The 57,671-nt window shown below is 70.4% G+C and carries 48 protein-coding genes and 3 pseudogenes (1 of these 51 running past the window's edge); 24 read left to right on the top strand and 27 right to left on the bottom strand.

The features are described from left to right. The 3 genes and pseudogenes from OIE75_RS01060 to OIE75_RS01050 form a co-directional block, all read right to left on the bottom strand. Positions 1–205: the start of a ThuA domain-containing protein gene (locus OIE75_RS01060; RefSeq protein WP_329469031.1), read on the bottom strand. 1,952 nt of this gene lie to the left of the window's left edge; the window shows 205 of its 2,157 coding nt (coding positions 1–205); it begins with the start codon at positions 203–205; its stop codon lies beyond the left edge, outside the window. A 3-nt stretch (positions 206–208) separates the two neighbouring features. After that, positions 209–3,052 carry a carbohydrate-binding protein gene (locus OIE75_RS01055; RefSeq protein WP_329469029.1) on the bottom strand — a complete coding sequence of 948 codons (2,844 nt, stop codon included), beginning with the start codon at positions 3,050–3,052 and terminating at the stop codon, positions 209–211. Positions 3,053–3,293: 241 nt separating this feature from the next. Continuing rightward, positions 3,294–3,805 (bottom strand): annotated as a pseudogene (locus OIE75_RS01050) (coagulation factor 5/8 type domain-containing protein); the annotation flags it as partial. A 221-nt stretch (positions 3,806–4,026) separates the two neighbouring features. Between OIE75_RS01050 and OIE75_RS01045 the strand changes: the two are divergent. From OIE75_RS01045 to OIE75_RS01005, 9 genes are all read left to right on the top strand, one after another. Next, a complete protein-coding gene (locus OIE75_RS01045) occupies positions 4,027–4,782 on the top strand; it encodes a (5-formylfuran-3-yl)methyl phosphate synthase (protein WP_329469027.1) in 756 nt (251 codons plus the stop codon). Between the two features lie 8 nt (positions 4,783–4,790). Beyond that, positions 4,791–6,197, top strand: coding sequence for an aldehyde dehydrogenase family protein (locus OIE75_RS01040; RefSeq protein WP_307008832.1), 1,407 nt, complete (start codon positions 4,791–4,793; stop codon positions 6,195–6,197). After that, a complete protein-coding gene (locus OIE75_RS01035; RefSeq protein WP_329469026.1) occupies positions 6,194–7,282 on the top strand; it encodes an NAD(P)-dependent alcohol dehydrogenase in 1,089 nt (362 codons plus the stop codon). Before OIE75_RS01040 ends, OIE75_RS01035 begins: the two co-directional genes overlap by 4 nt. 21 nt (positions 7,283–7,303) lie before the next feature. After that, the gene (locus OIE75_RS01030) at positions 7,304–8,296 is read left to right on the top strand and encodes a class I SAM-dependent methyltransferase (RefSeq protein WP_329469024.1); all 993 of its coding nucleotides are present in this window, start codon (positions 7,304–7,306) and stop codon (positions 8,294–8,296) included. Continuing rightward, entirely contained in the window at positions 8,293–9,486 is a 1,194-nt protein-coding gene (locus OIE75_RS01025; RefSeq protein WP_329469023.1) for an acyl-CoA dehydrogenase family protein, read from the top strand. The genes OIE75_RS01030 and OIE75_RS01025 overlap by 4 nt, the downstream gene beginning before the upstream one ends. Before the next feature lie 217 nt (positions 9,487–9,703). Beyond that, positions 9,704–10,243, top strand: a complete 540-nt coding sequence (locus OIE75_RS01020) for an EF-hand domain-containing protein (RefSeq protein WP_307008828.1) — start codon at positions 9,704–9,706, stop codon at positions 10,241–10,243. A gap of 231 nt (positions 10,244–10,474) precedes the next feature. Beyond that, positions 10,475–13,264, top strand: coding sequence for a glycosyl hydrolase (locus OIE75_RS01015; RefSeq protein ID WP_329469020.1), 2,790 nt, complete (start codon positions 10,475–10,477; stop codon positions 13,262–13,264). 83 nt (positions 13,265–13,347) lie between these two features. Beyond that, complete coding sequence (locus OIE75_RS01010; protein WP_329469019.1) at positions 13,348–14,574, top strand: serine aminopeptidase domain-containing protein; 1,227 nt, start codon at positions 13,348–13,350, stop codon at positions 14,572–14,574. A 130-nt stretch (positions 14,575–14,704) separates the two neighbouring features. Beyond that, on the top strand, positions 14,705–15,118 hold the full coding sequence (locus OIE75_RS01005) for an SRPBCC family protein (RefSeq protein WP_329469017.1): 414 nt from the start codon (positions 14,705–14,707) through the stop codon (positions 15,116–15,118). 46 nt (positions 15,119–15,164) lie between these two features. On the opposite strand, the gene OIE75_RS01000 is transcribed toward OIE75_RS01005, so the two are convergent. Beyond that, positions 15,165–15,587 carry an SRPBCC family protein gene (locus OIE75_RS01000; RefSeq protein WP_329469016.1) on the bottom strand — a complete coding sequence of 141 codons (423 nt, stop codon included), beginning with the start codon at positions 15,585–15,587 and terminating at the stop codon, positions 15,165–15,167. A gap of 347 nt (positions 15,588–15,934) precedes the next feature. Here OIE75_RS01000 and OIE75_RS00995 point away from each other — a divergent pair, with 347 nt between their 5' ends. Further along, the gene (locus tag OIE75_RS00995; protein WP_307008823.1) at positions 15,935–16,441 is read left to right on the top strand and encodes a MarR family winged helix-turn-helix transcriptional regulator; all 507 of its coding nucleotides are present in this window, start codon (positions 15,935–15,937) and stop codon (positions 16,439–16,441) included. A gap of 18 nt (positions 16,442–16,459) precedes the next feature. Here the strand turns inward: OIE75_RS00995 and OIE75_RS00990 are convergent, their stop codons facing one another. After that, complete coding sequence (locus tag OIE75_RS00990) at positions 16,460–17,122, bottom strand: FMN-dependent NADH-azoreductase (protein ID WP_307008822.1); 663 nt, start codon at positions 17,120–17,122, stop codon at positions 16,460–16,462. Between the two features lie 138 nt (positions 17,123–17,260). On the opposite strand from OIE75_RS00990, the gene OIE75_RS00985 reads away from it, so the two are divergent. Both OIE75_RS00985 and OIE75_RS00980 read left to right on the top strand, forming a co-directional pair. Further along, positions 17,261–17,926: a nitroreductase gene (locus tag OIE75_RS00985; RefSeq protein WP_329469014.1), complete on the top strand. Its 666-nt coding sequence runs from the start codon at positions 17,261–17,263 to the stop codon at positions 17,924–17,926. A gap of 92 nt (positions 17,927–18,018) precedes the next feature. Next, on the top strand, positions 18,019–18,747 hold the full coding sequence (locus OIE75_RS00980; RefSeq protein WP_329469013.1) for an SDR family oxidoreductase: 729 nt from the start codon (positions 18,019–18,021) through the stop codon (positions 18,745–18,747). 85 nt (positions 18,748–18,832) lie between these two features. Here the strand turns inward: OIE75_RS00980 and OIE75_RS00975 are convergent, their stop codons facing one another. Together OIE75_RS00975 and OIE75_RS00970 are read right to left on the bottom strand one after the other, a co-directional pair. Then, complete coding sequence (locus OIE75_RS00975; RefSeq protein ID WP_329469011.1) at positions 18,833–19,579, bottom strand: SAM-dependent methyltransferase; 747 nt, start codon at positions 19,577–19,579, stop codon at positions 18,833–18,835. 220 nt (positions 19,580–19,799) lie between these two features. Continuing rightward, positions 19,800–21,113: a cation:proton antiporter gene (locus OIE75_RS00970; RefSeq protein ID WP_329469008.1), complete on the bottom strand. Its 1,314-nt coding sequence runs from the start codon at positions 21,111–21,113 to the stop codon at positions 19,800–19,802. A gap of 60 nt (positions 21,114–21,173) precedes the next feature. On the opposite strand from OIE75_RS00970, the pseudogene OIE75_RS00965 reads away from it, so the two are divergent. The 3 genes and pseudogenes from OIE75_RS00965 to OIE75_RS00955 all read left to right on the top strand — a co-directional run bounded on the left by OIE75_RS00965 (position 21,174) and on the right by OIE75_RS00955 (position 23,740). Beyond that, positions 21,174–21,907: pseudogene (locus OIE75_RS00965) on the top strand (VOC family protein). A 419-nt stretch (positions 21,908–22,326) separates the two neighbouring features. Further along, positions 22,327–23,052, top strand: coding sequence for a molybdopterin-dependent oxidoreductase (locus OIE75_RS00960; protein ID WP_307008818.1), 726 nt, complete (start codon positions 22,327–22,329; stop codon positions 23,050–23,052). Next, positions 23,036–23,740, top strand: coding sequence for a cytochrome b/b6 domain-containing protein (locus tag OIE75_RS00955; protein WP_329469005.1), 705 nt, complete (start codon positions 23,036–23,038; stop codon positions 23,738–23,740). Before OIE75_RS00960 ends, OIE75_RS00955 begins: the two co-directional genes overlap by 17 nt. Positions 23,741–23,756: 16 nt before the next feature. Here OIE75_RS00955 and OIE75_RS00950 read toward each other — a convergent pair. Together OIE75_RS00950 and OIE75_RS00945 are read right to left on the bottom strand one after the other, a co-directional pair. Further along, positions 23,757–24,586 (bottom strand): IS5 family transposase gene (locus OIE75_RS00950; protein ID WP_443078435.1). Its coding sequence is split into 2 segments (ribosomal slippage): positions 23,757–24,247 and positions 24,247–24,586, totalling 831 coding nucleotides; the frame shifts between segments, so codons are not numbered across the junction. An 87-nt stretch (positions 24,587–24,673) separates the two neighbouring features. Next, a complete protein-coding gene (locus OIE75_RS00945) occupies positions 24,674–25,042 on the bottom strand; it encodes a VOC family protein (protein ID WP_307008816.1) in 369 nt (122 codons plus the stop codon). 63 nt (positions 25,043–25,105) lie between these two features. On the opposite strand from OIE75_RS00945, the gene OIE75_RS00940 reads away from it, so the two are divergent. Continuing rightward, on the top strand, positions 25,106–25,567 hold the full coding sequence (locus tag OIE75_RS00940; RefSeq protein WP_307008815.1) for a MarR family winged helix-turn-helix transcriptional regulator: 462 nt from the start codon (positions 25,106–25,108) through the stop codon (positions 25,565–25,567). Between the two features lie 133 nt (positions 25,568–25,700). Continuing rightward, the gene (locus OIE75_RS00935) at positions 25,701–27,020 is read left to right on the top strand and encodes a PP2C family protein-serine/threonine phosphatase (RefSeq protein ID WP_329469003.1); all 1,320 of its coding nucleotides are present in this window, start codon (positions 25,701–25,703) and stop codon (positions 27,018–27,020) included. 13 nt (positions 27,021–27,033) lie between these two features. Here the strand turns inward: OIE75_RS00935 and OIE75_RS00930 are convergent, their stop codons facing one another. The 4 genes from OIE75_RS00930 to OIE75_RS00915 all read right to left on the bottom strand — a co-directional run bounded on the left by OIE75_RS00930 (position 27,034) and on the right by OIE75_RS00915 (position 34,223). Then, positions 27,034–28,689, bottom strand: coding sequence for an ABC-F family ATP-binding cassette domain-containing protein (locus tag OIE75_RS00930; RefSeq protein WP_329469002.1), 1,656 nt, complete (start codon positions 28,687–28,689; stop codon positions 27,034–27,036). Positions 28,690–28,769: 80 nt separating this feature from the next. Further along, positions 28,770–30,404, bottom strand: coding sequence for an ABC-F family ATP-binding cassette domain-containing protein (locus OIE75_RS00925; protein WP_329469001.1), 1,635 nt, complete (start codon positions 30,402–30,404; stop codon positions 28,770–28,772). Positions 30,405–30,677: 273 nt separating this feature from the next. After that, entirely contained in the window at positions 30,678–32,822 is a 2,145-nt protein-coding gene (locus OIE75_RS00920) for an FUSC family protein (protein ID WP_329469000.1), read from the bottom strand. Positions 32,823–33,071: 249 nt separating this feature from the next. Then, positions 33,072–34,223, bottom strand: coding sequence for an FUSC family protein (locus tag OIE75_RS00915; protein ID WP_307008810.1), 1,152 nt, complete (start codon positions 34,221–34,223; stop codon positions 33,072–33,074). Between the two features lie 496 nt (positions 34,224–34,719). Here OIE75_RS00915 and OIE75_RS00910 point away from each other — a divergent pair, with 496 nt between their 5' ends. Beyond that, positions 34,720–35,172 carry an iron chaperone gene (locus OIE75_RS00910; protein WP_307008809.1) on the top strand — a complete coding sequence of 151 codons (453 nt, stop codon included), beginning with the start codon at positions 34,720–34,722 and terminating at the stop codon, positions 35,170–35,172. Between the two features lie 433 nt (positions 35,173–35,605). Beyond that, entirely contained in the window at positions 35,606–37,198 is a 1,593-nt protein-coding gene (locus tag OIE75_RS00905; protein ID WP_329468998.1) for an FAD-dependent monooxygenase, read from the top strand. Between the two features lie 16 nt (positions 37,199–37,214). On the opposite strand, the gene OIE75_RS00900 is transcribed toward OIE75_RS00905, so the two are convergent. Then, a complete protein-coding gene (locus tag OIE75_RS00900; protein WP_307008807.1) occupies positions 37,215–37,874 on the bottom strand; it encodes a ScbR family autoregulator-binding transcription factor in 660 nt (219 codons plus the stop codon). A 176-nt stretch (positions 37,875–38,050) separates the two neighbouring features. Between OIE75_RS00900 and OIE75_RS00895 the strand changes: the two genes are divergently transcribed. Next, positions 38,051–38,899 (top strand): NAD(P)H-binding protein, encoded by an 849-nt coding sequence (locus OIE75_RS00895; RefSeq protein ID WP_329473910.1) that lies wholly within the window; start codon positions 38,051–38,053, stop codon positions 38,897–38,899. Positions 38,900–39,299: 400 nt separating this feature from the next. On the opposite strand, the gene OIE75_RS00890 is transcribed toward OIE75_RS00895, so the two are convergent. Then, entirely contained in the window at positions 39,300–39,950 is a 651-nt protein-coding gene (locus OIE75_RS00890) for a TetR/AcrR family transcriptional regulator (protein WP_329468997.1), read from the bottom strand. A 148-nt stretch (positions 39,951–40,098) separates the two neighbouring features. Here OIE75_RS00890 and OIE75_RS00885 point away from each other — a divergent pair, with 148 nt between their 5' ends. The 3 genes and pseudogenes from OIE75_RS00885 (at position 40,099) to OIE75_RS00875 (ending at position 42,715) form a co-directional block, all read left to right on the top strand. Further along, complete coding sequence (locus OIE75_RS00885) at positions 40,099–41,202, top strand: hypothetical protein (RefSeq protein WP_329468996.1); 1,104 nt, start codon at positions 40,099–40,101, stop codon at positions 41,200–41,202. A gap of 133 nt (positions 41,203–41,335) precedes the next feature. Next, entirely contained in the window at positions 41,336–41,884 is a 549-nt protein-coding gene (locus OIE75_RS00880) for a hypothetical protein (protein WP_307008804.1), read from the top strand. After that, positions 41,863–42,715, top strand: a pseudogene (locus tag OIE75_RS00875) (IS5 family transposase). The gene OIE75_RS00880 and the pseudogene OIE75_RS00875 overlap by 22 nt, the downstream one beginning before the upstream one ends. A gap of 870 nt (positions 42,716–43,585) precedes the next feature. Here the strand turns inward: OIE75_RS00875 and OIE75_RS00870 are convergent. From OIE75_RS00870 to OIE75_RS00830, 9 genes are all read right to left on the bottom strand, one after another. Then, positions 43,586–45,784 (bottom strand): xanthine dehydrogenase family protein molybdopterin-binding subunit, encoded by a 2,199-nt coding sequence (locus OIE75_RS00870; protein ID WP_329468995.1) that lies wholly within the window; start codon positions 45,782–45,784, stop codon positions 43,586–43,588. Continuing rightward, the gene (locus OIE75_RS00865; protein ID WP_329468994.1) at positions 45,781–46,761 is read right to left on the bottom strand and encodes an FAD binding domain-containing protein; all 981 of its coding nucleotides are present in this window, start codon (positions 46,759–46,761) and stop codon (positions 45,781–45,783) included. The genes OIE75_RS00870 and OIE75_RS00865 overlap by 4 nt, the downstream gene beginning before the upstream one ends. Positions 46,762–46,773: 12 nt before the next feature. After that, positions 46,774–47,421, bottom strand: a complete 648-nt coding sequence (locus OIE75_RS00860) for a (2Fe-2S)-binding protein (RefSeq protein WP_329468993.1) — start codon at positions 47,419–47,421, stop codon at positions 46,774–46,776. Between the two features lie 163 nt (positions 47,422–47,584). Continuing rightward, positions 47,585–48,352 carry an SDR family NAD(P)-dependent oxidoreductase gene (locus tag OIE75_RS00855; protein ID WP_307008800.1) on the bottom strand — a complete coding sequence of 256 codons (768 nt, stop codon included), beginning with the start codon at positions 48,350–48,352 and terminating at the stop codon, positions 47,585–47,587. Positions 48,353–48,389: 37 nt separating this feature from the next. After that, complete coding sequence (locus OIE75_RS00850) at positions 48,390–49,646, bottom strand: MFS transporter (protein WP_329468992.1); 1,257 nt, start codon at positions 49,644–49,646, stop codon at positions 48,390–48,392. Between the two features lie 41 nt (positions 49,647–49,687). After that, positions 49,688–50,224, bottom strand: coding sequence for a cyclophilin-like fold protein (locus OIE75_RS00845; protein WP_329468991.1), 537 nt, complete (start codon positions 50,222–50,224; stop codon positions 49,688–49,690). Next, on the bottom strand, positions 50,221–50,904 hold the full coding sequence (locus OIE75_RS00840; protein ID WP_307008797.1) for an SDR family NAD(P)-dependent oxidoreductase: 684 nt from the start codon (positions 50,902–50,904) through the stop codon (positions 50,221–50,223). The genes OIE75_RS00845 and OIE75_RS00840 overlap by 4 nt, the downstream gene beginning before the upstream one ends. A 145-nt stretch (positions 50,905–51,049) precedes the next feature. After that, positions 51,050–51,460: a (R)-mandelonitrile lyase gene (locus OIE75_RS00835; protein WP_307008796.1), complete on the bottom strand. Its 411-nt coding sequence runs from the start codon at positions 51,458–51,460 to the stop codon at positions 51,050–51,052. Between the two features lie 25 nt (positions 51,461–51,485). Continuing rightward, a complete protein-coding gene (locus OIE75_RS00830) occupies positions 51,486–52,502 on the bottom strand; it encodes a zinc-dependent alcohol dehydrogenase family protein (RefSeq protein WP_329468990.1) in 1,017 nt (338 codons plus the stop codon). 221 nt (positions 52,503–52,723) lie between these two features. Here OIE75_RS00830 and OIE75_RS00825 point away from each other — a divergent pair, with 221 nt between their 5' ends. After that, on the top strand, positions 52,724–53,617 hold the full coding sequence (locus tag OIE75_RS00825) for a helix-turn-helix transcriptional regulator (protein WP_329468988.1): 894 nt from the start codon (positions 52,724–52,726) through the stop codon (positions 53,615–53,617). Between the two features lie 904 nt (positions 53,618–54,521). Here the strand turns inward: OIE75_RS00825 and OIE75_RS00820 are convergent. The 3 genes from OIE75_RS00820 to OIE75_RS00810 form a co-directional block, all read right to left on the bottom strand. Continuing rightward, positions 54,522–55,553, bottom strand: coding sequence for an LLM class flavin-dependent oxidoreductase (locus OIE75_RS00820; RefSeq protein WP_329468987.1), 1,032 nt, complete (start codon positions 55,551–55,553; stop codon positions 54,522–54,524). A gap of 374 nt (positions 55,554–55,927) precedes the next feature. After that, positions 55,928–56,626 (bottom strand): nitroreductase, encoded by a 699-nt coding sequence (locus OIE75_RS00815; protein ID WP_329468986.1) that lies wholly within the window; start codon positions 56,624–56,626, stop codon positions 55,928–55,930. A gap of 270 nt (positions 56,627–56,896) precedes the next feature. Next, positions 56,897–57,634 carry an NADPH-dependent F420 reductase gene (locus tag OIE75_RS00810; RefSeq protein ID WP_329468985.1) on the bottom strand — a complete coding sequence of 246 codons (738 nt, stop codon included), beginning with the start codon at positions 57,632–57,634 and terminating at the stop codon, positions 56,897–56,899. Positions 57,635–57,671: the final 37 nt, after the last annotated feature.

Below are 57,671 nucleotides of genomic sequence, written 5' to 3'. Positions count from 1 at the left end.
TGCCCAGCTCGCGCAGGGCGTCGATGCCGGCCGGGATGGCGTCGTGCCGGAAGCCGGCCGTCTTGGTGAACACCAGGACGTCGAAGGCCGCCGCTCTTCGCAGTGGATCGGCCTGTGTCGCCGGGGCCGGTGCGGCGAGGGCGCACGCCACGGCCGTGGCGAGGAGCGCCGCTCCGCGACGCAGGCGTCTCGTGAGAGTGGACACGGTTCATCGCCCCTTTCGCGTCGACGCGGTGAGCGTCAGGCTGTCGATGTCGAACAGGGAGCCGCTGCCGCCGGTGAACGTCAGGAAGAGAGGGCCGGTCCCCGTCGTGTTGAGCGCCGTGCTGACGGTGGTGAACGTCTCCCAGTCGCCCGTCACCGGGACCGGCACCGAGCCGAGCAGCGGGCCGTTCTGCGACCCGGAGCGGATCTGGAGTGTTCCTCCCGCCCCGGCCGACGAGACCCTCGCGGAGATCGAGGCGGCGCCCGCCGTGGGCACGGAGTCGTATCCGGCCCAGTCCCCGCTGTCGATGTATCCGAGGGTCTGGCCGCCGCTGGCCGCGGCGTGCGCGGCCGGCTGCACTCCTGATGACGAGGTGGAGGACTCCGCTTCCCACGTCCTGGTGGTGGGCCCGCCGGTGGTGAAGGTGAAGGCGTCGACGTCGAAGAGGTTGCCCTGTCCGGTCGGTCCGCGGAAGACGAGGTACAGCTCGGTGCTGTCCGGCGGCACTTGGGACAGCGGTGCCGAGACGTCTGTGAAGGTCTCCCACCCGCCGGTCACCGGCACGGCCGCCCGGCCCAGCAGCGTTCCGGTCGGGGACCCCGCACGAACCTCCAGGGTGCCGCCCGCTCCACCGGAGGAGACCCGGGCGGAGAAGCCGGAAGCGCCCGCGAGCGCGTAGGGCTTGAAGGAGATCCAGTCGCCGTCGTCGGTGAAGCCGACCGTGTTGCCACCCTCCGCGTTGCCATGGGCGGCGGCCTGGACGCCCGACTGGGCGGAGAAGTGCTCGGCCTGACGGTGACGGGGCTGCAGGGTGCGCAGCGAGTGGGTGGTCAGGCCCGCGGAGTCGGTGTACTCCGCGTCCAGGACGCCGTACAGGTTGGCGGCGCTGTCGTGCTCGCCGTCGACCGGGATCGTGAGGGAACCACTGCACCCGTTCGTGGACGTGATGGCGTGGGTGTGGCTGTCGTGCCCGAGCAGATAGGTGACCTTGACCTTGGAGCAGTCGATGCTGCCGTCTTCCGGATCACTCACCTGTGTTCGGAAGGGAATGGTGTCGCCGAACGAGAACAGCTGCCCGTTGAGGGGCTGCTGGAGTGTGACGGACGGGGCGGTGTTGCCGGCCGTCACGACGAGGCTGGCGGTGCCGGTGAGGCCCTCGGTGTCCTTGACGGTGAGGGTGGGACGGTAGGTCCCCTCGGTGGTGTAGGTGTGGCTGGGATCGGCCTGAGTGGACGTCGAGCCGTCGCCGAAGTCCCACGAGTAGGTGAGCGGCTTGCCTTCGGGGTCGGAGCTGCCCTGGGAGGAAAACTTCACGGTGAGGGGCAGGCCGCCCGAGGTCCGGTCGGCGGAGGCTTTGGCCACCGGGTTGCGGTTGCTGCCGGCCAGGTACTCGATGCGGTACAGCGCTTGGTTGTTGCTGCCGGTGCCGTAGTCCAGGACGTACAGCGCGCCGTCGGGGCCGAAGTCGGAGTCCATGACCTGCGTCCCGTTCCACGGGAAGTCCTCGATCGCTCCGTAGCCGCCGTTGCCGGTGACCTCGACGGACTTGATCCACTGACGTCCGAACTCCGTCGCGAAGTAGCGGCCGTCCAGTGCCTGCGGGAACTTCACGGAGGAGTCCAGGGCGGGGTCGTAGCGGTAGACCTCGCCGCCCATGGGGGACTCGGATCCGCCGCCGAACTCGGGCGGGGAGCCTTCCAGTCCGTACTTGATCCAGCTCGGCTTCGCGGGGGGCAGCTTGGCCTGACCGGTATTGCGGAAGGAGTTGTTGGCGGGTCCGCCGCCGCAGTCGTACTTAGTGCCGGAGGGGCCGTTCGGGAAGGTGTACTCGTTGTACGACTCCACGGCCGTGTTCGTGCCCGTGCAGTAGGGCCAGCCGTAGTTGCCCGGTCCGGTGATGCGGTTGAACTCCACCTGGCCGCCTGGGCCGCGGTCCGAGGCGGTGCCGCCGGCGTCGGGGCCGTAGTCGCCCAGGTAGACGATTCCCGTGGGACGGTCGACGGACATCCGGAAGGGGTTGCGGAAGCCCATGGCGTAGATCTCGGGCCGTGTCCTCGCGGTGCCGGGTGCGAAGAGGTTGCCGGCGGGCACGGTGTAGCCGCCGTCGGCGGTCGGCTTGATCCGCAGCAGCTTGCCGCGCAGATCGTTGGTGGAGCCGGAGCTGCGCTGTGCGTCGAACTGGGGGTTGCGGTCGCCGCGTTCGTCGATCGGGGCGTATCCGGCCGAGTCGAACGGGTTGGTGTCGTCGCCCGTGGTCAGGTAGAGGTTGCCGGCCGCGTCGAAGTCGATGTCGCCGCCGACGTGGCAGCACTGGCCGCGGTCGTTGGGGACCTCCAGGATCACCTTCTCGGCAGCGGTGTCGAGGGTGCCGTCGGCCTTGAGCGTGAACCGCGAGAGGTTGAGGTGCCCCTTCCACGCCTCGAAGTCGGCGGCGCTGCCCGTGACCGGGGCGTCGCCCGCGGGGGTGTTGAGCTTGGGGGAGTAGTACACGTAGACGTAGCGGTTCACGGAGAAGTCCGGGTCCACGGCGATGCCCTGCAGACCCTCCTCGTCGTGCGTGTAGACGTCCAGTTTCGCCGCCTGCTTCGTATTGCCGGCGGCGTCGGTTCGGCGGATGGTGCCGTCGCGGGAGGTGTGCAGGACGGACCGGTCGGGCAGCACGGTGAGCGACATGGGCTCGCCCAACTCCGCCGCACCGGTCGCCATTTGCACCTGCTGGTAGTCGGACGCGGGGATGTCGGCAGCCTGGGCCGCGGAAGCGGGCGGAGGGCCCACCGCGGCCGCAGCGGCCACCAGGAGGGCGAGCGCGGTGATCGTTCCGCGTCTCGGGCGAGGACGCTGGGACATGCTGGTGGTTCCTTCCTGACGTCATGGGGGTTGTCAGGCAAGGCGCGCGCCGGATGCGCGTATTGCCGTCCGAGCACTGCGTGCAATGTGCAGTGATTGCGGGTGGCACGTGGAAAGTTGCGAGGAATTGCGATTCCTATGCAGGCTGGCAACGCGTGACGTATTTGTCAAGCGCCTGTCAAAAAGGGCCTCACCGTCCCGTCGGACCACTGGGCCGGCCGAGGCCCCGGCGTCCGATGCCTCAGGGGTGGTTCACCAGATTGGCCACATTGGTGGACGAGCTGGAGGGCCCGCCCCGGTCGTTGATGACATGCCGGATCGTTCCGGTGCCGCCGAGGGAGACGGTCACCATGTTCCGGAAGCGAACGTTCGGGTTGTTGGGGACCTCGAAGGCGTGCTCTGCGGTGACTTGCGGATTGACGTTGAAGAAGCAGTAGCTGCCGAGGCCGTAGGCCTGATGGCTGGTAACGGAGCCGGCGACGTTGTAGGCGGCGTAGCCCTGCGTGGAGCCGTTCATCCAGGCGGCCTGGTTCGGCGGGTCGCACCGTTGACGACGAGTCCGGTGTCGGCGGTGCTCGTGTTCCGGCCGATGCCGCTGCCGTGGTCGCCGCGCCAGATCCACATGTGGTCGCCGATGACGTCGTCGCTGTTGACGACCAGGCTGGTGGTCGCCTTGCCGACGGCCGCGCCGCCGACCCGGAAGTACACGTCGTGCAGGGAGGTGGGGTTCGCCGAATGGTCGGCGGCGGAGCCGTCGCCGGCATCGGGTCACGGGAGTCGTGCGCATCGCGGCCGAGTGCGCGGCGGACGGCGCATTGCGCCGGGCGTGGGGGACCCGCCGCAACGCCCCAGTCGTCCCTGCGCGCGCCCTGCCGAGGGCTCGTCGCCCGCGGAAATGATGTGCGGACCGCACGCGACCGGGCGAATCCGCACACCTGCCTCGGCAGGCGAACACGCGAGGGAAGGATTCCACCTTGCTGCTTCTCATCTCTCCGGACGGTGTCGAGGAGGCCCTCGACTGCGCCAAGGCCGCCGAACACCTCGACATCGTCGACGTCAAGAAGCCCGACGAGGGTTCGCTCGGCGCGAACTTCCCCTGGGTCATCAGGGACATCCGCGCCGCGGTCCCGGCGGACAAGCCGCTCTCCGCCACCGTGGGCGACGTGCCGTACAAGCCCGGTACGGTCGCCCAGGCCGCGCTCGGCGCGGTGGTCTCCGGCGCCACCTACATCAAGGTCGGCCTCTACGGGTGCACGACGCCCGAGCAGGCCGTCGATGTCATGCAGGGGGTCGTCCGAGCGGTGAAGGACCACCGGCCGGACGCCTTCGTCGTCGCCTCGGGCTACGCCGACGCCCATCGGATCGGCTGTGTCAATCCGCTCGCCCTGCCCGACATCGCCCGCCGTTCCGGTTCCGACGCCGCCATGCTCGACACCGCGATCAAGGACGGGACACGGCTCTTCGACCACCTTCCGCCCGACGTCTGCGGGCAGTTCGTCCGACTCGCCCACGAGGCCGGTCTCCTCGCCGCGCTCGCGGGCAGCGTCAGGGCCGGCGACCTGAGCGACCTGGCTCGCATCGGCACGGACATCGTCGGCGTGCGCGGTGCGGTCTGCGAGGGCGGCGACCGCACCGGCGGCCGGATCCGGCCGCACCTGGTGGCGGCCTTCCGGGAGGAGATGGACCGGCACGCCCCGGAGCACACGGCCACCGTCAGCGCGGCGAGTTGACCGCCGCCATGGCGACAGGACCCCGAGGCCACGGGTCCGGGACCCGGAGCGGGTACTTCGCCGTCGTCGACCCGGCGACGGGCGAGCCCTTCGACGAGGCCCCTGACCGGCAGGCCGCGGAACTGGACGACGTCGTCGACCGGGCCCACACGGCCTGGCGCGGCTGGCGGGCCGATCCCGCAGCCCGTACGACCGCGCTCCTCGCGGCCGCCGACGCCGTGGAGGCGGCCGGGAGCGATCTCGCCACGCTGCTGACCCGCGAACAGGGCAAGCCGTTGACCGAGTCCCACGCGGAGGTCGCCCGCACGGCCGCCCGGCTGCGCCACTTCGCCGAGCCGGCCATCGAGACGCAGCCGATCACGGACGACCGGCCGGTACGCGGCGAGCTGCGCTGGCGACCGCTCGGCCCGGTCGCCGCGATCGTCCCGTGGAACTTTCCCCTGCAACTCGCGTCGGCCAAGTTCGCTCCGGCGCTCGCCGCGGGCAACACGGTGGTGCTCAAGCCCTCCCCGTACACGCCCCTCGCCACCCGCCTGCTGGGGTCCGTCGTCTCCGCCGCCCTGCCCGAGGACGTACTGACCGTCGTCACCGGGCGCGAGCCCCTCGGAGCCCGTCTCGCCGCGCACCCGGGCATCCGCCACGTGACCTTCACCGGATCGGTCCCCACCGGACGGGCCGTCGCCCGACAAGCGGCGGCCTCACTGGCCCGCGTCACCCTGGAACTCGGCGGCAACGACGCCGCCGTACTGCTGGAGGACGTCGATGTGGAGAAGATCGCGGACCGCCTGTTCTGGGCGGCCTTCCGCAACTGCGGGCAGGTCTGCATGGCGGTCAAGCGCGTCTACGCCCCGGCCCGCATCCACTCCCTGGTGGTCGAGGCCCTCGCGCACCGGGCTGAGACCGCCGTCGTCGGCCCCGGGCTCGATCCGGCCTCACAGCTCGGGCCCCTCAACAACGCCCCGCAACTGGCCCGCGTCGAGGGCTACACGGCCCGCGCCCTGGCGGGCGGCGCCCGAGCCGCGGCCGGCGGCCACCGCCTGGACCGGCCGGGATACTTCTTCGCCCCGACGATCCTGGCCGACGCACCGGCCGACAGCCCGGTGGTGACCGAGGAGCAGTTCGGCCCCGTCCTGCCGGTCCTGCCGTACGAGAGCCTCGACGAAGCCGTCGAGGCCGCCAACGGCACCCGATTCGGGCTCGGCGGCTCGGTGTGGGGGACCGACCTCGACCGGGCCGAGGCCGTGGCCGAACGACTGGAGTGCGGGACCGCATGGATCAACCACCATGCCGAGCTGTCCCTCGCCCAGCCCTTCGCCGGCGTCAAGGACAGCGGCGTCGGCGTCGCGGGCGGACCGTGGGGTCTCCACGGGAACCTCAGGCCGTTCGTCGTGCACCGCCCGCAGGAGGGCTCGTGAAGTTCCGTGCGGCACTACTGCGCTCGTACGAGACCCGGTTCGCCGTCGAGGAGGTGATGCTGGACGGCGGACCGGGAGCGGACGAGGTCCTGGTCAGGATCGCGGGCTGCGGGATGTGCCGCACCGACCTCGCGGTACGGCACTCGGCGGGCCGCTCACCCCTGCCGGCGGTGCTCGGCCACGAGGGGGCGGGGGTCGTGGTGGAGACCGGCGGCGCGGTCACCGGCCTGCGCACCGGCGACCACGTCGTGCTGAGCTTCGACTCCTGCGGACACTGCCGGAACTGCCTCGGCGCAGCCCCCGCCCACTGCGACTCGTTCGCCACGCTCAACCTCTTCGGCGGACGCGAGGAGCACGCCGAGCGGTTCACCGATGCCACCGGCACCGTCCTGGCCCCTCGATGGTTCGGCCAGTCCTCCTTCGCCGAGTACGCGGTGGTCCCGGCCCGCAACGCCGTGCGGGTCGATCCCGCGCTGCCCCTCGAACTGCTCGGACCCCTCGGCTGCGGATTCCTCACCGGCGCCGGCGCGGTCCTCAACTCCTTCGCCGTCGGCCCAGGCGACACCCTCGTGGTCCTCGGCGCGGGAGCCGTGGGCCTGGCAGCGGTGATGGCGGCCGGCGCGGTCGGCGCGACGACCGTGGCCGTCGACCGGCACCCGGAGCGGCTGGCCCTCGCCGAGCGACTCCACGCCACACCCCTGCTTGCCGCGTCGACCGCCCTGCCCGACCGCATCCGACGGCTGATCGGCGGCGGAGCCGCGTACGCCCTGGACACCACGGGATCGGCCGAGCTGATCAACGACGCCCTCCGCTCCCTGCGCCCCACCGGCCACCTCGGCCTGGTCGCACGCCTCCACGACACCTTGCCGCTCGACCCAGGGGCACTCGACCGAGGCCGCAGGATCTCCCACATCTGCGAGGGCGACGCCGTACCCGGCCTGCTGATCCCGCGGCTGACCGCCCTGTGGCAGGCCGGACGCTTTCCCTTCGACCAGCTGATCCGCACCTACCCGCTCGCCGACATCAACCGGGCCGAGCAGGACTGCGACGCGGGCCGCGTCGTCAAACCCGTACTCATCCCGTAAGCCAACCAGGGGACATGACGCATGACCGAGACGGCACGGCACAACACCGGCGTGGAGGGCGTGGAAGGAGGAGTCGGCCTGACGGCCCTCCTGGTCGCCGCGGCCCGGGCGATCGAGACCCACCGGGCCGACAGCCTGGCCCAGGACATCCACGCGGAGCACTTCGTGCTCGCCGCACCGGCCTCCGCCCGCTGGCCGGTCCGCCTGGAACAGGCCCCGGACGGGGACGCGGACCCGCTGTGGGGGCGCTTCGCACGGTACTTCGGACTGCGGACCCGCGTACTGGACGACTTCCTCCTCCACTCGGTGCGGGAGGGCGGTGCCCGGCAAGTCGTGATCCTCGGCGCGGGGCTGGACTCGCGCGCCTTCCGGCTCGCATGGCCACCCGGCTGCGTGGTCTTCGAAATCGACCGGAGAGGCGTCCTGGAGTTCAAGCACCAGGTGCTCGGCGACCTGCCGGCGGCACCGGGGACGACACGCGTACCCCTCTCGGTCGACCTGCGCGACGACTGGGCCGGTGCGCTGACGGACGCGGGCTTCGACGCCGCGGCACCCGCCGTCTGGCTCGCCGAGGGGCTGCTGTTCTACCTCCCCAACGCGGCCGAGACCTACCTGGTCGACACGGTCGACCGCCTGAGCGCGGCAGGCAGCGCGCTGGCCTACGAGGTCAAGCTGGAGAAGGACCTGATGGCCTACCGCGACAGCCCGCTCTACACCTCGACGCACCACCAGCTGGGCATCGACCTGCTGGAGCTGTTCAGCCGCGAACCGCGCCCCGACTCCGCCGGCAACCTGGAGGGCAAGGGCTGGTCGGCATCGGTCCGTACGCCCTTCGACTTCACCCGCGTACACGGACGCGGCCCGCTGCCCGAGGAGAACGACGCGCTGGCGGGCAACCGATGGGTGTTCGCGACGAAGCACGGCCACGGAGAGACCAACACCGATCAGGCAGCAGGCGGGAACGTCATCTGCTCGGGCTTGGTGCCGCAAGATCGTGGAAGAAGTGCCCCATGAGTTCACTTGCGAAGCAGCACAACCCCGCCGACTTCTACGACTTCGAGGGCGCCCTGTCCGAAGAGGAGCGCAAGATCCTCGCGAGGACACGGGCGTTCATGCGTGAGGAAGTCGCGCCCCTGGTGGCCGAGCACTGGGCCGAAGGGACCTTCCCGAAGCAACTGATCGGCCGCTTCCGCGAGAGCGGGCTGGTCGGGTTGCCGTACGAGGGCTACGGCGAACCCGGCCCCGCCGCCTCCCACTTGCTGACGGGCATGATGGCGCTGGAGATGAGCCGTGTCGACGCCTCGGTGGCCACCTTCTTCGGCGTCCACAACGGACTGGCCATGTACGCCATCCAGTCCGGCGGCAGCCAGGAGCAGCGCGACCGATGGCTGCCGGGTATGGCGACCATGGAGACGGTCGGGGCGTTCGCGCTGACGGAGCCGCTCGACGGTTCGGACATAGCGGCCGGCATGCACACCACCGCACGGCGTGACGGCGACTGCTGGGTGCTCGACGGCGAGAAGCGCTGGATCGGCAACGCCACCTTCGCCGACCATGTCGTGGTATGGGCTCGCGACGTGGATGACGACCAGGTCAAGGGGTTCGTGGTCGGCCGGGGGACGCCGGGCTTCGAGGCCAGGCGGATCGACCGCAAGACGTCGCTGCGCATCGTGGAGAACGCGGACGTCACCCTCACCGGCGTACGTGTGCCGGAGGCCGACCGGCTCCAGAACGTGTCGTCGTTCCGCGACGTGGCGGAGATCCTGCGTGCCACCCGCAGCGGCGTCGCCTGGCAGGCACTCGGCGTCATGATCGGCGCATACGAACTCGCCCTGCGCTACGCCGGTGAGAGGCAGCAGTTCGGCAGGCCACTGGCGGGGTTCCAGCTCGTCCAGGACCTTCTGGTGAAGAGCCTGGCCAACATCACGTCGAGCTGGGGACTGCTGCTCCAGCTCGCCCGGTTGCAGGACGCGGGAACGTTCCGGGACGAGCACTCGTCCCTGGCCAAGGCGCACGTGACCGCTCGTATGCGCGAGGTGGTGGCCTGGGCCCGGGAGATCTTCGGAGGCAACGGCATCGTCCTGGACTACGACGTGGCCCGGTTCTTCGCGGACGCCGAGGCCATCTACTCGTTCGAGGGCACCAGGGAGATGAACACCCTGATCGTCGGCAAGGCGATCACCGGCGAGAGTGCCTTCGTCTGAGCCGGGGGCGGAAGGCCGGCACGGTGCCGCCCGATCCCCGAGGGCGTTTCCCGTGATCAAGGCATTTCACGCGTCGACGACCTCGTATCGCCCGTTCGTGTGCACCGGAACGTCTTTTCCGCCGGGCCCGTGATCACGGGCCGATAGTGGACGAGCCGCCCGGCCATGGAGCCGGCGTGCTCCGACGCAGTACTCACCCGGAAGTTCGAGGTGCACCATGACGCCCACCAACGAGGCGACGGCCCGAGCCCAGTTGGTCTTCTCCCTCTTCGACGCCGACGGCAACGGCTGCCTGGAGGCCGCGGACTTCGAGCTGATGAGCGACCGCGTCACGGCTGCGGTGCCGGCCGCAGCCGACGGGGTGAAGGAGAGGCTCGCCGCATCCTTCCGCCGCTATGGGGACACGCTCCTGACCGAGCTGGACGCCAACGGCGACGGAAGGATCAGCCCCGAGGAATTCGCCTCCATCGTCCTCAACCCGCAGCGCTTCGACGCCGCCGTCGACGAGTTCGCCGAGGCGCTCGCGGCGATGGGGGACCCGGAAGGCGACGGCTTCGTCGCTCGCCCCGAGTTCGTCGCGCTGATGCTCGCGATCGGTTTCGAGCGGCGCAACATCGAGGCCCTGTTCGGCGCCTTCGGGCCGGACGAGAGCGACCGCATCCGGGTGGCCACCTGGGCGGAAGGCATCCGGGACTACTACCGGCCCGAGAAGTCGGGCATCCCCGGCGACCACCTGACCGCGACGACGTCCGGGTGAGGGCACGGTCCCGGGACAGGTGAACGATGGAGCTGGACTCAGATCCGGACGCATTCAGAGTCCAACTGCGCCACACCCGGGGGAACACGGTAGACAGACAGCGACGACGGGCTTCTCGCTCTCACTCCCCTCACGCAACAACTATTGACGCTTGTTTGTGAGAGTTTTACTTTCCTGGGTGTGAGAGCGCTCTCAAGACGTCGCTTACGTCAAGACTTTGAGGTTTCCTCCATGCCAGTCTCCCGCTCGCGATCCGCCTCTCGAAGCAGACCCGCCGCCGCTCTGGTACTGGTCACCGCGTTGGCCGCCGTGGGTCTCGGCCCCGCCGCGACTCCCGCGGCCGCGGCCGACGTGCCGGTGGGCTCCGGCAGCTACTCCGACACCCGTCCCGCCGGAACCTCCGGGCCAACCACCAACACCGGTGCTCCGGTGACCCCCAAGGTCACTCCGGGCGCCAAGGGCAAACCGGTCCCGACCAACGACTGGTGGTCGTCCCTCGCCTTCCAGAGGTACGGCGACAATCCCTACTCCACCCCGATGTACGGGCACCCGCTCACCTACCAGGCAACCGCCGCCGGGCTGGAGATCGGCTACCCCACCACCCCTGCGGTCGTCGGCGAGGGCCGCCAGTACGAGTATGCGCACAAGCGCGACCTGACCCTCGGCCTGACCGGCCTGAACTCCCCGGACACGAAGGCCGACGCCTGGTCCGACTGGACCGTCACGCCCTACTGGTCCGACGGCACCCGCACCCTGCGCACCACCATCGGCCACGGTCTTCCCTTCGTGTACGCCAAGGGGACCGGCGGCAACGCCCAGATCGCCACCGCCTCCACGCCCACGGTCTTCGCCGACCAGGGCAACGTCCTCGGAATCACCGTCGGCGGCCACCACTACGCGCTCTTCGCCCCCAGCGGCAGCGACTGGAACCTCTCCGGCTCCACGGTCACCGCGGCGCTGGGCGCCAAGGACTATTTCTCGCTCGCCGTCCTTCCGTCGACCGACGCGCTGTCCACCTACAAGAAGTACGCGTACAGCTTCGTCACCGGCTCCAAGGCGAGCTGGTCCTACGCGGCGGGCTCGGTCAGGGCCGGCTACACCCTCACTACCCAGGCGCAGGAGGGCAGCGAGACCGGGACCATCCAGGCGCTCTACCGCCATCAGTGGCTGCACACGACGGATCCGCTGACCTCCCACACGTACGTGTCGTCGCGCGGCACGATGAAGGTGCGCGAGGGGAAGACGTTCACGACCACTCAGAAGTCGTCGCCCGTCCTGCCCGCACTCCCGAAGTCATCGGGCGTCGACCGGGCGCGTCTGAAGACCCACCTCGACGAAGTGGCCAACGCGGCCGACCCCTTCTCCGGGGCGACCGACACGTACTGGACGGGGAAGGCGCTCGGCAGACTGGCCCAGCTGGTCCCCGTAGCCGACCAGATCGGGGAGACCGCCACCCGTGACAAGCTCCTGGGCCTGCTCAAGGGCCGGCTTCAGGAGTGGTTCACTGCCGGTGGCGCGAGCGAGTTCTCCTACGACAGGGACTGGAAGACCCTGACCGGCTATCCCGCGTCGTACGGCAGCGACACGGAACTCAACGACCACCACTTCCACTACAGCTACTACGTCTACGCGGCCGCGATCATCGCCCAGTACGACCGGGCCTGGGCAGCCGACTCGGCGTGGGGCGGCATGGTGAAGACCCTCATCAAGGACGCGGCCAACCCCGCCCGCGACGACACTGCCTTCCCCTTCCTCCGCGGATTCGACGTCTACGCGGGCCACAGCTGGGCCTCGGGCCACCAGGGCTTCGCCGCGGGCAACAACCAGGAATCGTCGTCCGAGTCCACGAACCTCAGCGCGGCCCTGGTGCTCTGGGGATCTGCCACCGACAACAACGAACTCCGAGACCTGGGCGCCTATTTGCTCACCACCGAGTCGGAGGCGATCGCGCAGTACTGGTTCGACGCCGACGAACAGGTGTTTCCCTCCGGCTTCGGTCATGACACCGCCGGGATGGTGTGGGGGAGCGGAGCGGCGTACGCGACGTGGTGGACGGCGAACCCCGAGGAGATCCACGGCATCAACGTCCTTCCCGTCACCGGGGGTTCACTGCACCTGTCCGGACACAAGGCCGCGATCCGGCGCAACCTCGCCGAACTGGTGCGGGAGAACGGCGGCCCAGCCGTCGAGTGGCGTGACATCCTCTGGGAATTCGAATCGCTCGCCGACCCCGCCGCCGCCAAGGCCAAGTGGGACGCGGGCCAGGCCGGTTACACCCCCGAGCAGGGTGAGTCCAAGGCGCACACCTATCACTGGATCGGCACCCTGGACACGCTCGGCGCCCCGGACACCACGGTGACGGGCGACATCCCGACATCGGCCGTCTTCAGCAAGGGGACCGCGCGCACCTACGCGGCGCACAACTTCGGTTCGTCCCCTCGCACGGTCACGTTCTCCGACGGCGCGACCCTCACGGTCCCGGCCCGCTCCACGGCGACGGGCACCGGAACGGGCGGCGGCGACCCGGATCCGGATCCGCCCACGGGCAACGTCTTCCAGCTCCGTACAGGGGGCGCACTGACCACGGCGACCGGGACGGCAGCCGGCAGCGACACCCTCCCGTCGGCGGGCGGCGCGAACCACGACGGCACGCCGTACCAGCCGCTGGTCTACGAGGCGAAGGAGGTCAACGGCACCTACGCGGCCGGCGCGTCCACGGCCTTCCGTATCCAGCTGGACGCGGGGAACGCGGTCGGTCTCGGCCAGCAGGCGAGGATCAGCTACGACCTCACGGGCGACGGCTCCTTCGAACGGACGGAGACCTACCGGTACTTCGCGACTGATCCTGTGACCGGATGGGAGACCTACAGCGAGAGCAGCGGCCTCAAGTCGGCCACGGGCACGCTGGGGAACCTGACGGGCGGCACGGTCCGCCTGGAGGTCTGGTCGGCGATCGGCAACGCCCCGGCGAAGCTGCGCACCGGGACGGCCGATTCGACACTGACGATCCCGTTCGGCTAGAACCCGGCGGAACGACCTGGTCGCACGACGCCGGCGGGGCTTCCACACGGTGACGCAGCACTGGCACCCCGCCGGAAGTGACCATGCGGGCCCGTCGCCGCGGCCCGGTGCCCGTAGCCGTCCAGTTCCGGCGGCTACGGGCGGTCGGCACGGTCGACGCCGGCCCCGACGCGGTCGGGAAGCTGCTGCTGAGCGCGGCCGGCGCGTGGAGCCCGCTCGGGGCGGCCCTGCTGGTGCCGGTGGCGCGGAGCGCGGCCCACGTCCTGTACCGCCTGGTGGCCGACAACCGCTCACGCCTGCCGGGGAGGAGCGGGGCGTGCGCGGTGCCGGAACCTCGGAGCGCGCGTAGCCCGACAGGCGCGCCGGTCGTGGAGACTGGTCCGATGGAAGGCGTGGAGGCGCGGGACGTCGAGTTTCCCAACGGACCGGTGCGGCTGGCCGGTTCCCTGTCGGTACCCCGGCGAGGGGCGGCGGCCCGCGCGGGTGTGGTGCTGGTCGGCGGGTCCGGGCCGACCGACCGGCACAACGGCACGTTCTTCCCGCCCCTGCGCCGGCACCTGCTGGACGCCGGCATCGCCGTGCTCTCCTACGACAAGCGGGGCGTCGGCGGATCGTCCGGCGACTGGCGCGCCGCCACCCTGACCGACCTGGCGGCCGACGCCACAGCCGCGCTCGACTTCCTCCGCTCCCGACCCGGGGTGCCCGCCGAGACGGCGGGCTTCTTCGGCCACAGCGAGGGCGGCTGGGTGGTCCTCCGCGCAGCCACCGCCCGGGACGACCTCCCCTGGGTGGTCACCAACAGCTGCCCCGGAACGACCCCGGCCGTGCAGGAGCGCCACGCCCTGGCCCAGCACCTCCGTGTGACCCACGCCCACTCCCCGAACGACGTCGACCGCACTCTGGCCCTCTACGACCGTCTCATCGAAGCGGGCCGGCGCGACGCGGACTTCGCGACGGCCCTGCGACTCGTGGACCAGGCGGGCCGGCCACCGGGGCTGGAGTTCTACTGGGGCGATGTCGACGAAAGCTTGTGGAGCTTCCTCAAACGCAAGCAGGACCACGATCCGACCGGCGACCTCCGCGGCCTGCGCTGCCCCCACCTCGCGCTCTTCGGAGGCGCGGACCCTCTGATCCCGGTCGCCGACACCCTTCGCGCGCTGGGTTCCGTGGCCCACGCGTCACGCCCCCGCCACGCCACGCTGACGGTCGAGGTCTTCCCGGGAGCGGACCACCGCCTGCGGCTGCCGGACGCCGCCGAGGCTCCACCGGAGTACTTCACCAGGCTGACCGACTGGCTGCGACGGCGGTGACCTCGCCGCACCGTTCCGGGCGGGACCGCGATGCACAGTCCGCGCGTCCCGGCCGCCCGAGCGCGTCCTGTCGGGTGAGGCGTCCCCGCGCCGGTTTTGCCCTCCCGGGAGCCGGGGCACTGGGCACGCCATGGGTGACTACGACAACGCGATCACGGTGAACGTCCCTCCCGGCAGGCTCTTCGCCTACCTCTCCGACGTGGAGAACCTGCCCGCCTACATGCCGCGCCTGACGGCCGCGCATCCCCACGACGGCGACCGGGTCACCGTCACCGCCCACATCGACCCTCCGGACGCCCCTGAGAAGGACGTGACCAGCGAGGCCTGGATCCACGTCCTGGAGGACGGGAAGATCCTGGAGTGGGGCGCACCCGGGCCGCACGACTACCACGGCCGCCTCCACATCAGCGAAGGCCCCAGCGAAGCCTCCTCCCGCCTCAAGGTCGAGCTGCACACGCAGCGGGCCGAGGGCGGACACATCAACGAAGGGCTCCAGGAAGCCCTGCAAGGCATCAGGGACGCGGTCGAGTCCGCCGAGCACTGACCCCGGCGGCGGGCCGCCCCCCGCGGGTGCCCGGCGGCACCAGGGGCTAAGTCGACTTCAGGGGCTCCCTGAAGGACTTGCGGAACATCGGCCCGGCGAAGGGAATGACCGGCGAGAGCAGCTTCGCCTTGAGCGAGCTGGGATGCCGTTCCAGGCTGACGTCGATGCGGGTGCCGTCATCCGTCGGCGTCAGCCGGAAGTCCCACCCGCCCGGCCCGAAGGGCGTCGAGTCGTGCGTGGTGACCGTGACCCGGTTGTGCGACGGATCCCACTCGTAGCGCGCGTTCTCCCAGGACTTGTCATTCCCCTCGGTGACCTCGGCCCAGGTGTCGCCCCTGTCGTGGACCTGGTAGTGCGCGGCGTCGATCGACGGCCACTGCTCCACGCGCGAGGGGGTGAAGTTGGTCAGCACCCCCATCACCTCGGCAGGGGACATCGACGAGTCCATGTGGAAGTGCAGGGATGGCATGACCCGCTCCTTGGTTCGGGAACCCGGAACCGTCAGGGCTCACCTCCCAGGATGCGCCCCGGGCCCCACGAACGCACGGTCACCGCCCGGGCCCGGTGTTCGTGAAGCTCAGCGCCCTTGCGCGGATCATTCGCCGGACGCCTGGATCTCGTAAAAGTCGACATCGACGCCCTCGGACCGGCCGCGTTCCTGGGGGACGCCGGGCGCCTCGCGGCGTGGCCGGACCCCGGTTCTGTGGACGCTGAGCCACGTCCTGCGGGGGAGTGTCACGGTCCTCGACGGTGCCCGATCCGCATCCGTTTCATGTGAAACGGTCACGAATGGTTCAGTAGCTGTACGATGCCCCCATGGCCCCCCAAGCATCCCGCCGTGACGCCGCGACGCGTGCCAACGACCGCCCCGGTGACGCCTCCCCGTTCGCGCTCGGCCTGCTTCTGCGGCGTGCGCACTGGAGGGCGGCCGGCCTGATGTCGGAGGCGCTGCGCCCGCTCGGCATCGAGTTGCGGCACTTCGCCGTGCTGATCGTGCTGGTCGACCGCGGCCCCACGGTGCAACGTGACCTCGCCGCGGCGACGGGGACGGACAAGGCGGGGATCATGCGGGTCGTCGACGACCTGGAGCGCCGGAACCTCGCCGTGCGCAAGGCCGTGCCCGGGGACCGCCGGGCACGGTCGGTGGAGATCACCCCCGAGGGGCTGGCGCTCTTCGACGCCGCGCACGTCGCGGCCGAGCCGTTGGCCGAGCGGCTGGTCGCCGACCTGGGGTCCGACGGCTCGGAGCAGCTCACACGCCTGCTGACCGTGCTGGCCCACCCCGGCGACCAGAAGCCGGTCCCGCCGGCCCACTCCGGATGAACCGCGGACGCGCCACGCTCACCTGTCGGCATCCGCGGTGTGGCGATCGGCCAGGGCCTTGGCCTTGCTGATCGCTTCGCTGTGCGCACGCTCCTTTGAGGCCTGGAAGAGGGGGACCAGTTCCGCCATGGCGGGGTTGCGCGGAGCCATGGTGAGTTCCGGGACGATGAAGTCGACGTCCAGGCCGAGAGTGCGCCCGAGGACGGCCTCCAGGTAGTTCCGCACGAACTCGAAGCCTTCGCGTGGCGTCCCGGGAGCGTAGGAGCCGCCGCGGCTCGCGACCACCACGGCCGGAGTCCCCTGTGCCGAGGGCGCCTCGCCGGCCGTGCGGCCGAGCAGGAGCACGCTGTCCAGCCATGCCTTCAGGGTCGACGGCACCGTGTAGTTGTACATGGGAGCGCCGATGACGACGGCATCCGCCCGCTCCAGTTCCTCGATGAGCTCCAGGCGCGCGGCGAAGGCGGCGGACTGGCCGGCCGTGCGCTCCGACGGATCGGCGTGACCGGCCGACCAGGCGTCCTGGGTGATGTGCGGGACGGGTTCGGCGGCGAGGTCGCGGTAGACCACCGTGCCGCCCGGGTGCTGCTCCTCCCAGGTCCGGCGGAAGGCGGCCGTGACCGCCCGGGACGCGGACGCCCCGGAGGGGAAGACGGACGAATCGATGTGCAGAAGTGTGGCCATGAAGCGTCTCCGTGCAGAGGTGTCGGGGCCCGGGCGGTGGCCGGGCTGCTCACGCAATGAAGTTATACACGAGATGGTCGCGAATGATACTGTCTCGTTCGAACCCATGATCGTGAGCAACTAGGGAGATGCGTCTTCATGGACGTCTACGAGGCGGTCGCGAGTCGACGGTCCGTACGCCGATTCACCGACCGGCCCGTCCCGCGGGAAGTCCTCGAGCGCGTGCTGTCCGCCGCCGTCTGGGCACCCTCCGGATCGAACCTCCAGCCCTGGCACGCCTTCGTCCTCACGGGTGGGCCGCTGGACTCGGTCAAGAAGCGGGCGGGTGCCCGGCTGGCCGCGGGCGATCCCTGGGACGAACCCGAGTACGAGCAGTACCCGACCCACCTCAAGTCCCCGTACCAGGAGCGCCGGAGTGCCTTCGGGGAGCAGCGCTACGGCGCCCTGGGCATCCCGCGGGCCGACGTCGAGGCACGGCAGCGGGCCGCCTCGGCTAACTGGGACTGCTTCGGGGCGCCGGCCGCGATGTTCTGCTACATCGACCGAGATCTGGGCCGCCCGCAGTGGAGCGACGTGGGCATGTTCCTCCAGACGGTGATGCTGCTCCTGCGCGCGGAAGGACTGCACAGCTGCACGCAGATGGCGTGGGCCAAGTTCCACCGGACCGTCGCCGAAACCGTGATGCCCCCGCGGGACCTGACCCTCTTCTGCGGCATGTCGATCGGATACGAGCGCCCCGACGCGCGCACCACCCGCACCGGCCGGGCTCCGGTGCGGGAGACGGTCACGTTCGTCGGCGCCTGAGACTCATTCCTTCGGGCGCCTGAAGGAGCCTTTGCACCCGGCCCCCCACACAGTGGTCCGTGAGCCACACGTTTCACGAGGAGAGGATTGCCATGAGGATCGCGGTCATCGGCGGTACGGGGCTGATCGGATCACAGGTCGTGGAGAAGCTGAACGCGGCCGGACACGCGGCGGTGCCGCACTCGCTGTCCACCGGCGTGGACGTCATCAGCGGGCAAGGCGTGGCCCAGGCCGTCGCGGGAGCGGACGTCGTCGTCAACCTGACGAACAGCCCGACCTTCGACGACGCCTCGCCGGCCTTCTTCCGGACCTCCATGGACAACCTGCTGACCGCGGCCCGCGAGGGCGGGGTGGGTCACTTCGTCGTCCTCTCCATCGTCGGCGTCGACCAGGTGCCGGAGCTGGACTACTACCGTGCCAAGGCTCTCCAGGAGGAGCTCCTGCGGTCCGGGCCGGTGCCCTACTCGATCGTGCGCGCCACCCAGTTCATGGAGTTCATGGACGCGGTGCTGACCTGGACGGCCGACGACGACACCGTCCGTCTCCCGGCCACGCCCATCCAGCCGATCGCCGCCAAGGACGTGGCCGAGGCGGTCGCACAGGTCGCGCTCGGCGCCCCGCTGAACGGCATCCGCGACATCGGCGGACCCGAGGTCTTCGCCCTCGACGAACTGGGCCGGCTGACCCTCTCCCACAAGGGCGACGCCCGCTCGGTCGTCACCGACCCCACCGCCGGCATGTTCGCGGCCGTCAAGGGCGACGTCCTCACCGACATGAACGCCCACCTGGCACCGACCCGGTACGCCGACTGGCTCTCCTGAGGTGCGGAGGCCCGGGCAGCAGGCTGCCCTCTCCTCATGTGCGGGGGCCCGGGCGGCAGGCTGCCCGGGCCCCCGCCCACAGCCCCTAGCGGCGCATCAGCGCGAAGACGCCCCAACCGAGGTACTCACGCTGGTAGCGCGTGTAGCGGACCGGTTCGGCGGAGAGCTCGGCCCGGATCCCGGCCGCCAGCTCGTCATCCGGATGGCGGTCCAGCCACCGCCGCATGTTGAGCCACTGCGCGGCCTGGTACCGGTCCCAGCTGTCCTGGTCGGCCAGCACCATCTCCACCACGTCGTACCCCAGGGAACCGAACCGCTCGATCAGCTCCGGCAACAGCAGGAAGTCCTCCTTGCTGTCGGCGTGGCTGGCTCGGGCGGTCTCCTGGTCCGGCACTTCCCGCCGCCAGTACGGTTCGCCGATCAGCATCAGCCCGCCCGGGGCCAGACTGCCGGCGAGCAGTTCGACCGTGCCGGCCACGCCGCCGCCGATCCAGGTCGCGCCGACGCACGCCGCGAGCCCGACCGGTTCGTCCGCGACGTGCCCCGACGCGTCGCCGTGCACGAACTCGACCTGATCCGCGACACCCAGTTCGGCCGCGCGGGCACGCGCCCGCTCGGTGAACACCGTGCTGATGTCCACCCCGGTGCCGGTGATGCCGTGGTCACGGGCCCAGGTGCACAGCAACTCGCCCGAACCACTGGCGAGGTCGAGCACATGCGTCCCGGGTGCCAACCGCAGCGCACGGCCCAGCGCCGCGAGCTTGCCGGCGGTGAGCGGGTTGTGGATGCGGTGGCTACTTTCGCGAATGGTGAAGATGCGTGGAAGATCCACGAGAGATGTTCCTTCGGTTCGATGCGGTCATGACCTTCGAGGGGGACAGCCGACCGAAGTCGGCCGCCGGCACTCGGACCGTCATCAAAAACACCTCGCGCAACACGTACGGATCATGGACATGGTCAACCTAGACGGCCGTGGCCGACTCTTCCACCCATTAACCGGGAGCGGGCCACGGGGAAGGCGCGGCACCGCCACGAAGCGCACGCCGCCGGAGTCAGGGACGCTCGTCGGCCACGTCGGACTCACTCGGTGACGGCCCCGTGTGGGAGCGGTCCTGGGCCCACAGCCACCGCAGCCGGTCGAGGCGGGAGATCGCGGGCGTGGCGGTGACTCCGTGCAGGACGACGGAGGCGAGGACGGTGAAGGCGACGACGGCCCACAGCTCACCGGAGGGCACGTGAAAGCCTTCCGTTCCCAGTGCGTGTGCGAGGTAGAACAGCGACCCGACACCGCGGACCCCGAAGAAGGCGGTGACCAGGCGTTCCCGGGGACCTGCCGCCGTGCCGAACTGCGCGACCCACCCGGTCAGGGGCCGGGTGACGAACAGCAGGAGCAGACCGACGGCGGCTCCTCGCCATGTCAGGTCCTCCAGAGCGCCCTGCGCCACACAGACACCCAGCAGGAAGAGGAGACCGGCGGTGAGCAACCGCTCGACCTGCTCCACGAAGTCGTGCAGCACCGTGTGGTAGCCGTGGTCGCGCTCGGCGGCGCGGATGCGGCACGCGGTGACGAAGACGGCGAGGAAGCCGTATCCGTGGGCGAGCTCGGTGACGCCATAGGAGAGGAACGTGGCACCCAGGGCGACGAAACCCTCCCGGTGCTCGGACAGCCGCACTGCCTGCCGGGCGGCACGGAAGAAGAGCCAGCCGAGCACCTTGCCCACCGCCAGGCCGGCCAGCACGCCGACCACACAGGCGTACAGCACGTCGACCAGCAGCCAGTGACCCACCCAGCCGCCGGAAAGACCGGTCCCCGCCGCCGCGGTCAGCGCGATCGCCGCCATGACGACGGGAAACGCCAGACCGTCGTTGAGGCCCGCCTCGCTGGTGAGGGCGAAACGGACCTCGTCCTCGTCGTGCTCGGAGTCGGTGGGCGCCCCCACCCGCACCTCGGAGGCGAGCACCGGGTCGGTGGGCGCGAGCACGGCCGCGAGCAACAGCGCCGCGGCCGGCGGCCAGTCCAGCAGCCACCAGGCCAGGAGCCCCGTCGCCGCGATCGTGAGCGGCATGGTGATGCCGAGCAGTCGCCAGGTGGCACGCCACCGGCGCACGCCGAAGGGGCGGTTGAGCGCGAGGCCCGCGCCCATCAGCGACACGATGACGCAGATCTCGGTCAGGTGCTCCACCCACACCCGGTCGCGCGCCAGGTCGATGTCCGGCAACGGGGTGGGCAGCAGCTGCAGCAGGATCCCGCAGGCCAGGAAGACCAGCGGCATGGACAGCGGCCGCCGGGCCACCAGTCGGGGGAGTACCGCCGCCGCCAGAGCACCCGCCCCGAGCACGGTGAAGAGGAAGTCAGCCAAGGTCACCGCTGACGTCTGCCCGCCAACCCGAGACCCTACGCGCACCGCTCGCCCATGGTGTCCTGAATGACGTTGCAACTTGTTCAGGTGAACCTCAAGGCCGAGGACGACGCCGCGCCCGGAGGGTTCTGGGCGAAGGCGCTCGGCTGGGGTGTGTCCAGTGAAGGACCGGGCGGCACCAACCCGGAACCCGAGGGGTTCGACTGGCCGGATTCCTCCGCCGTCTGTATCGATCTCGTCCGCGTGCCCGACCCGGAGTCGGTGAGGTACCGCATCCACCTCGAGCTCGCCACCACCTCCGACGCGCACGAGGCGGAGCTGGTCCCCGGCTGAAGGAACTCGGTGCGAGGCTCGCCGACGTCGGCCGGGGCGATCTGCCGAGGACCCTGCAGGCCGACCCGGAAGGCAACGTGTTCAGGGTCCTGGAGCCCCAGGAGCGCTACAGGGACACGGGGCCGGTAGCCGCGGTGGTCGTCGCAGGCGCCGATCCACGGGTCATGGTCGGGTTCTGGGGCGAGGCGATCGACCGGACCGTGCACGAACTGACCGACGACCGCGCCCTGCTGCGCTCGGCCAGGGGCGACGGACCGTGCCTGGAGTTCCGGCGCACACCCGACGACGAGGTGGGGAACCGGGTCCACCTCGACCTGATGTCCGACCCCGTCGAGGACCGGGCGACGGAGATCGCCCGGCTCGAGGGCCTCGGCGCGACCCGGACCGACGTGGGCCAGGGCGACGTTTCCTGGATCGTGCTGACGGACCCGGAGGGCATCGAGTTCGGCGTACTCGGCCGGGGCTGATGAGGGAGGCCGACGCCGCGCTGTCGCACGGAGCTGCGTCTGGGCCGGCGCCCAGGGCGAGCGTGCCGACCGAGACGAGACCGAGTGCGAGGGGTCCGACGGCGCTGGTCACGATACGACGAAGCGGCATGGAGAACGATAGACGGATGAGGAATCGGAGTCAGAGCTGCCAGGTTCTGCCGATCGGTTGTCGATGCGGCGCCAAGATTCACAGTTCGGCGTCGGCGTCGCGATCGCCGTCGGCGTCAGTCACCCGGCGAATCGATGCACTGCCGCGCCGAACAGTTGGTCTTGGCCGGTCCGCTGCACGCGCCGGAGCAAGGGCGGTGCGCCGCCGGTCCGGGGCGGTCGGATTACCGAAGTCTGACGTCGTCCCGGGTCCCCTGGCCCAGTGACCCCCGGGGTGCTCCAATGACAAGGTGAATCCTGAACCACCCGAGAGGAACGGCGCTCCCGTGGGCCGGCGCGTGTTCCTCGGCACCCTCGGCCTCGGAGCGCTCGGGGTCGTCGCCGCACCCACGCTGCAACGCGGTATGGAGGCGTTCCTGGGCGGCGCCGCCCAACGGGACCCCACCGGCCTGACGGACCTCCTCCCCAACGGCGGCGGCTTCCGCTACTACTCGGTCACCTCCTCCGTACCGCACAAGGACGCCAGGAGCTACGGGCTCACTGTGGACGGCCTGGTCGATCGACCGACGACGTACTCCCTGGCCGATCTCAGGGCGCTGCCCCAGACCCGCATGGTGCGCGACGTCCAGTGCGTCACCGGGTGGCGGGTCCCGAGCACCGCCTTCGAGGGGGTGCGTCTGTCCGAGCTGCTGGATGCCGCGGGGGTACGCGGGACGGCGGGCGCGGTGCGCTTCACCTGCTTCGACGGCGCGTACTCGGAGAGCCTCACCCTGGAACAGGCCCGCCGCGCGGACGTCCTGGTCGCCCTGCGCATGAGGGACGAGGACCTCGGCCACGCGCATGGCGGCCCGGTGCGCCTGTACGTGGCACCCATGTACTTCTACAAGTCCGCCAAGTGGCTCTCCGGAATCACGCTCACGAAGAACGTCCGGCCGGGCTACTGGGAGGAGCGCGGCTACGACGTCGACGCCTGGGTGGGCCGTTCGAACGGACGGGACGATGAGCCGACTACCTGACTCCCCTCCCGCCTCCGCCCGCGTGCCGCGGTTCAGCCCCACCGAACGCTGGGCCCACCGCGTGACGGCCGGGCTGATGGGCGTGTGCGTGCTGACCGCGGCCTGCCTGTACGTTCCGCAGCTCGCCCAACTCGTGGGCCGCAGGGCCCTCGTGGTCACCGTGCACCAGTGGGCCGGTGTGGCTCTTCCGGTTCCGGTCCTGGCCGCGCTGGGTTCGCGCGCCCTGCGCACGGACCTTGGTCTGCTGAACCGCTTCGGCCCGCACGACCGGCGCTGGCTGCTCGCCGTCCTGCGCAGGGACGGACGGCGGGCCTCCCGTCCCGCGCACAAGTTCAACGCGGGGCAGAAGATCTACGCGGCCTGGGTGGCGGGCGCGACGCTGGTGATGCTGGGCACCGGGCTGATGATGTGGTTCACCCACCTCACGCCCCTGGTGTGGCGCACCAGTGCCACGTTCGTCCACGACTGGCTGGCCCTGACCCTGGGCATCGTCCTGGCGGGCCACGTCGGGATGGCCCTCGCCGATCCCGAGGCCCGGCGGGGCATGCGAACGGGTTCGGTCACGCGGGCGTGGGCCGAGCGGGAGCATCCACTGTGGGCCGACGAGCTCTCGTGCGGACCCGCTCCCTCGGGCACGCGGCCCGCGCCGACGGGACCGCGACCGACCACCACGGACTCGTCGCCCTAGGAGTTGTCGTCAAATGTCACGCCCACATCAGCAGCGATGCGAGGGTGACGGCTGCCCGGAAGGACTCGGCGGTCTTGTCGTAGCGGGTGGCGATGCCGCGCCATTGCTTGAGGCGGTTGAAGCACCGTTCGACGACGTTGCGCCGCTTGTAGACCTGCTTGTCGAAGGCCGGCGGGCGTCCGCCACGGCTGCCGCGTCGGAGCCGGTTGCGGGTCTGATCGGACCGTTCCGGGATGGTGTGCCGGATGTTCCGCTGCCGCAGCCAGGTGCGTATGGCCTTGGAGCTGTAGCCCTTGTCGCCGATGACGTGGCCGGGTCGGACCCGGGGCCGGCCCGGCCCCAGCCGGGGCACCCGGATCGCCTCCATCACGGCGGTGAACTGGGTGCAGTCGTTGGTGTTGCCGCCGGTGACGGTGAAGGCGAGCGGTCGGCCCACAGCGTCGCAGGCCAGGTGGATCTTGCTGGTCAGGCCGCCTCTGGACCGGCCGAGTCCCGGGGTCCGGAGCCCCCTTTTCGCGCTCCGGCCGCGTGCTGGTGGGCCCGGACGATCGTGGAGTCGACCGACACCAGCCACTCGATGTCCCCGGCCGCGTCGGCCTTGGCCTGGGCAGCCCGGAGCATCCGCTCGAAGGTGCCGTCCTTGGCCCACCGGCGGAAGCGGGTGTGCAGCGTGGCCCAGGAACCGTACCGCTCGGGCACGTCCCGCCAAGCCGTACCGGTCCGGAACTTCCACACGATCCCGTTGAGGACCGTCCGGTCGTCCAGCCGCCTGCGGCCTCGCTCGGACCGGGGCAGCAGCGGCTGCACGAACGCCCATTCGGCATCGGAGAGTTCATGGCGACGTATCACCCGACCATGATCTCCGACCGAAGATTATTTGACGACAGACCCTAGGGCGACGCCGCCCGGGGCCGACGCGTCCGGGCGCTCGGCTCAGCCGCGGTCGTGGAGGGTCACCTGATAGCCGTCGGGGTCGGCGAAAGTGAAGGTGCGGCCGAACGGCCCGTCGACGGGTGCCGAGACGATCGTCGTGCCGGTGGCGGCGAGGGCGTCGTGGATGTCCTGCGCGTCGGGTGCGTGCAGCCAGAGGGCCATTCCCTGGCCGGGCTGCGCGATCGCGTCCAGGTCTACGCCCTCCACGATGTCGCGTACGGCGAACGCGATCGGCTTGGTGTCGAACACTACGGCGTGCGGCGGTCCCGCGGCCGAGCGCTTCAGCCCCAGGTGCTGCTCGTAGAAGGCGGCAGAGCGCTCCAGGTCGCGCACCTGCAGCGAGATGAAGTCGGGTCCGGTGACGGCCATGATCCTTACCTTTCATTCGATGTCAGTCTCCTGACATGCCTCACGGTATGTCAGACTGCTGACATGAGTCAAGGTGAGCCCGGGATCGAGCTGGACACGTCGTTGGGGTACATGTTGAAAGCGGCCTCGAGCGCCCTGCACTCCGCCATGGAGGCCGTGCTGAAACCGATGGGCATGACGATCACCCACTACTCCTGTCTGGAACTGCTCGCCCAGCGGCCGGGCCTGTCCAATTCCGAGCTTGCGCGCGGCACCTTCGTCACCCGGCAGTCCATGAACGTGCTCCTGCAGGCCCTCGAACGACAGGGACTCGTCGTCCGCGCGGCACAGGCACCCGTGGGCAGGGCCCTGCCCACGGAGCTGACCGCCGCCGGGCGTCGCCAGCTCGCGGCGGCCAGCGCCGCGGTCCGCCGCGTCGAGCAGGACATGCTGGCCAACCTGAACGCGGCCGACCAGGACCAGATGCGGCGCCTGCTCAGGGACTGCATCGCCTCGCTGAGTGCACCGCCCGCCTCGACGGACTGACCGCGGTGGGACCCTGCGGCCGGCCGGCGGCGCGTGTGTTCGTGTTACAAATGCTTCCTCGGCTCTCGTGGCCGGTTGCAGGTCCGGCTGTGAGTGAGAGCAGCCCTCCTTCTTCGCGACCAAAGGGGCGGCCATGTCCGACCGTACGGACCAGGAGGAACCGGGCCCCGCGGCGCCCGCTTCCTTGTCGGTGCTGGAGCGGCTGGCGCTGCTCGCCGACACCACGGCTCAGCTGATCTCCAACATCGATGTCGACGAAGCACTTCATCGCGTAGTCGCCCTGATCGTGCCGCGTCTCGCGGACTGGGCCGTCATCGACCTGGTCACAGAGGCCGAAGAGGTCTCGCGGCACATGGTGGTCCACGCCGAGGAGGGGAAGCTCGTGAGACGCGAGGACCTCCAAGGCCCCATGCCGCCGGTCTCCGAGCACTCACCCATGCCGTTGTCCCGGGCCTTGCGCGGTGTCGCCTCGAACTTGGCCGGGCCGGAGACCTACCAGGGGCCTCCCGACAGCGGCATCGCGGTGGAGCAGCGCAGACTGTTCGCGGCCACCGGGATCAGGACCGCGGCCATCGCTCCCATCCGCGGTCCCCGGGAGGTCGTCGGTGCCCTCACGCTGGGGCGCTCGGACGCAAGCGACCAGGACTTCACCGCGGACGACCTCACCCTGCTCGAGGACATCGCCCGACGCGTAGGCCTGGCTCTGGAGAACGGACGTCACTACCACCGCCAGGCGCAGGTCGCCGAGACCATGCAGCGATACCTGTTGCCCCAGCTCCCGCAGCTGCCGGGTATCGCGATGACGGCGCGCTACCTGGCCGCGCCGGATGCGTCGCACATCGGCGGAGACTGGTACGACGCCTTCCCGCTGCCCTGCCGCGATACGGCACTGGTCATCGGCGACGTGGTCGGACACGACCTCGAGGCCGCGGCCGGCATGGCACAACTGCGCAACATGCTGCGCGCGTTCGCCTGGTCCGAGGACCGGCCGCCGCAGGGCATCGTCGAGGAACTCGACCAGGCCCTGGCTCACATCACCGATGTCCGCATGGCCACCATGATCCTGGCCCGCCTGAAGCCGGATCCCGCCGGGGTGTGGCACCTTCGATGGACCAACGCCGGGCATCCGCCGCCTCTCCTCGTCGACCACAACGGCCTGACCCGGTATCTGGACGAGGCCCGCGGTCTGCTCCTGGGCACCTCGATGAAGCAGTCCCGGACCGACGCCCACATCGTCCTGCCTCCCGATTCCACCCTCGTCTTCTACACCGACGGCCTGATCGAGTCCCGCACCCACGCCCTGGACACCGGGATGGAGAACCTGCGCCGGCATGCGGCCTCCTTGGCCCACCGTCCGCTGGACAGCTTCGCCGACCAGCTACTGCGGCGTGCCCGTCCCGCCGACAACGACGACGACGTGGCGCTCCTCGTCCTGCGCATTCCGTCGCCCTGACGGCCCTGCCTCCCTATCGCCGCACCGGCGTGGTCCGCCGCTCGTGCTCCGGGACCAGCCGAATCTCGCGACCGCGCCAACGGCGGCGCAGCCAGCGGTCGTGGCCGGCGACCACGATCGCACCCGGTCCGGTGGCCAGCGCGTCCTCCAGTTCGTCGCACAGCCTGGGGGAGAGGTGGTTGGTCGGCTCGTCCAGCAAGACCAACTGGGGCGGACGGGCGACCAGCAGCGCCAGCGCCAGCCGACGACGCTGACCCACCGAGAGCCGCCCGACCGGCTTGTCCAGGTCGGCCTCGTGCAGCAGACCCAACGACACCAGCGGCACCCTCTCCGCCCGGGCGGCGCCCAGCGCCGTGTCGTACGTGTCACGGACCGTGCGCTCGGGACGGTCGAAGACGCTGTCCTGGGCGAGCAGCGCCACCGACAGACCGCGCCGGCGGCGCACCTCGCCCTCGGTGACCGTCATCCGCCCCGAGAGCACGGCCAGCAGCGTCGACTTCCCCGCTCCGTTGCCGCCCGTGACCAGCAGCCGGTCGGTGGCGGCCACCTCCAGCCCGTCCAGCGCGAGTCGCCCCGGCACTCGTACGTCGCGCAGAGCGACCAGTGGCCGAGGGTCCTCGTCCGCCCGGGCCGCCAGATCGCCGGCCGCGAACCGCAGGGGCCGCGGCGGCTCGCCGACCCGTACGCGCTCCAGTTCCTCCAGCCGCCGGGTGGCGTTGCGCACCCGGCGGGAGATCGACGCCTGGACCCGGCCCGCCCGGTGGCCGTAGCCCATCTTCTCGTTGTCGGTGCGACCCCGGTCCGGAGCCACCCGGTGCGCGGTCACCCCCGCCGACATGCGCAGCTCCTCCAGTTCCTCCTGCTCCTCGGCGTACCGCCGCTCCCAGCGTTCCCGCTCCGCGCGCCTCTGGAACAGGTAGGCGCTGTAATCGCCGCCGTAGCGGACCGGGCCGTCCACGGCCGGGTCGAGGTCGATCAGGTCGGTGCAGACAGCGTCGAGGAACGCTCGGTCGTGGCTGGCGAACACGACGGCCCCGGGCATCGAGCGGACGTGCTCCTCCAGGAACGCGGCGGCACCGTCGTCCAGGTGGTTGGTCGGCTCGTCCAGGAGCAGCGCCGAGGGCCGCCGGACGAGCAGCGCGGCCAGGGCTAGCCGGCCGCGCTGCCCGCCCGAGAGCGAGCCGAGCGTGCGGGCATGGTCCACGGCGCCGAGACCCAGCCCGTCCAGGACCAGGGCGGCGCGGCGGTCGGCGTCCCACGACTCCCGGTCCTGGACCTGCTCCAGGCGCTTGCCGTAGGCGTCGAGGACGTCTCGGTGGCCGGGGTCGTCGTCGGGTACCCGGGCGAGTTCCCCGCCCAGACGGTCCAGCTCGGCGAGGTCCTCCCGGGCCTCGCGCAGCGCCTCGTCCAGGACGGCTGCGACGGTCGTACCCGCGTCGAAAGGCATCTCCTGGTGGAGGAAGCCGAGGTCGGCGGGGCGGGTGACGCTGCCCTCGTCGGGTGCGTCCACCCCGGCGAGGACCCGCAGCAGGGTGGACTTACCGGCACCGTTCTCCCCGATCAGGCCGATGCGGCGGCCAGGGGAGGCGGTCAGTGAGACACCGTCGAGGATACGGCGTCCACCCAGGTTGCGGATGATGTCGTGGGCGAGAAGTGCGGGCTGTGGCATGTACTCGGTCGTCCTCCGTGATCGGTGGTCGCCCCGCCGGGCACCGGGCCTCGGACGCGGGCCGCGTCACGCGTGACGGCTCACACCGCCGGAGCCTCGGCTTCCTCCAGCGTCCCTTCGGCCAGCCGCAGCCGCCGGGTGATCTCGATCTCGGCGAGGAACCGCTCGTCGTGGCTGACCACCATGAACGCGCCCTGGTAGGAGTTGAGCGCGCCCTCCAACTGGCCGACGCTGACGAGGTCGAGGTTGTTCGTCGGCTCGTCGAGCAGCAGCAGATGGGGTGCCGGTTCCGCACACAGGACGCACGCCAGGGTGGCGCGCAGCCGCTCACCGCCGGAGAGCACACCGACCGGCAGATGCGCACGCGGGCCACGGAAGAGAAACCGGGCGAGCAGATTCATCCGCTCCCCCTCGGGTCGCTCCGGGGCGAACTCGGCGAAGTTCTCCGCCACCGTACGGCGCAGGTCCAGCAGGTCCAGCCGCTGCGAGAGGTGGGCGATCCGTCCGTCGTAGCGCTTGATCTCTCCGCTGTCCGGGAGGAGGTCGCCGGTGATCAGCCGCATCAAAGTGGACTTCCCGGCGCCGTTGGGGCCGGTCAGCGCGATGCGCTCCGGGCCCCGGACGGTGAGGTGGACGCCGTTCGCGGCGAACACGTCCGCGTCACCGAGCCGCACCTGCATGCCCTCGCCGAGGAACAGGTTGCGTCCGGCGGGCACCTGGGTGTCGGGCAGTTCCAGGCTCAGCTTGACCTCTTCGCGCAGGGCGCGGCCGGCCTCGTCGAGGCGGGCCTTGGCCTCGCTGACCCGGGCGGCGTGCATCGTGCCGGCTTTGCCCGCGGCCTCCTGCGCGCCACGCTTCATGTTCCCCGCGAAGATCCGGGGCAGACCGGCGTTCTTCAGGTTCCGCTGTGCGTTGCCGGCGCGGCGCTCGGCGCGTTCACGGGCCTGCCGCATCTCCCTCTTCTCGCGCTTGAGTTCCTGCTCGGCTCTGCGGACGTTCTTCTCGGCGCCCTCCTGCTCGGCGAGTACGGCCGCTTCGTACTCGGTGAAGTTGCCGCCGTAAAGGCGCAGTTCGTCGCTGCCGAGTTCCGCGACGCGCTCCATGCGGTCCAGGAGCGCGCGGTCGTGGCTGACCAGGAGCAGGCAGCCGGTGAAGTCCGACAGGGCGTCGTACAGCTTGTGCCGGGCCTCCGCGTCGAGATTGTTGGTGGGCTCGTCGAGGAGGAGGACGTCGGGCCGCCTGAGCAGTTGGGCGGCGAGGCCGAGGGAGACGACCTGGCCGCCGCTGAGCGTGGTGAGGCTGCGGTCCAGTGCGAGGTCGGTCAGGCCCAGACGGTCGAGCTGCGCGCGGGTGCGTTCCTCGACGTCCCAGTCGTCGCCGATGGTGGCGAAGTGCCTCTCGTCGACGTCCCCGGATTCCACGGCGTCCAGCGCGCGGATCACTTCGGCGACGCCGAGCACCTCGGCGACCGTGAGATCCACCGTCAGCGGCAGGCTCTGCGGGAGGTGTCCGAGGGTACCGCTGACCGACACCGAGCCGGTGCGCGGCCGGAGTTCACCGGCGATCAGCTTGAGCAGGGTGGACTTGCCGGAACCGTTGGGGGCGACCAGACCGGTGCGTCCGGACGACACGGTGAAGGACAAATCGTCGAAGACCTGTGTGCCGTCGGGCCAGGCGAAGGAGAGGTTCGAACAGACGATGGCGGCGTCGGACATGAAGTGGAGACCTCTGAGGAAACGAGGGCAGAGTGTTGTCCCCTGCCCTGGGCAGACGTGGGAAAAGGGGTACGACAGGACGGGCCACCTCGGCAGCGCTCCCGAGCGCCGGCCGGTGGCCGTCAATTCCGGATCTCACCCGGAGATGTCGTCGTCACCCACCACGTCTGAAACTCCTCGATAGACGGTCTACGCGGCTGCCGAGGATAGCAGGCACGCTCGGCCCCGGTGGGGGACAGGCGCAGGCATGCCGATCCCGCCGTCACACAGCCCTCACTGCCCCTGCCGGTACGTTGCGTCGGCAGGCCCCGGACGGCCTGCGCCGGTCGCGGTGGCGAGATCCGCGGCGAGGGCGTGCAGCCACACCTCCAGGTCGACCAGGAGGGACCGGGCCCCGGGCGACGTCGCCGACCGGACGGCCGGGGACAGCGGTGCGAGCCGGAACGTGATCCCCGGCGAAGGGAGATCGGCGGCCCGCAGTGCGGCAGCCGCCACCTGCTGCCCTGCCGTCTCCACCCACCGCTGTGCGTCTGGCGGAAAATCGGGTACGCCCTGCGACGGCGGCAGCCAGAAGGCGCCGTTGAGCACGCGCGAACCGTAGTTGAGGGCGGCGAGCCAGTCCGGGCCGTCGTCGTCCGACCGGAGCGCGGGCTCCGTGCGGAACTGCGCGTACGCCGCCTCTGCGATGCGCAGCCGATGCAGGGCGGGCCACAGGGAGCCGGCCGTGGGCCGCTCCGCGGGGTCGGCGCTCGGCACGGCGCGGCGGCCGATCACGGCGTCGGCGGTGTCCCTCACCACGGGCGCCGTGGCCCGCAGCAATGCGGCCACACTGCGCCGCATCTCGGTGCGTGCCCCGGCCGGCCACGCGAGGAGCCCGCACACGAGCCCGATGCCGCTGCCGGTCAGCACGTCCACCAGGCGAGCCTCCTCCAGCCGCCACGTCACCGGGGCGATCTGGGCGAACGCCGTCGACACCACCAGGGTGAACAGGCCCTGCGCCCACGCGGGTCCGCCAACGGGTCCCACCGAGAAGGCGATCACCATCATCGGCACCAGCAGAGCGGCGTAGACCGCGGTCGCGTCACCCGCCCCGATGATGAACGCCCCCGCGAGGACGGCACCGACCAGCGTGCCCGCCGCGGCCGATCGCACGGCCGACCAGGTGCCGACCGCCGTCGTCCGCGCCAGGGTGAGCACGCTCAGCAGCACCCAGAAGCCGTGCGACAGGTCCAGCGACCCGGCCACCAGACGGGCGAGCGCGAGCCCCAGCGCCGTACGCACCGCATTTTGGAACACGACCGAGCGCGGCGTGAGATTACCGCGGGCGCGCACGAGCCACAGGCGCGCCGCAGGCACCCTCGCATACCAGAACTGCTCGTGCGGGAGCCCGGGCACCGCCCGGTCGCCGCCCGTCGCGAGGTCCGCGGCGGTGCGCACGGTCACCGCCGAGGCCGCCACCGTCAGCAGCGTCGACCTACGCCGCAGGAGCGCTGGGGGAGGATCGCCGCGGCCCTCCGGCCCGCCGGCCCGCTCGTCCAGGAACCGCGCCGTCATCTCCTCGAGGAACTCGGCACCCCGGACGGAACGGCCACCGCGCAGCACAGTCGCGGTGTCGGAGCAGGTCGCCGCGATGCCGTGCAGCAGGGTCTGCGAGGCGGTGTCGGCGGGAGCGGGCGGGAGTCCACCGAGTGCGGCCAGCTGGTCGAGCAGCCGTCGCGCGGCCGACCCCGCCTGGGCCAGTGCCCGGTCGGTCCGGCCGGCACCGGTCGGCCGGCACTCGTGGGGTTGTCGGGAGAATCGCAGATCCCGCCCGGTCGTCCGCAGTCGGCGGGCCGTCGCGTCGTCGACGGATTCGGCCCGGAGCAGCAGCCGGGTCGTGTGGGCCGCCAGGTCAAGGGCGCCCGCGATCCGCTCGGCGTAAGAGGGCCGCCGCGGCGACGGGAACAGCAGCAGCTCACCCACCACCAGCGCTGTGGCTCCGAAGAGCAGGCCCAGCAGCCGCTCGGGCAGGCTGGCGGGGGCGTAGGGCGGGAAGCAGGCCAGGATGTAGCAGAGCTGCAGCCCGGGTACGACGCTCGCGAGCCGCGGGGCACAGGCCGCACCGAACGTCAGGGCGAGGGTGACGAGGAGCATGCCCACGGCCGCCGCCCATGTCGTCACCGCGAGGGCGGTCCCGAGCGCGACCAGCGCCGCGGCGGCGGGCGCGGCCCGCAGCACGCTGCTCGCGCGGTGGCGCCCCGAGCCCGGCAGCGAGGACAGGGTGCCGAAGGCGATGGGGGTGAAGAGGGCGTACAGAGCGACGACCGGCCGGTCCATGAGGTACGCCGCAGGGTAGAAGCCGGCGGCCGCGGCGAGCGCCACCCGCACCGCACGCCCACTTCCGCCGAACGACTGGGTGAGTGACGGCAGTCTCGGCATCCTCACCCTTCCCCGACGGCCCACCGGCGCCGACTCCTCGACCACGGAGTCCCGCGGACGCCACATCATGCCGAGCCGCCCCACTCGGCGGACACCGGCGCACCCGGGAGGTCCGGCACGCTCGCCCGACCGGCGCATCGGACACGAGCCACCGGCGCGCGGGTCCGCCCCGCCACGTCATGTGGAGCCCCGGGACCGGACCGCGCTCACCACACCGCGCCGGTCAGAGACGTCGGTCACGGCTCGTGCTCATTCGTCGGCGGTGGACTTGAGGACGTCGCAGGTGTTCTGGAACTCCTCCATCAGCCGGGTGGCCTCGACGACGAGGACTCCGTAGGGCCGGGAGGGGTCCGACAGAGGGAGTGAGTCGTCGTTGGCCGCCGTGAGCACGTTCTCCAGGGCGTCCTGGGCGATCGTGGCCAGGCGGCACATCTCCTCGGCCTGTTCGCTGAGGCTGTCGGCCTCGAGCGAGGCCATGATGTGGGCGATGTCGCGGAGACTGCTCGCGAAATTCGCATACGCGCGCAAGGTGGGCGCGTAGGTGTAAGTGCTCTCGGTCTCGCGCCAGCGCCCGAGGCTGCGGGTGAGGGAACCCAGTTGGTAGACCGCGCGTTCCAGAGCGTCGACGCTCCGCTGGTACCGCCCGAACGTCAGGTACCGGCGGTGGGCGGGCAGCAGGCGGCGCGGGTTGAAGGGGAGGCTGTTCTCTGCGGTGACCAGTCCCGCCCGCGCCTGTTCCACCGCCCGTTGCGCGCTTTCGCCGGCGGCACGCCACTGCTTGGCCCGCTCGGCGTCCACGTCGCCCGAGCGCAGGCCGTCCGCCATGTCGTCAAGCAGGCTCTCGATCTCGGCGGCCAGGACCTGGAGACCATGCTCGGCGCCGCGGTACCGCAGCGGCGGCGCGATGGTCAGGTTCACGAGGAGGCCGAGACCGCATCCGACGAGCACCAGCAGGACGATCTGCCCGAGCTCGGTCACCCGCTCGCCGGTGCTGGTCGCGGCGGCGTAGGTGGAGAAGGCGAAGAAGGCCGCGGTGGCGACCTGCGAGCGCTGCTCGCCCAGGGCCGGCCATTGTCCGATGGCCAGGGCGATCACGGCGACCATGACGAACGCGACGAGGTCCGGGCCGGCGACGAACCCGACGGCCGCCTGCACGGCCACCCCGACCGTTACCGCGGCGGTGTAGCGCAACGCCTGCCAAACCGACTGGTAGATCGTCGCATTCATGATCAGTACTGCGGAGAACGGTGCGAACGCCGGCGAGGCCGCGTGCAGGAGGTCCTGCGCCGTCCACCACGCCAGTGTCGCCGCCAGTGCGCTCTTCCCGATCAGAAGCGCAGTGTTCCGCTCGTGTCCAGGCGCATCCCACGCCCTTCGCAGCCATGCCCCGCAGCCTCGCACCCATTCCACTTTCGTGCCCCGAACTCCCACTCGCTGATCTCGTACGGCGGGGCAGGTACCCACCCCAGGCCAGATATGTAAAGGGACGACGCATTGGTTCGGAGGCGTCCGCGCCACGAAGGAAGTGTGTCACCGCAGGACAGGGCGTCAGCCCTCGACATTCCGGGCGGCTGCGACCGGGCGAAAGCGTAGGAAATCCGGAGCACGCCTCACCCGCCGCAGGACGCACCGGCACCTTCGTGGACTCCGGAGTCGTGTCGATGGGATGCGCTCGCGGCGCCGATCCTCAAGGTCATTTGCTGCGGAATCGACGCGGGGTGGTGGGGGGGACTGGACGTGCTGGGAGGCCGGCCGCTCGCGCGGTGGCTGCGGCTTGAGGGTTCCTTGAGCGCGCATCAAGAATTCTGTGCGCGACGGGTGTTGTACTGGGTGGAGAGACGGGCTCGTCGAGGCGCATTGGGTCGGGCGGGCGTGACCGACGGGCTGCGGAGGACACATGAGCAGTACTGAGAAGAGCACGTATGAAGGCTTCTCGGCCGAGGAGCGGGCCGCGATGAAGGACCACGCCAAGGAGCAGAAGGCGGCGGCGCGGCGCGGTTCGCGAGCGGACAAGGCGGCGTTGGCGGAGAAGGACGTGCTTGCGAAGATCGCCGAGATGCAGGACTCGGACCGTGTGATGGCCGAGCGCGTCCATGCGGTGGTCCTGGAGAGCGTGCCGGAGCTCGCGCCGAAGCTGTGGTACGGGATGCCGGCCTATGCGCTGGACGGCAAGCTGGTCTGTTTCTTCCAGAGCGCGGCGAAGTTCAAGGCCCGCTACGCGACGCTCGGGTTCAGCGACAACGCGAACCTGGACGAGGGCAGCATGTGGGCGGCCGCCTTCGCGCTGACCGAGGTCACGCCGGAGGTGGAGGAGCGGATCGCCGCTCTGGTGAAGCAGGCAGTGAGCTGACGGCTTTCGGCTTCCTCCGCCGGGCCGCTGGTGAGTCGCGTTCCCGTCGCACGCCGGTTGCTGGTGCGGTGCGACGGCGACACCGTTCGTAGGCGGCCCGGGGAGGACGACGGGGGCAGGAGCGCACCGTGCCTGGTGGAGAGCCATTGCAGGCCGCCGTGCAGACGTGTAGGGGACTCGAAGCCTGCCCACAGGCACTGCCCCTCTGGTCGTGATCGCCGAGTAGTGATGCTGTGGGGGCATTGTAAAGAACCGCCTCATCGGTATATTTTCTGGTCGCGCGCCGTCGGTCTTATGGGGGTTTGTGAGGCCGTTGTTCTTCGCCGCGCAAGGCAGGGGCGTGGAGCGCGTGCGTTCTTGTGACCGGGCCGGCGGCTGGGGCGTTCGTGCTGCTGGCAGTGCGTAATCCCTGAGGACTAGGGGAGGTCCTGCGGTGGAGAGTCGTCTGCGTGCACAGGTCGTCATCGTTGGTGGTGGGCCGGTCGGCATGCTGCTGGCGGCCGAGCTCGGTGGCCGGGGAGTCCGCACCGTTGTCCTGGAGGCGCGAGGCTCGGTCTGTGATCGGCCCAAGGCGAGGGTGCTCCATGCGAGGGCTCTGCAGGGCCTGGCCAGGCGGGGGTACTTCACGGAACTCGTGCCGCAGGGGATGTCGAGCGCTGCCGAAGCCGAAGTGCCCTTCCGCTTCGGTGGAGTTCCCGGGCTGACGATCACGGCCTCGGCCTCGGAGCCGGGGCCCGTTCTGAAACGGCCGCAGGCCGACCTCGAGCGGCTGTTTGAGCAGCAGGCGCGGGCGGCCGGGGTGCGGGTGCTGCGTGAACACCGCGTCACGCAGGTGTTCCAGGACCTGGACCGTGTGCGGGTCCTGGCGGAGGGGCCGCTCGGGCCTGTCGAGTGCACTGCTCTGTACCTCGTGGGGGCGGACGGCGGGCGTGGTGCGGTCCGGGAAATGGCGGGCTTTGCGGCCCGTACCTATGAGGCCACGACGTCCGGGCTGTCCGGACTGGTCAGGCTGGACGATGCGGATGTTCCGGGCCTGGGGTGGCACCGCACTCCGCATGGCTGGATCGTCGCGCACGACATCCCTGGGGCGGGAACCCACATCAGGACTCTCGACTGCTCAGGTGTACATGCCGGGCGCGATGTGCCGCCGTCGGAGGGGGAGTTGCGCAGAGAGGTGGCGCGGATTGCGGGTCGTGAGGTGGGGTTCGGGGAGGTGCGCTGGCTGAGCCGCTTCAGTGACTTCTCGCGGCTGGCGGAGTGTTTCGGACGGGGCCGGATCTTCCTCGCGGGGGATGCGGCGCACCTGCACTTCCCGGTGGGGGCACAGGGGTTGAGCCTGGGGGTGCAGGATGCGCTGAATCTGGGGTGGAAGCTGGCGCTGGCGGTGCGGGGGCGGGCGGGGGCGGGGCTGTTGGACACATATGACCAGGAGCGGCGTCCGGCTGCTTTGCGGGTGATCGAGGTGACGCTGGCGCAGTTGGCGTTGATGCGTGCGCGACCGGAGGCGGAGGCGCTGCGCTCGGTGTTCGCGGGGGTGGTGGCTGCGGGGGGTGAGGGAAGCCGGTATCTGAGTGACCTGATCAGTGGTCAGGATGCGGTGCTACCACCCGTGGCAGGGTGCGTCCCGGGGAGTGGTGGGGTGTGGGAGGGGAGGTTCTTGCCGAATGTGGCGCTGCGTACGGAGCAGGGGCCGTCGGACGTGGTGGCTCTGCTGCGTGGGGGCGGGTGGCTGTTGCTGCTTTTCGGTGAGCGGGGTGGGACGTATGGACGGCGGGCGGGGGCGTGGGGAGATGTGGTGCGCCGGGTGCGGGTGGCGCCGGTGGGGGAGGTGGCGTGTGACGCGGTGCTGCTGCGGCCGGACGGGTATGTGGCGTGGGCGGGTGGTGGCGCCGGGTCCGAGTCCGGGCAAGGGCGCGGCGGTGAACGGCTTGAGGAGGTGCTGGTGCGGTACTTCGGGTGCGGGTCGTCGGCGGCACCGGCCGGGCGCGTGGCTGACTCCGACGCCCGTGCTGGGGTGTCTGTCTGACGTGTGTGGGTGGGGGTCAGTGGGTGGTGGTGGGTTGGGTGTGGTGGTGAATTTCTTCGTGGACGTGGTGGCCGCGTTGTTCGGTGAGGTCGAGGGAGGCGAGGACGGGGGGTTGGGTGATGCTGGGGAGGATGTGACGTAGGAGTTGGGTGGTGCGGGTTTGGAGGTCTTGGTAGTCGCTGACGGTTTGGGACATGGACTGCACGCCGGCGAAGGTGGCGACGATGATGTCGGCGGTGACGGAGGGGATGACGTGGGGGAGGAGTTCGCCTTGGGTCTGGGCCTTTTCCAGACGTTGTTGGCAGATGTGGCTCCAGCGGAGGAAGGGGCCGGTGCGGTCGAGGTCCTCGGCGTGCTGGTCCATGGTGAGGCGGACGCCGGCGCGGACCATGGGGTCGGTTTGGAGGCGGTAGGCGTGGAGGAGGACTTCGTCGGCGAGTTCCTGGAGTTTGCAGGCGCGGGCGGGGATGAGGAACTGCTGGTCCTGCTCGTGCAGGACGCCTTGGGCGAGGTGTTCCTTGGAGGTGAAGTGGAAGTAGAGGGCGCCTTTGGTGACGCCTGCGGTCTGGAGGATTTCGGCGATGGTGGCAGCCTGATAGCCGCGTTCTTCGAAGACCTTGGCGGCTGCTGTGAGGATGGTCTGGCGGGTGCGGATGGCGCGGTCCTGTTTCGCCATGGTGCGGGCCTCCTGGTGTTTTGATGCGTTCGTGGTCTGGGGTGTCTCGGGTTGTGCAGTGATTCCGCAAAAAAACCGTCCAGTATGTATCTTACAGGTGGTGTCCCTAGGGGTCTCAAGGGACGGGCGGCTGTTTCGGTGACCGGGCATGTCGTGGGCTCGTGGAGGGGGCTGTGGTGATTTTGGTGACGGGCGCTACCGGGACGGTGGGGCGGGAAGTGGTGCGCCGGCTTCCGCGCGACCTTGCTGTGCGCGTGATGGCCAGGGTCCCTTCACGGGTGGGGGAGAGGGCTGTTGGTTGGGAGGTCGTGGCGGGTGACTATGCGGATCCGGCGTCTTTGGACCGTGCTCTGCGGGGGGTGGGCCGCGCGTTCCTGGTGACCAGCAGGGTGGGCGGGGACGATGACGCGCGTTTCTTGCGTGCCGCGCGTGTGGCGGGGGTCCGGCATGTGGTGAAGGTGTCGGCGGCTGCTGTCGCGGACGGGGGTGCGGACGACGTGATCACTCGTTGGCAGCGTAGGGCGGAGGAGTTGCTGCAGGATTCCGGGATGGGGTGGACGGTGCTGCGGCCTCGCTCGTTCATGTCGAATGCTCTGTCCTGGGCTGGGTCGGTGGCCTCCGAGGGGGTGGTGCGCGCGCTGTACGGGACGTCGGCCAATGCCTGCGTCGACCCGCGTGATGTCGCTGCGGTGGCGGTGTGTGCACTGACCGGGGAGGGGCATGAAGGCAGGATTCACACGCTGACCGGACCGCGGCCGCTGACGGCCGTCGAGCAGACGGCGGAACTGGGCCGGGTGCTGGGGCGGCCGCTGCGCTTTGAGGAGTTGACGCTCGATCTGGCGCGCGCCCGTTTGCGGGAGCGTCATTGCGCGGAGATCGTCGAGGCGCTGGTGGCCGGGGCGGAGCGGCAGCGTGCCGGGGCCAAGGCCGGTGTGGATGACACGGTCGGTCGCATTACCGGCCGTCCGGCGCGTTCGTTCAGGGTGTGGGCCGAGGACCACCGGGAGGCGTTTTCGGTGGAGTAAGGGGGTCGTGGCCGTGCTGAGACGGCGGGCCTCGGTCATGGCGTAGGTGTCCGGCGCGGGGAGCTGTCTGGTGGCTCCCGCGGGCAGGCCGCCAGGAGTTCGATGAGCCGCCCGGGACCGTCTGTGGCCGGCGCCGCCGCATGGGGCTGCGCGTGGACTGTGCAACTAGGGCGTCCTGCCGACAGGACCAGCCGCCGCGCCACCGACACGGGGAGGATCTGGCTGGTCGTCCAGCTGGATGGCCACCTGGGGTAGGAGGGGAGCCTTCCTGGACGCCCCGCGCAGCAGTATGTAGGGGCGGCCGAACTTGGGGGCAGACGGCCTGGCACCTGCTACGTTGCCGGGCTCCACCTGCGCGGGGGGCGATGCTTTGGCTGCACAGCCCCCGGCTCCTGCGTGATCACGACTGGCCATGCAAGGCTGATGTGCCGCCCTGGGAGCCTCGTCCATGGACCAGGGGCAGGAAGACATCGTCGACGATCTCGGTGAGGACGGCGTCGGGCGCGGTGGGGAGTCCGAGCATGACGTACTCGTTGCGCAGCAGTGCCATGGGCGTGTACGCGACTCGCGGGTGTAGCGCCTCGGGCGCGGCGTCTCCGCGGGCCACCGCCCGGCTGAGCATGGTCAGCCAGGCTGCCTCGTGCGCGCTTTGCGCCATCGGGTCGCGCAGTTCGGTCAGGAGTTCCGGAGTGCTGCCGGCGGCGGCGATCAGACCGCGCAGGATCTCCCCGTAGGGCGATGACCAGGTGCTGTTCGCGCGCCGCAGCATCTCCAGGGCGTCGCCGCGCAGCGAGCCGGTATCCGGGGGCGCAGTCTCGGGCGCGGCCAGCCGGCGGTACGCCGCCGCACCGAGCGCGACGCGGTTGGGCCAGCGCCGGTACAGCGCGTTCTTGTTCGTTCCGGCCCGCCGGGCCACTTCGTCCATCGTCAGGGCCGGGACGCCGGACTCCTCCAGTACCTCGGCAGCCGCTTGCAGGATGGCCTCCTCCAGCTCGGCCCCGCGTCGCCGGGTCACCGTGGTCTGCCGCAGTTTCCTCCTGGCCTGTGCCACCGGCCGTCCTCTCTCGCCCCGCACATCTGAATCTCGGTATGGAGCGTACTTTCCGGCGGTCTCGCGCGTCCCCTCCCGTGACCTTGAGGGTACGCCGCGTACCTAATACGGTACGATGTGTACCGTACATCGTGAGGAGAGTTCCGTCGTGCGCACCTTCGGCATCACTTACGACACAGGCTTCACCAACGCGGGCACCACCACCCGCGAGCCCTTCGACCCCGCTGTCGTTCGCCGTGAAATGCAGATCATCCGCAACGAGCTGGGCTGTGACGCTGTACGTGTCACCGGCGGAGACCGCGACCGACTTGAGACGGCCGCGCGACACGCGGCCGATGCTCAACTGGAGGTGTGGTACTCGCCCTTCACCAACGGTCTCACCGCCGGAGAACTCTTGGACTTCCTCACGGACGGCGCCGAACGCGCCGAACGGCTACGGCGCGAAGGTGCGGAGGTCGTCTTCCTTGCCGGCTCGGAGATCTCCCTCTTCACCGTCGGCATGCTCCCCGGCGACACGTTCGAGGAACGCGCCGCCGTCCTCGCCGACCCGCAGCGATTGCGGGCCGCGCTGCCCGGAATACCCGCCCAGGTCAACGCCTTCCTCGGCAAGGCGGTCGCTGCGGTGCGTACCAGGTTCGGCGGCCGGATCGGCTACGCCTCACTTCCTTTCGAGGGGGTGGACTGGGCACCGTTCGACATAGTCGCCACCGACGCCGGCTACCGCGACGCGCGGACCGGCGACCGGCTGGCCGACGGCCTGCGGGCATTGACCGCACACGGCAAGCCGGCTGCTGTCACGGAGTTCGGCTGTACCACCTACAGCGGGGCCGCTGATGTCGGCGGTCGGGGCGATGCCGTCATCGTGTGGGACGACCACGCCCGTCCTGTGCGGTTCACCAGCCCCGTGGCCCGTGACGAACGAGAACAAGCCGCATACTTGCGTGAACTCATCGACATCCTCGACGACTCCGCGATCGACGCGGCCTTCGTCAACACCTTCGCCCGCTATGACCTCCCGCACTCGGCCGCCGATGACGACCGTGACTTCGACAAGGCGTCCTTCGGCGTGGTCAAGGTCCTCGACGGCGGCCGCACCGGAATCGCGTACCCGGGCCTGCCCTGGGAGCCCAAAGCCGCTTTCTACGCGCTCGCGGAGTACGGCCGCAGCCGGAGCCTCACGGGCTCCGGCTCTGCGGCAGGAGGTGAAGGTCGGGTGGCTGTCGTCCGTGACGGCAACCACCCGACTGCTTGATCGCAACTGAAGACAGGCCCTTGGACGCCCCCAACGAGACTTGACGACACCCAGTCTTTCGGCTGCCGTGGGTCCGAGTGGCGGGAACGCGCCAAGATTCTGTTGGGAGGACCGGCCCTGGCAGACTGCGGGCATGCAGGACATAGAACTGCCCCACCAGGGCCGGGGGAACGGCACGGTTCCCGTCAGTCACGCTCCGAAGAGTGAGACCACAGTGGTAGAGATCAAGGGCGGGACTCTCGCCGGTTTCTACGTCTACGGACTGATCAACACTCCCGATCGGCTCGAACAGGGCCGCATGCTCGTGAAGCACAACCTCGGCGGTCACCGTGTACGGGCGATCGTGCCCAGGGAGTACACGCACCTCAAGGTCAAGAAGATGTCCAATGGTTCGCCGTTTCCCCGCTGGAAAATCGGCTTTCGCGCCGCAGGCTCGCTGCCCAAGTTGGTGAAGAGCGTCGAGGGCCGTCATCCGGATGTCCTCCTGTATACCGGTGAGCGCACTACGTTGAAGCTGGAGGTGGGCAAGGGGTACGCAGGCTTCTCACACCGGCCACTCAGTGGTGGGGAAGCGACGCCCCTGGAGGGATGCGACGGGCCCTTCCGCGGCACCGTCGAACTTCCGGGCCCTGGCCTGATCGAGGTGGACTGCCTGGTCCGATGGTCGGCCACCTTGCACTAGGGTTTGATGCCATGTCCAATGCCGAACGGGAGTTCGTCCGGCTACTGCTGCCCGTTTTGCTGCGGGGGCGGAAGCGGATGGACGTCCGCAGGATCCTGAACGGGATCGTGTGGAAGTTCCGGACCGGGACAGCGTGGCGGGACGTGCCTGAGCGTTATGGGCCGTGGGCCACGCTCCACACCCGATTCCGCAGGTGGGCGACGGACGGCACGTTCGACCGGATGCTGCGGGCCACTCGGGCGAAAGCGGATGCGGCGGGTGACATCGACTGGCTGGTGTCCGTCGACTCCACGGTCGTCCGGGCTCACCAGCACGCAGCCGGGGCACGAAAAAAAAGGGGGCTCCGTGACCAGGCGCTCAGATCGTCCCGGGGTGGTCTGACCAGCAAGACCCACCTAGCCTGCGACGGATCCGGCCGCCCGCTCAGCTTCGTCGTGACGAGCGGGAACAGCAACGACTGCACCCAGTTCACCACGGTGACGGAAGCGATCCGGGTGTCCCGCCTCGCCGGGCGGCCACGGGTTAGGCCCGCTCTCGTCCTGGGCGACAAGGGCTACAGCTCGAAGGCGATCCGCACCTGGCTCCGCCCCAAGAACTTCCCGCACACCATTCCCGAGCGGGCCGATCAGACCCGGAACCGGGCCCGGCGCGGCAGCCGGGGTGGCCGGCCGCCAGTCTTCGACCGCACTGTCTACAAGCAGCGCAACATCGTGGAGCGGTGCTTCAACCGTTTGAAACAGTGGCGCGGCATCGATCGCCACCCGCTATGACAAGACCACCGAGTCCTACGAAGCAGCGGTCACCCTCGCATCACTCCTGATGTGGGCGTGACATTTGACGACAGAATCTAGGACCAGCTACGCCCGTGACCGGCGACCCATGACCCGCAGCGCCGCACTGTGGCCCTGGAATAGAGCAGTGCTACGGCAGTCTCGGCGTACCGAGCTGGGCGCATCCCCCGCTCAGGCAGGCACCGCTCACGCCAGGTCAGGCGCCATGCCGAATCACACCGCCCGTCCGCGATTCCACGTGCGTGACAGCCGACGGCGTGAGCGTGGTGACCGAGGGCGCCGAGCGACGCGGCGGCCGGGCCCGCAGCGCAGAGGTGAGCCTGATGCGTGGGTGGGGCCGTGAGGCGCGACCATCAGTGGTCTGAGTCCGCTGTCCGTGCGCGTGCAAGGGCCAAAGAGCGCGAAGGCGCGGTGCCCTGCGGTTAGGCCCTGTCCGACGGATCATGCTGGAGGACATGGTGCCCGGTACAGCGCACCCGGCCCCACACCGAGCTGTCTGCAGGGCCCCCTCGACGCGACAAGACCCACTGGGCCCGGTGGGCATCCTCCGGGCTTCAGCGGGGGCCAGCCGGGGGGCCAAGGGGAGGACATCTGGATGGGCGTGGGCCTCCGCTGTTGGTGGGACGGGAGAAACGGAAGGGGAAACACCATGCGCCTACCTGTTTCACGCCGGGCTGTCCTGACCGTCAGCATGGCCTCGGCCCTGGTGCGATGCTCACGGCACCAGTGGTGCAGTGTGTCCGCGATATTCAGCATGGGCTCTCTCCGCAGGTGAAACACGGTGGTCGGACGAGGTGGGTGGGCCGCCGCCGTCCGACGGGGGACGGAGCGGCGGCGACCCGGCGATCCGGCAGACGCCGTGTGTGTGGGTGCTGCCGGACGGATCGCCGCGCACCGCAGGGTGCACGGGTTACAGGAGTGCTTCGGCCGTGATGGGGAGTTGGCGTACGCGGCGGCCGGTGGCGTTGAAAACGGCGTTGGCGATGGCGGGCGCGACGCCGACGTGGACGACTTCGCCGAGTCCCTTGACGCCGAGCGGGTCCGCTTCGCGGTCGTCGCCGTCGAGGTAGATGGCCTGGACGTCGGGGACGTCGGCGCTGACGGGGACGAGGTAGTCGGCCAGGTTCGCGTTCACGATCCGGCCGTCGCGGTGGTCGGTGACGGTGTGCTCCAGCAGGGCGGTGCCGATGCCACCGGTGATGCCGCCGATCGCCTGGCTTTCGGCGAGTTTGGGGCTGATGATGCGGCCTGCGTCGTACACGCCGAGCATGCGCCGCACCCGCACGAGACCGAGGGCGGCGTCGACGGCGACTTCGGCGAAGGTGGCGTTGTAGGCGTAGAAGGAGTGCCGCTCCTTCGCCGCGGGACCAGCGTAAGCGCCGTCTGCTTCCAGGTGGGAACGCCTGTTTCGGGTCAGCAGACTCTGGTACGTCTCGCCCTGCGCCGGGTTGTCCTTGGTGTGCAGCCGCCCGCCCCGTACGACGACGTCATCGGCACTCACCCCGTACAGAGGTGACTCGCGGTCTTCGACGGCCAGTTCGATGGCTTGGCGGCGGACCTGGTTGCAGCCGTCGAGGACGGCGGAGCCGACGCTCGCCATGGTCATCGATCCGCCGTGCGGCGGGGTCGGGGGGAAGAGGGAGTCGCCGAGGCGGAAGGTGACGGTGCGCATGGTCAGGCCGAGGGCGTCGGCGGCGACCTGACTCTGGGAGGTGTAGGTGCCCGGTCCCATGTCGCTGGCGGCGGCGTCGACCACCGCGGTGCCGTCCGCGTCCAGACGGATGCGGGCCTGGGCGGGCATGCGGGCGGTGTCGTAGACGCCGGCGGCCATGCCCATGCCGATCAGCCAGTCACCCTCACGGCGCGAGCGGGGCTTGGCTCGGCGCTGGTCCCAGCCGAACTGGCGGGCCCCGATGGTGTAGCACTCGCGCATCCGGCGGGTGGAGAAGGGCAGGTTCTTCGACTCGTCCTCGGACGGTTCGTTGCGGCGGCGCAGTTCGATCGGGTCGATGCCGAGCTTGGCGGCGAGTTCGTCCATGGCCGATTCGATGACGAACGATGCGGTGGCGAAGCCGGGGCCGCGCATGTAGAGCGGGGTGTTCACATCCAGCGGCACCGTCCGGTACGCCTGGCTGACGTTCGGCGTGCTGTAGAGCATCTGCCCCGGTATCAGGACGGATTCGGTGAACGTCTCGTACGAGGACGTCTCGGCGTCCATCTCGTGGGCCATCGCCGTCAGGCGGCCCTGCCGGTTGCTGCCCAGCTTCAGCCGGTACTCGTAGGAGGGGCGGAAGCCGGTGTTGAAGTACTGCTGCCGGCGCTTGAGGACGAGTTTGACCGGGCGGCGCGTCACGCGTGCGGCCAGGGCGGCGACGACGGTGTGGGGCCAGCAGCGCAGACCGCTGCCGAAGCCGCCGCCGACGTACGGCGAGATCACCCGCACGGAGTCGGCGGGCAGGCCGAAGACGGTGGACAGTTCGGTCTGCGTGCCGACCACCCACTGCGTCTTGTCCCACACGGTCAGCTTGCTGCCACTCCAGCGGGCGATGGTGGCGTGCGGCTCCATTGCGTTGTGGTGGTTGCGCGCCATCCGATAGGTCGCATCGATCCGCACAGGCGCCGAGCGCAGGGCCGCCGCCGCGTCACCGCGTGCGTACTCGGTCGGCTTGTCCGCCTGCGCCTTCGTCAGGTCGGTGGACGGCTTCTCGGAGTCGTAGGCGACCTTGACCAGGCTCGCGCCGTGCTGCGCGGCCTCCAGGGTGGTGGCGACGACGACGGCGACGGGCTGGCCGTGGAAGAGGACCTGGTCGTCCTGGAAGACCCGCAGCCTGCGCCCGCCGGGCGGGTTGTTCGAGGCGGGGTTGTCCTTGTAGGGGAGTTTCGGCGCGTTGCCGTGGTGGATCACCGCCAGCACGCCCGGCTGGGCCAGGGCGTCACTGGTGTTGATGGAGGCGATGCGGCCACGGCCGATGCTCGCGTCGACGATGACCGCGTGGACGGCGCCCTTGATGTCGTGCTCGGCGGCGTAGGGGGCCTTGCCGGTGACCTTGAGTCGTCCCTCCACGCGGGAGAGCGGGGCGCCGACGGCTGCCTGCGGCTGGGGGCTCACTTCGTACCTCCTACGATGCGCAGCTGGCGTTCGACGGTCCGCTTCAGCAGGTCGGTCTTGAACCGGTTGTGGGCCAGCGGGCGGGCCCCGTCCGCGGCCTTCGCGGCGGCGGCGGCCCACAGGGATGGGGAGGGGCGTTCGCCGAGGAGGTGCTGTTCGACGGCGGGCAGCTTCCATGGGACGGTGCCCACGGCGCCGGCCGCGACCTTGGCCTCGCGGATCACTCCGCGGCGCACGTGCAGGGCGACGGCGGCCGAGGTCAGGGCGAATTCGTAGGACTGCCGGTCACGGACCTTCAGATATCCGGACCCGAGCGGGCGGGGCAGAGCGGGAATCTCCACTGTGGTGATCAACTCGCCGCTCTTGAGCGCCTGTTCCCGGTTCGGTGTTGAGCCGGGGCGCAGCAGGAAGTCGGCGAACGGGATCTGCCGTTGCCCGTCGGCGCCCAGCACATGAACCCGGGCTTCCAGGGCGGCGAACGCGACGGCGACGTCGGAGGGGTGGGTCGCCACGCAGACTTCCGAGGTGCCGAGGATGGCATGGGAGCGGTTGTAGCCTTCGCGGGCGGCGCAGCCCGAACCCGGGGCGCGCTTGTTGCAGGCAGCGGTCACGTCGCGGAAGTAGGTGCAGCGGGTGCGCTGCATGATGTTCCCGCCGATGGTGGCCATGTTCCGCAGCTGCGCCGACGCGCTCAGCTCCAGCGCCTGGGAGACGACCGGGAAGAGGGTGCGTACCTTGGGGTGGGCGGCGGCTTTCGACATGGTGACCAGGGCACCGATGCCCAGGCCGCCGCGTTCGGTGACGGTGACCTCGTCCAGCGGCAGGCCGCTGATGTCGACCAGCGTCTCGGGGCGCTCGACGGTCTCGCGCATCAGGTCGACCAGGGTGGTGCCCCCGGCGATGTAGCGGCCACCGCGACGGCCCGCGGCGAGGGCCTCTTCCGTGTCGGAGACACGGGTGTAGTCAAAGGGATACATGATGCCGGGCCCTCACTTCCGGCCCGCGGCTTGTTCCACCGCGCGCACGATCTTGACGTAGCACCCGCAGCGGCACAGGTTGCCGCTCATCCACTCCCGGATCTCCTCCGGGGAGTCGGTATGGCCCTCCTTGATGCAGCCGACGCCGGAGACGATCTGGCCGGGGGTGCAGTAGCCGCACTGGAAGGCGTCTTCGTCGATGAACGCCTGCTGCAGCGAGTGGAGTTGGTCGCTGTCGGCCAGTCCCTCGATGGTGGTGACTTCGGCCCCCTCCAGCCGGACCGCGAGGGTGAGGCAGGCGTTCTGCCGGCGTCCGTCGACCAGGACGGTGCAGGCCCCGCAGGCTCCGGCGTCGCAGCCCTTCTTCGCCCCGGTCAGATCGAGGTGCTCGCGCAGCAGGTCCAGTAGGGAGGTGCGGTTGTCGACCGTGACCGTGTGGCGGGTGCCGTTGACGGTCAGGGTGAGGAGGCTGGAGGGCGCCGAGGGGGCGGCTGCTGCCTTGGACTCGGACAGCAGGTCGGTGCCGAGGACGGTGCCGGTGACCACGGCGGTCCCGACGGCCGTGCCGGTGGCGATGAAGGTGCGCCGGGTCGGCGCCATGCGCGACTTCGGGTCGGTGGGTATGGCGACGGGTTCTTGCGGGACGGGTTCGGTGGGCATGTGGGGAGACCTTCACGTCGTGGACAGGGTCAACAGCACAGCGGTGGCGCCCGTGCGGGAGCGGGCATGGCCCGATGGCCTCCTGGCAGCCAGGAGGCTTACGCGGGTTCGGTTCGTTGAAGAGTGGGGCGCGGGCGTCGTGTCGTACGCGGCCCGGGGGTGGTTACTGGGCGGTGTAGCCGCCGTCGACGGGCAGGGCGATGCCGGTGACGTAGCTGGCGCCGTCGCTGCACAGCCACAGCACGGCCTGGGCGATCTCGTCTGCGGTGCCGAGCCGGTCGATGGCCTGGCCCGCTTCGGCCTGGCTGCGGTCGAGTTCTCCGCCCGCGACCATGGCGTCGACCATCGGGGTGCTGATCGTGCCGGGGCAGACGGCGTTGATCCGGACGCCGCGGGAGCCGTATTCGAGGGCGGCGCTCTTGGTCAGGCCGATCACGCCGTGCTTGGTGGCGTGGTAGGCGGCGCGGCCAGGGTTGCCGACCAGCCCGCCGAGCGAGGAGCAGTTGACGATCGTCCCGCTGCCCTGGGTGCGCATGTGGCGCAGTTCGTGCTTCACGCTCGCCCAGATGCCCCGCAGGTTGATGTTCTGGACACGGTCGAACTGGTCCGCGCTCTCGTCTGCGGCGTCGGTGGGAGGGGGCATGATCCCGGCGTTGTTGTAGGCCATGTCGAGCCGGCCGAAGGCTTCGACCGTGCGGTCGACCACGGCGGCGACCTGGTCCTCGTCGCTGACATCGCAGATCAGCCCGAGGACCTGATGGCCGTCGTCCGCGAGCTGCTTGGCCGCAGCGTTCACGGCATCCTCGTTGATGTCGGCGAGCGCGACGGCGGCCCCGGCTTCGGCGAAAGCGCGGGCGGTGGCCAGGCCCATGCCGGAGGAGGCGCCGGTGACGAAGGCGACCTGTCCGGTGAAGTCGTAGGTGGGGTTCATGGCGGTTGCTCCCAACGAAGGTGTACGGGCGTGGGGTTCAGCGAGCGGTCGTCGTGGCGGCTTCAGCTGTCTGCCGCAGTACTTCGGTGTCGGTGGTGTGGTGGGCGACGATCCGCAAGGGGGCGGTGCCGCACAGGGCGAGGGCGATCAAGGGCAGCAGAGTGAGTACGGCGAAGACAGCGCCGACCAGGGCCGGTCCGGTCAGGCCGAGCGAGGAGTCCAGGGCCCGGCCCGCGACGAGGGAGCCGGCGGCGATGCCGGTGTTGTAGCCGGAGGTGGTCAGCGCCGAGGTGAGGGTGGGGGCCTCCCCGGCGAAGCGGACGGCCAGGGAGGTGACGACCGGGTTGACGGTGAACCCGGCCGCGGCCATACCGAAGACCAGGACCACGGCGGCCGACGGACTGCTGGAGGCCGGAATCAGGGCCAGCAGGATGAGGGCGGTGGCCGCCGACGCGGTGATCGTCGTGACCATCGGGCGGCGGTCCCCCAGACGCCCGCCGATCGCGGTACCGCCCAAAGCACCGACACCGAAGGCGATCAACACCAGCGGCACGGCACCCTCCGGTATGCCCGCCCGGTCGGTCAGCAGCGGAGTGATGTAGGTGTACGTCGCCAGCACTCCGCCCATGATCAGCACGGCCGCGCCGAGCGCCAGCCACAGCCGCCCCTGCTTGAGGGCGCGGACCTCGGCCCGCACCGACACCTCGGCCCGCTGCTCGGTGCGGGGGACGAACCGGCCGACGAACGCGGCGGCCAGTGCGGCGAGGACGGCCAGCGCCCAGAACGGGCCGCGCCAGCCGGTGTACTGACCGACGAACGAGCCGATCGGCACGCCGACGACGTTGGCCAGCGTGAGGCCGCCCATCATGACGCTGACCGCCCGCGTGGCGCTCGCAGGGCCGGCGGCGGCGGTGGCGATGACGAAGCCGACCGCCCAGAACGCACCGGTGGCCAGGGCGGTCACCACCCGGGCGATCAGCACGACGGTGAAGGAGGTGCTGAGCGCGGCGACGGCGTGCCCGAGGGCGAAGACAGCGAGGGCGCCGATGAGGGTGTGGCGCTGAGGCAGGCGCAGGGTGGCCATGGCCATCGTGGGCCCGCCGACGATCATGCCGACGGCGAACGCGGTGATCAACAGGCCGGCATGCGACAGGCTCACGTTCAGGTCGGCCGCCATCTCGGGCAGCAGACCGGCGATGACGAACTCGGTGGTGCCCATCAGGAACGTGCCGGCGGCGAGCACCCAGACGACGGAGGGCAGCTTGCCGGGGGCGGACCCGGTGGCGGAGGACATGCGAAAACTTCTTCCCGTACGAGGAGGTGGGGCGGGCGAGGTCAGGAGGCGGCCTCGATGGTGATCCGGCCGGCCCCGGACAACTGGTCGGCGCCGGCGTCGATGTGGCCGAGGATCAGCAGATCTTGGGAGGCGGAGGGGCCGTTCTTGTAAAAGATGGCGAGGTTTCCCCACGGTGCGAAGTAGGCGATGTCCCCGACCTTTGCCGCGGCCGGTTCGGGGGCGCCTTCGGTGGTCAGCTTCCTGGGCGGGTCGGCGATCCGCTCGGTTCCGTGGAAGTCCTCCAGGTCCAGGGTGAGCGGGAGCAGGGAGGCGAGGTCGCGGGCAGCGGGGCTGTCGTTCAAAGTCGCGTCGACGGGTCGGCCGTCGATGGTGACGCGGATGTCCATCGGAGTTCTCCTGTCTGAGCCGGACGCGCTTGCTGACACCGAGGTCTGCGGCTGCCCGGACGCCGACGACGTGGAGTCGGTGGCCGGTGTCTGCTCGGCGGGTGAGTCGTCGGAGCAGGCGGACGCGGCCAGCAGCAGGAGACCGGTGGTGGCGGTGGCAGTCAGAGCCCGGCGAACGGGCAAGGTCATGGGGTGCCGTCCTGCGGCTCGGGCATGGGCTCGGCATAGTGGCGAAAACCCTTCCGGCCGGTGTGCAGGCCGTACAGCAGCTCGGCCAGCGCCTCGGGGCTGGAGTGCTCGGAGTCGGGGCTGATCGCCCCGGGCACGATGAGCTGTGCGGCGTGGATGTTCTCGTCGGCGAGCGCGGTGTGGAGCATCGCCGCATACGCGCTTTCGGCGGCGAACGCGATCGAGGTACCGGCCACGCTGGCCTTCGGGCGTACCGCGCTGCCGCCGTTGACGAACAGCAGTGTGCCTCGCCCGAGCTCCCGCATTCCGGGCAGAACGGTGTTCACGCAGGTGACGGGCCCCTTGACGGAGAACGCCAGCGGATCGTCCAGGTCGGTTGCGGTGGTGTCCAGGACCGGCTTCATGAAGTCGCCGCGGGGCACCGGGCTGAACTGAAGGATCTCGATGGGCCCTAGCATGTCCGCGGCCTCTTGCAGGGCTGCGGTGAGGGAGGCGGGGTCGAGGACATCGGCGGTGAAGCCGCGGGCGTTGATGTGTTCCCTCACCAGTTCGGCGGCCAGGTGGTGCTGGTGCTGGGCGCTGCGCGAGAGGAGGGCGACGCTGTGGCCCGCATTCCCGAAGCGGCGGGCGGCGGCGAGCCCGAGGCCGGGGCCGGCGCCGACGATGGCGAAGGTGGTCACGGGTGTTCTCCTCAGTGATATGGGGGGCGGGCCACATCGGGCCCCGGGGGGAAAGGCGGTGTGGATCACGGCAAGGGCCGCGACAGCGCGGCGTTCCTCCGCGGGTGTGCGGCCCTCGGCGAACCTGAGCCAGGGAGCCCCGGGTTTAGCCGGTGGCCGGGGCTTGGGCGTACTCCTCGTCGGTGACGGGGGTCAGCCAGTGCACGACGTCGTGGGCGTCGTCGCCCTCGTTGATGGCCAGGTGGACCATCAGCCGGTTCGGGGCAGCACCGTGCCAGTGCTCTTCGTCGGCCTCGAACAGGACGCGGTCGCCGGGCCGGATGACTTCTATCGGTCCGCCGCGGCGCTGGCACAGGCCGACGCCTTCGGTGACGAAGACGGTCTGGCCCAGCGGATGGCGGTGCCAGTGGGTGCGGGCACCGGGCATGAAGTGCACCAAGGACGCGGTGACCCGGGACGGTGAGGGGGCTGCGGCGACGGCGTCGATGTAGACGTCGCCGGTGAACCAGTCCGCCGGACCCTTGACGGTGTCGATCGAGCTGCGGGTGACATGCACAGTTGCTCCGTGTATAGAGAGGAGGTCAGGGCTTGAGGAGGGCCTTGATCGCGCGGCGCTCGTCCATGGCCTTGTAGCCTTCGGCGACCTGGTCCAGGGGCAGAGTGAGGTCGAAGACCTTGCCCGGGTCGACTCGTCCCGACAGGACGCGGTCGATCAGGTCGGGCAGGTAGCGGCGTACCGGGGCGGGGCCGCCACGCAGGCCGACGTGGGAGAAGAACAGTTCCTGGCCGTCGACGGCGACCTCGTGCGGGACGCCGACGAAGCCGACGTTGCCGCCGGGGCGGGCGGAGTGGAGGGCCTGCTGCATGGCCTGGGCGGTGCCGACGCACTCCAGCACGGAGTCCGCGCCGATTCCGCCGGTCATCTCCTTGACCCGGGCGACACCCTCCTCGCCACGCTCGGTGACGATGTCGGTCGCGCCGAACTCCCGGGCGAGCTGCTGCCGAGACTCGTGGCGGGACATGGCGATGATGCGCTCCGCGCCCATCTCCTTGGCTGCGATCACGCCGCACAGGCCGACCGCGCCGTCGCCGACCACCACGGTGGTCGAGCCGGGCTTGACCTCGGCGGCGTCGGCGGCCCACCAGCCGGTGCCCATCACGTCCGAGACGGCCAGAAGCCCCGGCCAGAACCGCTCGTCCGGCACACCGTCGGTAGCCACGAGGGTGCCCTGCGCGTTGGGGATGCGGACGTAGTCGGCCTGGCAGGTTGACATGAACTCGCGGTTCAGGCAGTTCGACTGGAACCCGTTGCGGCAGTTCGCGCAGGTGTTGTCGGAGGTCGCGAACGAGCCGACGACGAACTGGCCTGGCTTGACCGAGGTGACGTCGGAGCCGACCTCCTCCACGAAGCCGACGTACTCATGGCCCATGGGATGGGCGTGCTCGGTCGGCTCCGCGCCCCGGTAGGGCCACAGGTCCGACCCGCACACGCAGGTCACCGCCGTGCGGATGATCGCGTCGGTCGGGTGCTCGATCTTCGGGTCCTCCAGAGTCTCGAAGCGGATGTCGCCAGGGGAGTGGATCACTGCGCCGCGCATGAGAGGTTCCTTTGCCTACGGGTTGCAGGTGCGGGCCCCAAAGCCTCGGGCGGCGGACCGCCCGAGCGGGGCGTGGAGCTGCTCCTTCCCCGCCTTGCTGGCCGAAGGAGAAGCACCACGCCTTCCAGGTAACGCCCTCTTCACGCGCGCAGCGAGTCACTGACAAGGGGTGTACTGGCAGTACATCCCTATGGCCGTGTACGGGACGTACCGTCGAAGGCATGGACAACCGTGAGGAGGTCCGCGAGTTCCTCACCTCGCGGCGCGCGAAGATCACCCCTGACCAGGCCGGACTGCCCGGAGGTTCCCGGCGCCGTGTGCCGGGCCTGCGCCGCAGCGAGGTCGCGGCCCTGGCTGACATGAGCGTGGAGTACTACTCGAAACTGGAGCGCGGCAACCTAGCCGGGGTCTCCCCGTCCGTTCTCGAAGCTCTCGCCCGCGCCCTCCAGCTCGACGACGCCGAGCGCGCCCACCTGGTGAACCTGGTCCAGGCCGCCGACGGCTCCGACGCGCTCACCCGCCCTCGCCGCCGGCGCACCAAGGAGCAGTGGAAGCCGCACCGCAGCCTGCAATGGACCCTGGACGCGATCACCGCAGGGCCGGCCTTCGTCCGTAACGGGCGGATGGACGTCCTCGCCGCCAACCAGCTCTTCCGCGCCTTCTACACCGACCTGTACGCCACGCCCGGCAACCAGCAGAACCTGGCTCGCTTCACCTTCCTCGACCCCGCCGCCCGCCGCTTCTACCCGACCTGGGGCGCCTTCGCCGACATCACCGTCGCCATCGTGCGTGCGGAAGCCGGCCGTAACCCGCACGACAAGGACCTGCACGACCTGGTCGGCGAGCTGTGCACCCGCAGTGACGAGTTCCGTACCCGGTGGGGTGCACACAACGTCCGCCACCACGGCACCGGCACCAAGCACTTCCACCACCACGCCGTCGGCGACCTCTCCCTCGCCTTCGAGGGTCTGGAAATGGCCGCCGCCCCCGGCCTCACCCTCACCATCTACGCCGCCGAGCCCGGCTCCCCCTCCGAAGAAGGGCTACGCCTCCTCGCCACTTGGGCCGCCACCCAGGAAGCCAACCCGGACACCGAACAGTCGGCGATCAGCTGATCATCAAGGGCTGGCAGCGCCGACAGGGCCGGCGCTGGGTCTTCTGTGAGCCATCCTCTGTTCACAGTCGGCGTCGGAAGCTTCCTGGCGGGCGGACGGGGCGCCGTTCTTGAGGAAGGCGAGGCGCACAGTGGCCAGGTTCGTTCCCTCGCGGTCGGCGATGTCCTGGAGCGGCAGATGGTCGTGTTCGTACCAGGTGCGCCATTGCCCGATGCGGGTGGCGGTGTGCTGGGTGCGCCGGAACCGGGGAGGGCTCCAGTCGACCGGGTGTCGGGACAGCAGGTAGATGACGTGCGCTGTGGTGGTGTTGAGCCTCTGGACGACCTGGGCGATGGAGAAGTCGCCGGGTGGGAACGGCCTCGTGGAGCCGGGCCACGGTGATGCTCTCCGGGTCAGGGCCGGCAGGGTCAGTGGGCGGAGGGCGGCGGGGGAGAGGCGCGGGGCCCACTCGGTTGAGGTCCTTCATGCCCGTGTTGCCGGTCAGCCCCACCCGGCACACCGGCCATCGCTCATGTCCCTGCGCGGTGAACGCGCCGTGCTCGGCGATCTCCCGGCGGTGAAACTCCCGCGCGAAGGCGAGCACCGCTGTGGTCTTCCCCAAGCCGGGGAACGCGTCGACGGCGACGGCGCCCTTGGCCTTGTCGCCGTCCTGCTGGTTGCTGTCGACAATGTCCCACAAGTCCCCGTGGAGGTACACCAGTTGAGGGGTCTTGACGGGGGCCCAGGTTCGCGTGCCATGTCCGCCGGTCGTGCTCGTAGGCCGGCCGCGCCGTTTCATCCAGAGCCTGGAGAGCCTGTCGGGCCAGCTGTGCGGGCTGTGTCCGGAGAGGAGCGTCGACGAACGTCTTGAAGCCTTCCTTCCTGGACAGGGCCAGATTTCCCAGGCCCGCGAGAGTCCCCGTCGTCACACGTCCTCCAGGGCGTCCGCGTAGAAGTCCTCTTCAAGGGTGAGATCGTCCAGATCGGATCGGGGGGCAGAAATGGGAGGCGAAGGGGCTGACCGTGGTGCCGTGAGGGCGATCGCCGTCCTGACGGTGACCACGGCGGCCATGGCGTCGTGGAACACCTGCGGGTCGCGGTAGTCGATGACGCCGTGGGAGAGCACGTCGCGCAGGGTCCAGCCTTCCCGGGCCAACTCGAGGGCGCGGACGGAGCGTGGGTCGCGTGGGCTGGGTATGGCGTCGGCGAACTGGTACGCGGTCAGCGGCTCGTCGAGTTGGCCGGGGCCGAGCGGGAGGCCGATCATGGCACCGAGGTAGCGGACGCGCTGGTTCAGGTCGGCGACCTCATCCAGGAAGCGGCGCCGCTGATGGGCGGCCTGGCGGGAGGGGGCGATGGTCGGCATGAAGCCGGCGAGCACCTTCACCTCGTCCGGGTCGCGTCCGGCGCGCTTGGCGGCGTCCCGCAGAGCCTGGCGCTGGGCCCGGGCATCCTCGACGGTGTACGAGTTGGCGTAGACGCCGCTTGCGTAACGGCCCGCGAGTTCCAGGCCGTAACTGCCGCCACCTGCCTGGAAGATGACCGGCTGGACCTGCTCGGGCGGGGGATGGGCAGCGGGCCGCGGGAGGCGGCGTGCTTGCCCTGAAGGCTGACCGGCTGGATCTTGTCCATGTCGGCGAACCGCTTGCCGTCGACGTCGAGAAGCCAGGCGTCCTTCTCCCAGCTGCCCCACAGCCCCTGGACGATCTGGATGCCTCGTGGGCAGCTCGTACTTCTCCGCGCGCGGCGGGATCGTCGCGCCGAAGTTCGCCGCAGCGGCGGGGTCTGAGGTGGTCACCGCGTTCCAGCCGGACCGGCCGTGGCTGATCACGTCCAGGGCCTTGAACTGGCGGGCGAGATTGTAGGGCTCGGTGAACGTGGTGGAGGCGGTGGTGACCAGGCCGATCCGCTCGGTCTCGCGCGCGATGACGGTCGGGATCAGCAGCGGGTCGAGCATGTGGATGCGGGGCCTGGTGGTCGAGGTCGACGTCCAGGACCGGGGTGCCCGCGATGAGCAGCAGCTGGATCTTGCCGCGCTCGCCGGCCTGCGCGTACCGCACGAACTGGCCCATGTCCGTGTAACTGCTCAGGTTCGCACCCGGCAGCCGCCAGGCCCCGGGTGCGGCCCCGTATCCACCGCTGAACTGCATCCCCAGGACCATCTGTCGGCTTGTGACGGTTACCTCTCCAGATCAGGCAATGAGAAACGGATATTGCCTCCGATTACTTCATCGATAAGACGGAGGCATCCTCCGTCTTATCAAAGGCCCTGCGGGCGCCGGGCGCGTGGCGGCCCGGGCCCAGGTGCCGGTTGTCCTGCGGGCGGAGGAACTACTGCCCGTCGAGGACTCCTGAGGTGTCATGCAAGACCACGCTCCGCCGCAGCGGAACCCGCTCCGTGCGGAGCGTGTTCACCGGTGCCGCCGGGTCGGCCATGCCGAAGGAGATGCCGAACAGCAGCTTGAGTTCCGCGGGGACACCCAGAGACTCGCGGACGGTGTCGGCGTAGACGCCGAGTACGGTCTGCGGGATGCCGGCCAGCCCCCGGGCCGCCAGCGAGAGCAGGAAGTTCTGCGCGTACATGCCGATGTCGCCGGCCGTCCGTACCCCGTCGCCGAGTGCCGGCATGAACAGGAAGGCGGCATGGGGAGCGCCGTAGAACTCCAGGTTCTCGCGGACCGCCGCCCTCCTGCCGTCCCGGTCCGAGCGCTCGACACCCCGGGCCCGGTAGACACTCGCGCCCAGGGCCTGCGACCGCTGGAGGTAGAGACCCTCGCCGTAGCCATCGGTGAAATCCGGGGAGGTCCGCCCCTCCTCCTCGGCCCGGAGCAGCTCTTTGGCCAGGGCATCCCGCGCCGCACCCGAGACGACGTGCACCGTCCACGGCTGGGTGTTGCTGTTCGAGGGGGCGGTCTGTGCGTCTTCCAGTACGCCCCGGATGTCCGAAGGGGACAGGGCGGTGGGCAGGAACTGCCGGGGAGAGCGTCGGGAGTGTGCGATGTCGGTGAAGGCTGACGTGGTGCCGGGCAAGGCGGTTCCTCTCCATGGCGCTCAGTCGCCGTCACGGCCGCCGCGGCACAGCGCAGTACGGCAGGCCATGCGAGGCGGCAGCCGAAGTAAGGGCCGGACGCGAGATGCACTCTTGCGGGTACCTGCAGGCTTGCGGATGTTCGCAGGCCGCAGGGTGCCGAGGCTGCAGCGTGGGGGGACTGTGCGCTCTTCGTGTTCGTCTTTGTGTGTTCGTGGCGCCCAGCGCTGCCGCCCTCGTGCCGTTGGGTGCACGAGAGCCGCGTCGGGTGTTCAGCGGTGGGCGGCGCGGTTCATCTCGACGACGTCGTCGACGGTGGGGTTGGCACCGAGGGCGGCGAAGCGTTCCGGGAGGCTGTCGCGGATGGCCGCGTCTTTGACGCGGTCGGCCGCGGCCAGGGCCGTCGGCAGCTCGTCGAGGGTCAGCTCGGTGCAGTAGGCGGGGCTGTTGGGCTGCTGGCGCCAGGAGTCGGCCAGTGTGCCGGTGTCGTAGGGGTCGAAGCCGGTGTCGTCCACCAGGCTCATGGCCACCTTCCGCGCCTCCTCGGAGTCTCCGGCGACAGGGATGGCGAGGCGGCCGGGCGTTCCGGCCGGAACACCCTTGGTCCGCTGGGTTTCGGCCAGCGCGGCGTTCCACGCCTTGACCACGGGGCGGCCGAGCAGCTCGGCGGTGTACACGCTCTCCACCTGGCCGTCGTCCACCGCCTCGATCGGCTCGCTGAGCATTCCGGGGTAGTAGTTCGAGGTGTCGATGACCACCGTGTCGTCGGGCACCGACGCGAACAGGTCCGCCAGCTGGCCCGCCACCCCGAACGGGATCGACAGGACGATGACGTCCCGGCCCTGGACGGCGTCGGCGAGGTCCGCCGTGCGGGCCCCGGACTCCAGCACCTCCGCCCGGACGGCCTCGGGGCCGCGGGCGTCGGCCACCTGGACGTCGTGACCGGCCGTGCTGAGCTTGGCAGCGAGGTTCCCGCCGATGGCTCCGGCGCCTATGGCAGTAATTTTCATGATTTGTCCCTTAGTAGGTTATGCCGCCCCTGGGGGC

This window comes from Streptomyces sp. NBC_01723 (assembly GCF_036246005.1).
GTDB lineage: Bacteria > Actinomycetota > Actinomycetes > Streptomycetales > Streptomycetaceae > Streptomyces.
The sequence above is the reverse complement of the archived record's forward strand: the minus strand, read 5'-3'. Positions and strand labels throughout refer to the sequence as shown.

Bases quoted from the DNA above. Each gene is read 5' to 3' on its own strand.
- OIE75_RS00985 (WP_329469014.1), top strand. From the start codon at position 17,261: ATGGACGTCTACGAGGCGGTCGCGAGTCGACGGTCCGTACGCCGATTC.
- OIE75_RS00935 (WP_329469003.1), top strand. From the start codon at position 25,701: ATGTCCGACCGTACGGACCAGGAGGAACCGGGCCCCGCGGCGCCCGCT.
- OIE75_RS01025 (WP_329469023.1), top strand. From the start codon at position 8,293: ATGAGTTCACTTGCGAAGCAGCACAACCCCGCCGACTTCTACGACTTC.
- OIE75_RS01020 (WP_307008828.1), top strand. From the start codon at position 9,704: ATGACGCCCACCAACGAGGCGACGGCCCGAGCCCAGTTGGTCTTCTCC.
- OIE75_RS00920 (WP_329469000.1), bottom strand. From the start codon at position 32,822: ATGCCGAGACTGCCGTCACTCACCCAGTCGTTCGGCGGAAGTGGGCGT.
- OIE75_RS00945 (WP_307008816.1), bottom strand. From the start codon at position 25,042: ATGGCCGTCACCGGACCCGACTTCATCTCGCTGCAGGTGCGCGACCTG.
- OIE75_RS00830 (WP_329468990.1), bottom strand. From the start codon at position 52,502: ATGCGCGGCGCAGTGATCCACTCCCCTGGCGACATCCGCTTCGAGACT.
- OIE75_RS00810 (WP_329468985.1), bottom strand. From the start codon at position 57,634: ATGAAAATTACTGCCATAGGCGCCGGAGCCATCGGCGGGAACCTCGCT.
- OIE75_RS01055 (WP_329469029.1), bottom strand. From the start codon at position 3,052: ATGTCCCAGCGTCCTCGCCCGAGACGCGGAACGATCACCGCGCTCGCC.
- OIE75_RS00955 (WP_329469005.1), top strand. From the start codon at position 23,036: ATGAGCCGACTACCTGACTCCCCTCCCGCCTCCGCCCGCGTGCCGCGG.
- OIE75_RS00820 (WP_329468987.1), bottom strand. From the start codon at position 55,553: ATGCTCGACCCGCTGCTGATCCCGACCGTCATCGCGCGCGAGACCGAG.
- OIE75_RS00980 (WP_329469013.1), top strand. From the start codon at position 18,019: ATGAGGATCGCGGTCATCGGCGGTACGGGGCTGATCGGATCACAGGTC.
- OIE75_RS00910 (WP_307008809.1), top strand. From the start codon at position 34,720: ATGAGCAGTACTGAGAAGAGCACGTATGAAGGCTTCTCGGCCGAGGAG.
- OIE75_RS00855 (WP_307008800.1), bottom strand. From the start codon at position 48,352: ATGAACCCCACCTACGACTTCACCGGACAGGTCGCCTTCGTCACCGGC.
- OIE75_RS00925 (WP_329469001.1), bottom strand. From the start codon at position 30,404: ATGTCCGACGCCGCCATCGTCTGTTCGAACCTCTCCTTCGCCTGGCCC.
- OIE75_RS00860 (WP_329468993.1), bottom strand. From the start codon at position 47,421: ATGCCCACCGAACCCGTCCCGCAAGAACCCGTCGCCATACCCACCGAC.
- OIE75_RS01005 (WP_329469017.1), top strand. From the start codon at position 14,705: ATGGGTGACTACGACAACGCGATCACGGTGAACGTCCCTCCCGGCAGG.
- OIE75_RS00995 (WP_307008823.1), top strand. From the start codon at position 15,935: ATGGCCCCCCAAGCATCCCGCCGTGACGCCGCGACGCGTGCCAACGAC.
- OIE75_RS00900 (WP_307008807.1), bottom strand. From the start codon at position 37,874: ATGGCGAAACAGGACCGCGCCATCCGCACCCGCCAGACCATCCTCACA.
- OIE75_RS00930 (WP_329469002.1), bottom strand. From the start codon at position 28,689: ATGCCACAGCCCGCACTTCTCGCCCACGACATCATCCGCAACCTGGGT.
- OIE75_RS00880 (WP_307008804.1), top strand. From the start codon at position 41,336: ATGCAGGACATAGAACTGCCCCACCAGGGCCGGGGGAACGGCACGGTT.
- OIE75_RS00990 (WP_307008822.1), bottom strand. From the start codon at position 17,122: ATGGCCACACTTCTGCACATCGATTCGTCCGTCTTCCCCTCCGGGGCG.
- OIE75_RS01030 (WP_329469024.1), top strand. From the start codon at position 7,304: ATGACCGAGACGGCACGGCACAACACCGGCGTGGAGGGCGTGGAAGGA.
- OIE75_RS01040 (WP_307008832.1), top strand. From the start codon at position 4,791: ATGGCGACAGGACCCCGAGGCCACGGGTCCGGGACCCGGAGCGGGTAC.
- OIE75_RS00940 (WP_307008815.1), top strand. From the start codon at position 25,106: ATGAGTCAAGGTGAGCCCGGGATCGAGCTGGACACGTCGTTGGGGTAC.
- OIE75_RS00825 (WP_329468988.1), top strand. From the start codon at position 52,724: ATGGACAACCGTGAGGAGGTCCGCGAGTTCCTCACCTCGCGGCGCGCG.
- OIE75_RS00850 (WP_329468992.1), bottom strand. From the start codon at position 49,646: ATGTCCTCCGCCACCGGGTCCGCCCCCGGCAAGCTGCCCTCCGTCGTC.
- OIE75_RS01000 (WP_329469016.1), bottom strand. From the start codon at position 15,587: ATGCCATCCCTGCACTTCCACATGGACTCGTCGATGTCCCCTGCCGAG.
- OIE75_RS01010 (WP_329469019.1), top strand. From the start codon at position 13,348: ATGCGGGCCCGTCGCCGCGGCCCGGTGCCCGTAGCCGTCCAGTTCCGG.
- OIE75_RS00845 (WP_329468991.1), bottom strand. From the start codon at position 50,224: ATGACCTTGCCCGTTCGCCGGGCTCTGACTGCCACCGCCACCACCGGT.
- OIE75_RS01015 (WP_329469020.1), top strand. From the start codon at position 10,475: ATGCCAGTCTCCCGCTCGCGATCCGCCTCTCGAAGCAGACCCGCCGCC.
- OIE75_RS00865 (WP_329468994.1), bottom strand. From the start codon at position 46,761: ATGTATCCCTTTGACTACACCCGTGTCTCCGACACGGAAGAGGCCCTC.